Here is a 57671-nt window from a genome sequence, read left to right as displayed (position 1 = left end):
TACTACAGTCGTAAAAGTTGGATCTAGAAAAGACACTACACGGCTTCGCCAGTTTTGGATCAAGGATAAGGGGCGCTGGACCATTCTTCATGAACTCAGGCTTTAGTGGGTCTCGCAATGCCAAGGTACATGATTGGGATGTGGCATTGATGATTGCCATTGTGCAGGCTTACTGGTTCGCTTCGCAACTATCCAAAGGCTGACTACGGCAAGTGTTAAAAGCTAAACGGCTGATAGCATATCTAGGTTGAGCCACTGTTTTGGCAAGAACGGATTAAATATCCTAACTGAGCGGAACACGGCGCGCACCGCGTGCAAACATGAATCCTCTGAAACCAAACAATAGGCAAAGGGCGGACCATACTAAGATCGGTAAGTTGCCGAACCTGATATAGGGAGTGCTGCCCGTAAAACCTTGTGCCATGCCAGTCAAGACCATTGTTTCATGTGGCTTGGCATGTGCAAGAATGCGGCCACGCTCGTTGATAATTGCTGTCATACCCGTATTTGTTGCCCGTAGCATAAATCTACCTGTCTCAAGGGCGCGCATTTGCGCAATTTGCAGATGCTGTGGCAAGGCCAGCGAATCGCCAAACCAAGCTAAGTTACTCATATTCACCAACACGTTCGCTTCCGGGGCGGCGTGAATAATCTCTTCGCCAAATACATCTTCAAAGCAGATATTGATTGCAACTTTCCCAACTGACAGTTGCATGGCGGGCTGCATGGCCTCTCCAGGGGATAAATCTGTTAGAGGAATTTGCAAGATATTAAGCGCCCATGCAAACAGAGGCTCTGCAGGGATATATTCGCCAAACGGCACAAGGTGCTGTTTTCGATAGGTATGGCTGACGGAAGGGCCGATGCTGACTGCGCTATTGAAATAGGTGGGGCTGTCTTTGTCCAAGATTCTTTCTGCGATTCCAACAATCATATCCGCACGTTTGGCAATTGCGAGCTCCTTCAACTTGTTTGCATAAGCTGTTGGGAGTTGATCCTTATACAAAGGCATTGCCGTTTCTGGCATGACAATCAGCGACGCATCGCTTTGTTTGGCCAGTAAATAATAAGTATCCAACGTGTCGTTCAATTGATTAGGCCGCCACTTTAGATCTTGCGGAATGTTTCCTTGCAAAAGAGCGACCCGAAAAGGAGCCGAACTTGGTGCGGTCCAGTCAATCTGTTGCAGACACGCACCCAACACCCATGCAATCGACAAGATAGCAATTGACGCGATTCTCGCCATGCGGCGGGTTGTTTGAATCGCTAAAAACATGGTGGCTGTGAAGACTACCAATGCCGATACCCCGTACACCCCGATAATCGGTGCATACCCTGCCAGGGAGCTGCCCGGGATTTGTGAGTAGCCAACGGCTAGCCATGGAAAGCCAGTCAACAAAGTGCCGCGCAACCATTCGGTGACGACCCAGATTGCGGGAACGAATAACGCAAGGAAGGAAAAACCGGAATAACGGAAACGCCAGCATATCCCTCCAAAGAGAGCAGGGAAGAGCGATAAATAGGCACAAAAAAGAAAGGTCGCCAATGTGGCAGAGACCGGAGCCATGCCGCCATAGGTATGCAGACTAATATAAATCCAGCTTACCCCCGCGCCAAACTTGCCTATGCCAAAACAAAATGCTACAAGCATGGCGCGTGTTGCCGACGGCTGGCGTAGTACCAGCATGAGCAAGCCGGTGAGCGTCAAGACGGGAATCAGAAAATAATCAAATGGAGCATATCCAATGACTGTTAGAACGCCCAGTACAAACGCGAATGCGCAGGAAACCAATGGAATCTGGGTAAGATCAATTAGCGTGTAACGCAACAGCGCCGTCTTATTTTTCTCTAATAAAATTGATTGCATGAGGCGCGTCGTTGTTATCTTCACATTGCACATGTTGCGGCGCGTCGGCCTTGCAAGATCGCATTCTACTTAGATTTAGCATTAAGTCCGACAGACGATGTTCCGTCGTCTGACATAATCTAATCGAGGTAATAGACACCACATACATTGATGGAACGGTAAGTTCAACAATGACAATTACAATGTCGTGCGCTGATGGATATGCCAAAAAATCACGCGTTGTTTCGAAAAAACTTTATTTTCTTACCCGCGTCGCACTTCTTCTTCATGCGCCGAGGGAGCTTATTTTGTTCTTCTGCTCTTGCCGCATGTAGTAGCGGTGGCCTCTGCGGTGAGGTCTTTTAGTATGGCACAATGCTTTGCCTTGTTTGTGGCATTGCATAGACGACGTAATCCTTTGAGGTGCTTTTCCAGTTCGCGTAGGTCAGCGACGCGCGCGGTAACATGGCTGATATGCGTATCAAGCAAAGCATTAACATCTTCGCAATTTTCCTCTGGTGCATCCCTAAACTTAAGCAAGGTGCGAATTTCTTCCAGCCCTATGTCAAGTGAGCGGCAATGGCGAATAAGAGAAAGCCGCTCAAGATGGTTTGCACCATACATACGGTAATTTGAATCCGTTCTCGATGGCGCTGGTAGCAAGCCTTCCCTTTCGTAATACCGTATGGTTTCCACCGTAGAGTTTGTTCGTTTCGCTAGTTCGCCAATACGTAAGTTATCGAATCTCATTTCCAGCTCCGTGTTTTTTAACGCTAAAAAATAGCTTCATGGTTTTGATGGCTGCGTCAAGAGTTGATCTACTGTATCGGCATTCTTATCCGCCAGCTTAAAAATTTCACCATTAATTCTTGAAAGCGTGAAAGCGCTTGACCATGTAGTGGCTTTATGGTTTTAAATAGAGGTATAACCCGCTTGAGAAGGATGAAAAAATGAGCAAAAGCACGTCAGAGCAAACGACTTCTTCGTCCATATGTACCAGCAGTAGTGCGTTGATGGAAGGCCGCATTGCACGGCAAACAATCTTTAGAATTGACGATATGGATTGTGCCTCTGAAAAGAATCTCATTCAAAACGGCTTGCTGCCGGTCAAAGGCATTGTTTCTCTGGATTTTGACTTGCCCAAGCGTCTGCTTTACGTGACACATTCCTTGTCTTCAACCGTGCCTATCTTAGCGGTACTGTCAGTAATCGGCATGCACGCGCGGGAAGTCGAGAGAAATGAGGCGACAGAACAGGCAAAATTAAAAATTGCCAACATGGATTGCCCTTCCGAAGAAAAGCTGATTCGCGAGAAGCTGCAGGGAATGACAGGTATTCACGAATTGGACTTTGATCTTGCCAACCGTACCCTTACCATTACGCATGTACCAGGTATGCTAGACCTAGCCAAGCAAGCCTTGACTGATATCGGATTTAGCCCGCAGCCGCCCGACGCGCGAGCTGCATGCAGCACCGAGCTCGCTGAAGCGCCCGAAGTTTCCGAGGCCGAGCCAACATCAGGCACGTGCAGCGCAACACCCGTAGTTGCAACGTCATGCGGATGCAGCACAGCGGACGTGCCATTACTCACCGCTACAACAAAGACGTCAATTCAAACTGCTGCAGGCCAGCAGACATTATTCCGTATCCAGAACATGGATTGCCCGACGGAAGAAGCACTCATTCGCAGTAGCCTGCAGAAGGTGTCCGGTATTCAGGCGCTTGACTTCAATCTGGTGCAGCGCACCTTGTGGGTTACGCATTCCCTGCCATCGACCGTGCCGATCATGAAAGCGCTGTCCAATGTCGGCATGCGGGCACAGGAAGTCGTTCCCCACAGTGGGACAACGCGCACGGCATTAATCATTTCTAAGATGGATTGCCCAACCGAAGAAGCGTTGATCCGCAAGCGCTTGGGCACAATCGTGGGCATTGAGGATATGGAATTTAACCTCATGCAGCGTACGTTGACGCTTACCCATGCGCTAGACGCCCTTAACCCGGTTTTGGCTGCACTCAAGGAAATCGGACTGGAAGCGCAAACCAAAATGTCCGAAGTCGCCAGCGAAGAGACGGCCCAATCTCCGGTACACAAATATTCGTGGATCCCAATGGCCTTTTCCGGCGCGGCCGCCCTTAGCGCCGAAGTCGTGCACTGGATGAATGGCGGCACGAACAACTGGCTTGTCATCGCCTTAGCCTTGGCCGCCATTTTCACGGGCGGTTTGGGAACCTACAAAAAAGGCTGGATTGCGTTGAAAAACCGCAATCTGAACATGAATGCCTTGATGTCGATTGCCGTGACCGGTGCCATGATTATCGGCCAGTGGCCGGAAGCGGCGATGGTCATGTTCCTGTTTGCGTTGGCCGAACTTATCGAGCAAAAGTCGCTTGATCGTGCCCGCAACGCAATTCGTGGTTTGATGGATATGGCGCCAGAGACGGCAACGGTGCGTGAAGCAGACGGTTCATGGCAGCAACGCGATGCCAAATCTATTGGTATAGGTGCTGTGGTGCGCGTTAGGCCCGGAGAGCGCATTGCGCTTGATGGAAAAATTATCAATGGTCAGTCAACAATTAATCAGGCACCGATTACGGGTGAAAGCGTACCACTCGAAAAAAGCATCGGCGACCCGGTTTTCGCCGGCACCATTAACGAAGCAGGTTCATTCGAGTTTGCAGTCACAGCCCTAGCGAGCAACACAACCTTAGCGCGCATCATTCATGCGGTCGAACAAGCCCAAGGCAGCCGTGCACCGACGCAGCGATTTGTCGACCAGTTTGCCAAAGTGTACACACCGGCGGTATTTATCGTTGCGTTGCTGATCGCCATTGTGCCGCCACTAGTGTTTGCGCAGCCATGGTACGACTGGATCTACAAAGCATTGGTATTGCTGGTCGTGGCCTGTCCTTGCGCGCTTGTGATCTCTACGCCGGTAACCATTGTCAGCGGCTTGGCAGCTGCTGCGCGCAAAGGTATCCTCGTCAAGGGCGGCGTTTATCTGGAGCAGGGCCACAAACTCACGTGGCTAGCGCTCGATAAAACCGGCACACTGACCCTAGGCAAGCCAAGCGTCACGGAGTATCAACCATTGAATGACAACCCTTCTGCGACACTGGCCATTGCAGCTAGTTTGGCTGGCCGAAGCGACCATCCTGTCTCACATGCCGTGGCGGTATACGCCGATTCCCAAAAAGTTGAGCATCAGGAAGTCGAGCGGTTCAATGCATTGTTGGGAAGAGGAGTCGAAGGCGTCATCAACGGTCAAACCTACTGGCTGGGTAACCATCGGCTGGCCACGGAGCGCGGACAAATCACGCCGCAACTCACACAACAATTGGAAACACTGGAGCGACAAGGGCGGACTGCCGTAATGCTGGGCACATCAAACGCAGTGCTGGCTATTTTCGGCGTGGCCGATACCGTACGGGAAACCAGCCGACAAGCAATTGCTGAACTCCACGCACTCAATGTCAAGACGATTATGCTAACCGGTGACAATGCCCATACAGCGCGGGCGATTGCGGCTCAAGTTGGCATTGACGATGCGCGGGGCAATCAATTGCCAGAAGATAAACTGCGTGTCGTAGAGCTGCTGTCAGCCCAGTCTGGAACCATTGGCATGGTGGGCGACGGCATCAATGATGCGCCGGCATTGGCCAAAGCCGATATTGGATTTGCCATGGGTGCGGCAGGCACGGACACTGCAATTGAAACGGCGGACGTGGCTTTAATGGACGACGATTTGCGTAAGGTGCCGGCGTTCGTGCGGCTCTCTCGCACCACGGCACAGATCCTGACCCAAAACATTGTCTTGGCGTTGGGTATTAAAGTCATTTTCGTTATCTTGACCTTTACCGGTCATGCGACGATGTGGATGGCTGTATTCGCCGACATGGGAGCAAGCTTATTGGTCGTATTTAACGGCTTGCGTCTGCTACGCAAATGATTGTAAAAAATATCGTTTATGACTGGGGTGGGTTAAACAGCTTGATCTTTCACGAGCTTAACAATAGTAGGTCCGCCATGGTCGAGCCGCTGGCCATTATCGGCAACCTGATCGGCAATTATTGGGGCTTACCGGTATTGCTGGGCATATTGATGATGTGGGCACAGGTTTGCGCGCGCAAGAACAATGGCATGGCAAGCCAGCTACGCGTGCAAGTAGGGCGACTAATCATTGGTTTTGCAGTGGCTTGGCTATGCGTCGGGCTACTCAAGGTAGGTTTTGACTTCCCGCGGCCACTAACGGTATTTGGCTCTCTAATTCAGGTGATCGGCGAACCGGAAATTCGGTATAGCTTGCCAAGTGGGCATTCGGCTTACATAGCGCTGGTTAGTATGATTCTATGGCCGCTATGCCCACTTGCTTTGCGCAGCCTTTTGCCCGGTCTGATCTTGTGGGTTGGGTGGTCGCGGATTGTCTCTGGTGCTCATTTTCCTGCGGATGTACTTGCGGGCGCTTTGATTGGATTACTCAGTGCTAGACTTGCTAACCGTCTAGTAAAACCTTTGCCTTGGCAGTTAAGCAAGCAAAGTAGAGAATAGGAGCAAGCGGCGCAGCAGCAATCGCAGCCTTTACAGTTACCTGATTCAGAGTTAGGCAAGGATGTGTAACTTTGTATACTCTGCAACAAAAAACAATTCCCATTATTGCAATGCAAAGCGATGGCACGCGGGTTAACTTTTTTTTATCAAAAAATGATCGATAGCGTTAAGAATATAGTACATGAACCGCATACTCAGCCTGTTCGCTGGCGCTGGTGGTTAATTGCGTTAGGTTTATTGACGTCGGATATTGTTTCCAAAATAGCCGTGCAACGATATATGCCCTACGGTGAATCGATCCCATTTACCGGTTTTTTCAATCTCGTTCATACCTGGAATACCGGAGCGGCGTTCAGCTTTCTTGCCAACGCAGGGGGATGGCAGCGATATTTTTTTCTTGCAGTGGCGATAGGAGCGTCTATTTGGTTAGCCAGTGAACTGCGTAAAGGACAGCCTACATTGAAAGCGCTGTCCTATAGCCTGATCATGGGAGGCGCACTTGGCAACGGCGTCGACCGTGCGCTGCGAGGCTATGTCGTGGATTACCTGGACTTCCATTTGGGCGGATGGCATTGGCCTGCATTTAACATAGCCGACATCGGCATTGTCTGCGGTGCGGCGCTTTTGATTCTGGCTGAAATGCGGCAAGCGAAATCATCGGCATAGGAGGACACATGCAACAAAGGTACCTGTTCAGGCTTGTCCGGATTTCGTATTGCCTGCTTGTGCTGGCCGTCATGGCTGCAGCTTTCCTATCGTCGCCTGTAATAGCACAAAATGCGGGCCTTCTAGGTGAGCTCACCAGCAAAGCAGACGAGCCGGTGCCGCCTGAACTCGCGTTTTCAGTGACGGCCCGGCGGCTGGATGCAACGCGCATCGCATTAGACTATTTCATTCGTCCGGGCTACTACCTCTACCGCGACCGTTTGAGCATTGCAATGCAAGGTACGCCAAAGATGCGGATTGTGAAAATTGATTGGCCCGCCACAGTTATCAAGGAAGACAAGGTATTTGGGAAATCTCAGGTATTCAAGAAGTCCTTTGTCGCAACCGTAACACTAGAAGGAAATACCAAAAATCCGATCACGCTGACTGCTAATTATCAGGGCTGTTTTGAAGCTGTAGGAATTTGCTACCCGCCTGAAACCAAAACGCTCAAGGTCGCCGCAAACCGCTAGTTCTGTGCAGATTTGACCAGGAGTTCGGCATGAGCAATGAGCCGCAAGAAAAAGACGAAATTGAACTCGATACGACTAACGCGGCCCAGCGGCGAACATTGATCTGGGTGCTATTGATCAATCTGACGCAGGCTGTCGTGATTGGAATGGTCGGATGGTGGGCCAATTCTACTGGCTTGATGGGTGCCGCCCTGGACAATCTCGCCGACGGGCTGGTCTACGCTGTCAGTATTTATGCGGTGGGCCGAAGTATGCTTGCCAAGGCACGTGCTGCGCGGTTGTCCGCCCTTTTTCTCTGGGTATTGGCCATTGGATTGCTGATTGAAGTAATCCGGCGCTTTGTGGCCGGCGGTGAGCCAATTGGCATGATCATGATCATCGCAGCAATTGCCAATGCAGCGACAAACTGGTTCTGTCTCAAGTTATTGCGCTCTCATCGTAAGGAAGGAGTGCATTTCCAATCGTCGTGGATTTTCACCGCTAACGATATGGCCACCAATGCAGGAATTGCTTTGTCTGGTATTGCGGTGATGTTCTTCCAATCTCCACTGCCGGATTTATTAATTGGTCTAGTAGTTGTGACAATCGCTTTCAAGGGCGGCATGGAAATCTGGGAGAAGACACGCAATGCAAATACTGAAGAAGTATCTGCTTCGGATGAAAAGAATTAGCATATTGTTTTTTTGGTTTACGAAGTCTTCGATATAAATTGGGATCGTGCCAAGATAAAGGTAAAAGAGGGCAGAATATTTATGGCGCCATATCGGCACTCGTGGGTTCCGGATGCGGGAACCGGCTTGGCTCGACTTTCCGCATGAATTGCCAGTTTGATGGGGGCTTGCGCGTCGTGAAATAAAGGAGCGATGTTTTTCCCAAACGTCAGCAATCTATGAACAAGATCGATCAGTACATCCATGCCGCCACGCATGACGTGGAGGAGCTCTATAAACTCACGTTGCTTGTCCGAGACAGCCCAGACTATCGTACCGACCGATACAGTGAGCGCAATGCTGTCCATCAAAAACTACAAGCGGAACTGGCAGCTTCTGCAATGAGTCACGAACGCTAACTCATTGCATCGAAATCATATCCACCCCACAATCGACAGTTAATCAATTTCAGGCGGAATGATGAAACTGGAGAAGCTGCGAGAAGTACTCGAACAGAAGCAAATTGTCATTTATTTTGGCGCAGTCATCGTCGCAGCGTTAGTTGCGATGTCGGTGTCTGGAACCACTGCAGTTGAGAGTGCAATTAATCCGGCTTTAGCTTTTATGCTTTTCGTCACCTTCTTACAGGTACCGCTGGCAGAACTAGGTCAAGCTCTCAAGCACGTGCGCTTTTTGGCCACGCTATTGCTCGCCAACTTCGTCATCATTCCCATTTTGGTCTTCGCCTTGGTCGAGTTTTTTTTAGAAGACCAAATGCTTTGCTTTGGCGTCATGCTGGTACTGCTAGCCCCATGCATTGACTATGTTGTGACTTTTGCGCATCTAGGACGCGCCGATGCACGATTGCTCCTAGCTTCAACGCCAGTATTGCTCATCGCCCAGATGTTGATACTCCCTCTTTATCTCAGTTTAATGCTTGGTGAAGATGTGGCAAGCTACATACAGGCGGGGCCATTCATGCACGCATTTGTTTGGTTGATTGCTGTTCCACTGCTCATGGCTGGCGCTTTGCAGTTCTTTGCGAAACGAAGCAATAGTGGAAGGCATCTTTCAGATATCTTAGGACTGACTCCTGTACCAGCTACGGCACTGGTCCTGTTTATCGTGATATTGGCTGTATTACCCCAACTCGGTCCGGCCATTGATGCTGTATGGAAGGTACTACCGATTTATATTGCTTACGCAATTCTTGCTCCCATAATCGGCTGGTGGGTTGCACGTCAGGCGAAATTGGATTCGCCATCATCCCGTTCTGTTGCTTTCAGTTCCGCCACTCGGAATTCGTTAGTCGTTCTGCCGCTTGCACTGGCCGTTCCAGGAGCCATACCGGTACTGCCGGCGATTATCGTTGCGCAAACGCTCGTAGAACTGATTAGCGAACTGCTTTATGTCCGTGTGATTGCAAAGTGGGGCAAATAAAGGTGCCTGAAATCGAATGTCCGCTTTGGGTCGGAAGGCAACTATCGACTTTACGATTTAACGCACATCGAGCATCTACAGTTTGTATTGCGGTGTAGGTCGCTTGATATGACTCTGAATGAGATTCGAGAACTGCTGAAGTTTAGAGATTCACCAGAACAGAACTGCGGAGCGGTCAATGATTTACTAGACCAACACATCGAACATGTGACTACCCGTATTGCGGAACTACAGGCGCTAGAAAAACAATTGAGGAAGCTTCGGAAGTTGTGCAGACAGTCGCAAAAGGCTAAGGACTGTCAGATACTACAAGGCTTGTCTAAGTCCCCAAGTACCAAGGCGAAGAAACTTACTTCACATGAACGAGGCTGCCACTAGCCTGGGGTACGAACGTCCGCTTTGGGTCGGAAGCAGACGTCCGCTATCGGACAAGCGAAGCACCGCATGCGTGGGCGATTTTTGCGCACTGCTTTACGTGTGGAAAAGACAGTCTAGCGGCGACGCGGACGACACGCGCTCTGGGTGAACGTGGTGTGGGCGTGTTGCGCTTTGACTTTGCTGGATTGGGTGCGAGTCAGGGCAAGTTCGGCGATTCAACCTTTGCGGCAGATGTGGCTGATCTGGTTGCTGCAGGTCAGGCAATGAAGGCAGCTGGCAAGGAACCTTCGTTGTTGATAGGCCATAGTCTGGGTGGTGCCGCGTCGTTGATGGCAGCCGGAATGATGCCGAATATCCGCGCGGTAGTGACGATCGGTGCTCCATATGATTTAAAACATGTACTGCATCAGTTCGACCCGGCTGCGTTGAAAGAAATCGAAACTGACGGCGAGGCCGAAGTCCATCTGGTCGGTCGTCATTTTTTTGTTCGCAAGGATTTGATCGATGCGTTGCGAGAGAACGATCTGCGTTCGCACATCGCATCCTTGAAACGCCCATTGTTGGTGATGCATGCACCAGGTGACGACACGGTATATGTAGAAAACGCTTCGCGTATCTTCGCTGCAGCCAAACATCCAAAGAGTTTTGTTTCACTGGACGATACAGACCATTTGCTGACACAACGACGAGATGCCGATTATGTAGCTAACCTAATTACCGCATGGTCTTCGCGTTATCTGCCGATGAAGAGCGATACAAACTAAGTCGCGCTGTTGATATCGTAAAGGGGTCATGGATTATCTGAAGCAATGGTCCATGACCCTCTCAGCTGAGTTGCGACTTTCTTTGTGAGTTACGCAGCAGTTAGCAATCCATGTTCTGCGAATGAAAATGCTGGTCCCTCCCCAATAATGAAATGATCTAGCACGCGTACGTCGATCGATTCCAGAAGAGATTTAAGACGATTGGTTAGCTGCTTGTCTGCTTCACTAGGTTGTGTGCTGCCGGACGGATGGTTATGGGCCAAGATCATTGATGCAGCATTCAATGACATAGCTCGTTGAACGATCGCTCGCGGATATACAGACGTTTGATGGATCGTCCCAAAGAACAGTGGTTCATAGGTAATCACACGGTGCTGCGTGTCCATGAACACCACCGCAAACACCTCTCGTTGCTCATTGATCAACTGCAGGCGCAAATAGTCTTTCACGTCCTGTGGACTTGCTAATTTCGGACCGTGTTTGATTACGTGATCATCCAAGATTTCAATCGCCCTGTGCACGATCCAGGTATCTACTGCTGTAAGGTCACTCAGAAATTCGCTCCAAGGCCGGAGGGAATCTGTACCTTGTTTCTCTGCACATGAGTTGATGGTAGTTGTCATAGGGCCTTTAGGTCGAGGAGTGTGCTCACCATTAAAGGTGGGCACTTCCTGACTATGTTGAATATAACGTCGAAAAAAAAGACCGCCGAAGCGGTCTTGATGAATTTGGGTTTGGGTTATTGCAAGTTCTAAACGATTTTCATCAGATCCTTTTTTGATTTAAGAATGTTAGAACCTCTGCTGCATTAGAACGATTCGGCTGTGGTGAATGAACCCTGTACTTCCTCCTGCTCTCTGCACCTTCCACCAATCCGAATTTTGCGGATGTGTCTGGAACGAAGTGCCACTCTCGACACGTCCTATGATTGCGCTCTGTCCATTGGCTTGTGCACGTACGTTTGTGAAACCGTCTGGGTCGTCAACGACAGCCTCAACAGAAAAATCCTTTGCTGGCTGCGTTCCTACTTGTTTGCCATTGTCTATAAGCAAGCCGTTTACAAATACGTATCGATGCGTCTGATTACTTTCTCCCTGCATGGTCAAGACTACTGAGTTACCAATGCGCTCTACCTGGTAAATATCAGAGCATGTTCCGAATGTCGGGTAGCTCTGCGCACCGTTCGCCCGAACTGCGACGAAATTAAAGAGTGCAGGACATGCCGATCCGCCACGATTTTCAATAAGGACGAGATGATCCTCTCCAATACGAAATGACTCTTTGATCGACAAAGAGGAATTCGCCTGTACCACTGGCTTGACCAGACGGCCATCGAGGATGAGTTGGGCCTGCGCATTGGTTGTGAGATTACCGTAACGTGTTTCTAATAAATCTACTCCCTCTTTATCTACGTTAGCCAAGGCAGTTTCATCATGCACATGTTCCGTCGCTGCCACGTTCTCTGGTGTGATCGGCGGCATGGACAAATCCATTCCTGCCACCGCTTCATTTCTTGGTAACGGTGTCTTTTGCCCCTCTTTGTAAAATCCCAGAAGCACATTAATTGCAATTGACGCAACGAGGAGTACTGCACCGGCAATGGACCACCGTCTCTGAGATTTATTAAATTCTTCGACACTGGCCCAGCTACCTTTTCGCCAGGCTAATTCGCGGCCCTTGAAACCAAGCATAAAGCAGGCGCCAATACCGACAAAAGGAATGAGTGCAAACAGTCCCCACCACACCTTGAAACGGATGCCCCAAATGACGTTCAATAAAAATCCACCCCAGCACCAGCCTTGAACGCCGGCAGGGAGTGGCTCTAATACCGCCTTAGGGATAGTCGGTTTTGTTTGTGTGGTGAGCTTTACGGCTTGCGGCGCGCCACACTCAGGACAATGCGTGGCGCTATCGGGGATTTCTTTACTGCAGGCGTGGCAAGAGGTCATGGCCATTTGTTCCTTTATCTGAAAGGGTTTTTTATTCTTGTAATGGGATAGCTGCGTAGCAGCCTGAGGATGTTGGTGACGGATACAAGGAAATAAGGAATAGGCTTTCCTTGTATCCGCCAATACCGCCTTATCTTCCGACGAATATTCCAAGGATCATCGTCAAGACGAACATGCCTATCCATGTCCAAAAGTAGGCAGGGTTTTGATTGAATGCTTTCGCGCGTTTCCACAGAAAGACCGGGACCAAGAAGAAATACTTCCCGAAGCTGGAAGTATCGACGCCATCTTGTTTCAATCTGGCGTCTTCTCCGGCAGATAGTCCAATGTTGAGTAATAACGAGATGTACCAGTACTTGCTAGTGGCCATCGCATACGCTGCCTCATATTCGTTTTGTGCAAGTACACCAGCCACAAGACTTTCCAAAATCAAACCAATCAACGGTGCGAATGCGAGGATCCATACCACCGTATTGCTAACAGCTATAGTTGGTGAAGCTGCCTTGATAGCGGGCGCACCACATTTTGGACAAGCAGGAGCACTGACGTGAATTTGATGAGAGCAGTGCGGGCAGTTAAGAAAAGAACTCATTTTTTCCTTTAGTTGGAAGTTAGTTGGATTGGGTATTCCCGAGGAGGATAAGAAGGCCGAGTGCGGCAAAAGTGACGGCGACAATCGTTAATGTCTTTAGAGGCTTGTGTTGTTGCAGGCTGATTGCGCCAAGGATCAGGCTGCTCACTCCTAAAATAACGACGCCCAAGATGGCATCCTTATCGTGCGCTCCCTCAACGTCCACACTGCCTAGGAATGCTAGGCCAGCGAAAATTGAAGAGACGATGCCCATCCATCCGGATTCCTCTGCGGACTTAGTGGCTACTGCTTGAACCGCACCGCATTGCGGGCAGGATGGCGCGCTTTCGTGAATCTCTTTACTGCAGCCTCGGCAAAAGACCATGGTTATTTTTCCTATGAATGAAGATTGCGGGAAGTGATGTAATGAAATATTGGTTATCTTGATCGCGCTTATTTTAAACCAAATAAGATATAATTAAACCAATTGGTTGCGGTGTGGCATCTTTGCATGCGGCACAATGTGCAAATGCCTACCATCGAAGAAAAAAGTGCTTTCACTAAACGTCTACGTTTAGCGTTGCGCCGTAGCCAAGAAGCTGTCGAAGGTGCGACTGAGCTCGCCATCCAATTTAGTTTGCGTTACGAGGGGACAGCTATTTCTCCGCAAACAGCGCATAAATGGCTAAGTGGACGCTCGGTACCAACCGAAGATAAGTTAGTCACGCTAGCGAATTGGTTAAATGTGGATAAGCATTGGCTGCACTATGGTCCGTCTCCAGAAAAGTCAGAGCTGAGTTCAAAGGCTGCGGGAAAGAAGAGCAGTGTCAATGCTCCCTCTAAAGAAGCAGTTACCTTAGCTCAAAAAATTCAAGCGCTACCTCCGCATCAACGCTATCTGATTGAGGAATTGGTAACGCAATTTCAAGAGTGATTGAATCGCCTTAGATAAGGGCGGTTGTTTGCCACAGCGCCTTCGCTTTCAACGCCGCCCCCTGTCCAAACCAAGCCGAATCCAGTCGATGATCAACACTCTTAGCTCGACGTTCGTGATCTACAAATTGCGTTACCGCATTCAGTAAACCAAAAGCAGTTCCTTTAGCCGAGGCTAGTTCTGCGCCGCGACCTTTTCCTTCATAGATTCGTTTAACTTGACGCATGGTGGGTGCTACTTTTTGTAACTCATTGTTTTCAAAGGATAAAGAGAAGAGGCTGCGCAAGAAGGCCTCAGCTTCTTGATCTTTCAACTTACGTTCAGCAAGCTTGTTCATACGGTAGCGGAAGTTGTCCCACGCCGAATTCGAAAAGCCCAATTCCTGTTTGACGCGAACCGGATCAAACGCCGTACTATGCGGCACCTTCACAACGTCCTTACCTCCGGACAATGCAATTGCCAAAGTGTTGCTACAGACAACACGGACGCTAGTGAACTGCGCGGTAGTAGCTAAACTACCGTCGCAGGCAGTCGCTAAAAGTAGATAGCCATTGATATGGTCATTGTTCTTGATAGTCATGGATTGACCTGTCTTAGCCAGCGCCCATAACTTTCGGCCGCCTTTCATGACGCCAGCAGTTTCTAATTCAAACCCAGAGCGTTCCGTCAGATCCCGATAGAACTCCAGGATCTCGTCTGGCTGCACGACTTGATAGCGATTTGAGACGACAGACAGTGCGATTTTGGTGTCTGACCGATACAGCACTTTTTGGTCGCTGAACATTTGAATCTTCTCTGGAGCGCCTAACGAACTGGAGTTGAAACGCACTGGCGTTTCCATAATCTTGAAGTTCAATCCGGACTGATTTGCCCATGTATCCAGAGACTGATTGGGAGTGAGTACCTCGCCTAAGCCATGCCATGGGGTTTGGCCTGCATAGGCCATCGTTTCAATTTCATGTGACATTGTGTTCTCAGCATAAAAAAGCCCATGTCATCGCAGTCGACAGAGGTCGAGTGGATGACATGGGCGGGTTTGAAAGAAAGAAGAGCAGGAGCTAGTTACGTTATCCGTAGATAAGGCTTAACTTTTGGAGGTGGGTTTAATACGCATTGAATGTATGTCCGCAGTGATGACATTTATTGTTGTGCAGCAGGGTACGGTCAATAATCTGACCGACGCTGATCCCAGTGGCACAGCCTGCTGCGCTACTGGCCAATGCATCAAGTACGGCGCCAGCAATACCGCCTACAGCAGCACCGACGGGACCGCCAAGCAGCGATCCGACGCGTGCTCCTCGCATACAGCCGGCGATACTGACACCGATGCCAGCCAGTGCTCCGATTACGCAGCCGACTTTAGTGGCGTGGTTCCTGGATTCAATTTGATGTGAGTGACATTTCGGACACTCGTCTGATGACGAGTAGGGTGGAAAAGCCTCAATGGGTTCTTCCGGGTCGTGTGGGTAGAGATGGGTGGTTTCCATGAAATTCCTTCATTGTGTTGAACGAACGCACTACAGCGAAAGACTGGCTGTAGCTCATGGTGGTTATATGTCTTTGAATTTTTTTTGAAACAAGTTGCACTAATCTGAATTAGTGGTAAGATATTCTTACTAGTGGTAAGATTTAATTATGGAGGCGTAATGAATGAAACTCTGATTAGAGCTAAGTTGACAGATGTGTTGCAAAGTATTCAGGCATCTAGTGGACAAGATTGCCCTGCTATTTTGGGTAGTACGAAACCAGTCGAAGAACTGCCAAAGTTCGATAGCAAAATATGGCCAATAGCGATAGGGATGCTTGCGATGGGGCTTGGTATAACAATTGAAAACGATGTGAATATCTTCCGTAAGGGGAAGGAGTGCGTTGCATTAACTATTGATGAGACCGTTGCATTGGTGTTAGCACTTGTTGAGGCACAGACGGGTGACGATATGCAAGTGGCAAATAAAAAATGAGTGAGTCACAAGAATCTAAGCGTCAAGTTTTAGCTAATCGTCTAAAAGAGGCGAGGAAGATGGCTGGACTCTCGCAAGGCCAAACGGCAAAACTGCTTGAGCTTCATCGCCCAGCGATCTCTGAAATCGAAGCTGGCAATCGTCGAGTTTCAGTTGAGGAACTGAAACGGTTTGCAGAAATATATGATGTTACTGCTTCTTGGTTGTTAGGCGAAACGGCAGAGCAATTGCAAACGGACGATCCGCGACTCCAGCTAGCAGCTCGTGAGTTGGGGAAACTGAAATCAGATGACTTGGATCGGTTGATGCGATTATTGGCATCTATGCGCGGGGCAGATGACTCTAGTAATGGGGAAACTTGATGAGCACAAGCCCTATTCTGAGTCCATTTTTAGATCAAAAAGCGTTAGTAATGAAGGGTATGCAGCAGTCCATAACTGTTCGCATGAAGGTCGGATCTGATCTCGTAAGTCCAGTATGCGTTTACGGTCTTTGTGATTCTCTTGGCGTCACTGTCCGCTTCAACGACATTAACATGGAAGGCATGTATGACAGATCACCAAAGCCACGAATTCATGTTTCAGCTTTAAGACCGCTCGCGAGAAGAAATTTCACCTGCGCTCATGAGTTAGGGCATCACGTTTTTAATCATGGTTCGACCATTGATGATTTGCGTGAGGATCAAGCTAGAAGCAGTGATCGGCCACCAGAGGAGATATTAGCTGATTCATTTGCCGCGTTTTTTCTTATGCCTACCTTGGGTTTGCGAGAAGCCTTTACACGCAGAAAGCTCGACCCAAATAGGGCATCTGCATCGGAATTATTTGCTATCGCATGTAATTTTGGAGTGGGTCAATCAACCTTAGTTAATCACCTTACTTATGCCGTAGGAATGATTAGTACTGCCCGACGCATGGTTTTAGGTCGCATTACACCAAAAATGATTCGAACTGAAGTATTAAGCGAGGTTGTCTCGGAGCCGCTAACTATTGCAGACCAACATTGGAATGCGGCTACGTTAGATACCGAAGAGGATGCGCTCCTTCTTTTGCCGGTAGGTGTCGTCGTAGACACCGCGATCCTTATGCCTGAAAGGGTTCTTCCATCCGGGCGATTATTTCGAGCTGTAAAACCTGGTATTTCGCGAGTAGTAATTCCGGGTACTACTTGGGCGACCTATGTTCGCGTCGCTAAACGCCAATACGTCGGCCTTGCACGTTACCGCCATTTAGAGGACTCAAACGATGACTAAGTTATTGCCCGCGACAATTGGACCGCTTTTAGTAAATGAAACTAATTTGTCTAGAGCCTGGGCCAAAATATTTTTACATATACTTGACCACAGCGGCCATGAAATAACGCCGTTGGTTTTGAGTTTGACCGGTTTCGACAATGACGGGGCTCCAAAGCAGGAGGAAAACCTCTATGCGGCGCTTGACAAACTTCTCTCTTCGAAAAAACAGCGAACCATCGAAGATGTCGCCTATACGATTTTTCCTCAAAGAATGTGGAAAATTGCGAATGGAGATCGCGCCAAACTATTTGCTTTATACCGGGATGCATTTCCGCGTTATCAAGCAATGAACCCGAAAGGAAATAATAGGGGGTTATATTTCGAGCGTTTAATCTCATACGGGAGAGGCCGTTGTGAGGGTAACCAACTTGAGTGGATTATCTCGCAATTTAATAGCCGTCCCGGGGTCCGTCGCTCTATGTTTCAAGCTAGTGTATTTGATCCAGAACGTGATCATATTCCTGATGCTCAACTTCAATTCCCATGCTTACAGCAGATTAGCTTTGAGCCGACTCCCGAAGGTCTCGTCATCAATGCTTTTTATGCGACTCAACAAGTACTAGTAAAAGCATATGGAAATTATTTGGGAATAGCTCAGCTGGGCGCATTTATTGCGCATGAAATGAAAACGAAGTTGGTACGTATGAATGTGACAGTCGGAATAGCTAAAGTAATGGATCTATCTAGAAATTCTCCCGATATGCTACCTCTCATAGCGGCGGCAAGAGAGTGTATTGCCAGTGAAAAATAACCTTACGAGAAGTAGAAAGAAGTGATCGTGTCTTTGAAAAAAAAACAGCAGCTTGGGTTGTATGAGGAACCAAATTTATCAGCAGCATATACCCCGCCAACTCATCTTTTACCGATTAGAGTAAGTGCTGCATACGACACATATTGGCGGTTTGCAGTCGAGCGTCAGAATGTTTTTTTTCGGCGGCTGAGTAACGATCAAATGCCGTGGAGTACTGATCCAATAATTTCTTTACATAAGTTTACCAATGCATATCGGGCATCTGACCGAGTGAGTCAGTATCTTATACGACATGTAATTTATCGTGATGATCTACCGAAGACAGTGGTTGAAGTTTTTTTTCGGACACTCCTGTTCAAATTTTTTAACAAAATTGAAACTTGGGAATTGCTACAAAATAGTTTGGGTGAAATTACTTTTGAAAATTACCTTTTCGAAAACTACGATAAGGTTTTAAGTCAGGCAATGTTGGAGAGAAAGCGAATTTATTCAGCGGCATACATCATGCCGCCAGGAGGTTCTGCATTTGGGCATAAGTTGAAGCATCAGAACCATCTTCGGTTGCTGGAACTAATGATGCATGACGGAGTGCCTCAGACTTTAACTGGCTTGACTCGTATGCAGTCTGCATTTGAACTGCTAAGAAGTTATCCAACCATAGGGGATTTTCTTGCATATCAATTTGTGACAGATATTAATTACAGTGAAATTACGAATTTTTCTGAAATGGATTTCGTAATTCCTGGACCGGGGGCAAGGGACGGAATTCGAAAATGTTTTTCGGATATGGGTGGATTAAATGAGGCTGAAATTATCCGGTTGATGGTAGACAACCAAGATCAAGAGTTTGAACGGCTAGGCTTAGATTTCAAATCTTTATGGGGTAGAAAACTTCAATTAATTGACTGCCAAAATTTATTCTGTGAAGTAGATAAATATTCGCGAGTTGCCCATCCGGAAATTGCAGGAATTTCAGGGCGCATACGCATTAAACAAAAGTTTTCCCCTTCTGGAAAAATTTCCGCACCTTGGTATCCGCCGAAATGGGGTATTAATGAAAAAATTAGCGATGAGTTCCAAACGATCAAAGTTGGTGAAAAAATTAAAGCAAAGAAAAGAAATTAAATAAATTTTTATAAAGAGGGACAACAATGAATTTGAATGTCTATCAGCAAGAAGCACAGAAGACTGATCGTGTCCCGCTGAGAGGGCAAAGCGGTCACGATATTATTGTTCCTCTTTTAGGACTTGCCGGCGAAGCAGGTGAGTTGCTTAGCGAATACAAAAAGCATTTGCGAGACGGCAGTGCGCACCAGCTTTTTAAAGAACGCATATCCGAGGAATTAGGTGATCTTCTCTGGTATGTAGCGAATGTTGCGACTAAATTTGATTTAACTTTAGGCGAGATAGCGGACTCTAATTTGAAGAAAACGCGTGATCGTTGGGGTGATCAAGATACTTCAGCAAAGAATTTTGATGAAGGCTATCCATCGCACGAGCAGTTTCCGAGGAAGTTTGAAGTTGAATTATGCGAAGTAATGATTGATGGCAAGCCAAAGATTCGGTTGTTAGTCAATGGAGAGCAAAAAGGAAACGATTTAACGGATAACGCAGATGATCCAGATGGTTATCGTTTCCATGATGTTTTCCATCTAAGTTACGTGGCAGTTTTAGGATGGTCACCAGTATTGCGAGCCTTGTTTAAGAAAAAAAGAAAAAGCGTTCCTGAAATCGACGATGTGCAGGATGGAGGCCGAGCTCAAGTAATCGATGAAGCAGTTTCTGCCTTAGTTTTTACTTATGCCAAATCGCATAATTGGTTACAAGATGTAGTTGATCTTGATTATCAACTGTTAAGGACGATAAAAGGCATTAGTTCTTTACTTGAAGTGAGGGAGCGCTCGATGGGGGACTGGCAAAGAGCGATTTTAATGGGGTTTAAAGTGTGGCGTGAGGTATTGGAAAATGGCGGTGGAAAAATTGCTATGGACCTTGACGCGCAACAAATGACCTATCTTGGTCCACCTTCATGCTGTTCTACCGTAATGATCGACGAGATAAACAATGCCTAGCAAAGAAAATTCCCTGAATAAATCTCCCGGAATGTTGTTAGGTCATGGAGTAGACGTTGTAGACATAGATGATTTTTCAAGAATTCTTAAGATGCCACTTCGTGAGTTTCTGGATAGGCACTTTACTCAAAATGAAATCGAAAGTGTTGGTACCTCGACCAATAGCACTGAAAGATTTGCGGGGCGATTTGCAACTAAAGAGGCTGTATTGAAAGCATTGAGAGTGGGATGGGGCGATGGAATCGCTTTTACCGACGTTGAGGTAGGCACGACAATGAGTGGAGCTCCAACGATCATTTTGCACAGAAAGCTTAAAGCTTTGGAAATCGAGCGGTGTATTTCGACTTGGTTAGTTAGTACGAGTCATACTGGTCATGTTGCAGTTGCAAGTGTAATCGCGCTTAGTTGAAATCTATATAGAGTTAGGAAGTGTAATGCAAGAATTTTGGACCGCTCGAAAAAGAAGCTCGGATGAAAAATACATAGGTAAGCCATTCAATTCGTCTTCGTCCGATTCTGAATACAACCGTGATCGTGCACGGATCATTCACTCATCGTCATTTCGCCGACTGCAATCCAAAACCCAAGTTTTAAGCCTTGGAGAGAGTGACTTTTATCGAACTCGCTTAACTCACTCGTTGGAAGTGGCGCAAATTGGATCGAGTATTTGCGAAGAGCTTAAAGACCTATATAAAGAGACCCCAGAGTATCTGCAGGCAATCCCATCCTTTAGTCTCATCGAAGCAATTTGCCTTGCCCACGACTTAGGGCACCCTCCATTTGGACATGGTGGTGAAATTGCTTTGAATTCGACGATGAAGAATGCAGGTGGATTCGAGGGAAATGGACAAACGCTTAGGATTGTTTCCAGACTCGGTGAATATTCTCCACATCATGGGATTGATTTAACGCGCAGAACGCTTTTAGGATTGTTGAAATATCCAGCTTTGCATAAGGACGTTGCAAAATATACTTCACCATTAATTCCTAATAGTTCGAATAAAGAGCATACAAAACCACCTAAATGTATTCATGATGAGGAAGAGGACATACTTGACTGGATACTTTCACCATTCGAAAAGTCTGATCAAAAATTGTTTAAGCAGATCATTAGTCGGGAAGGTAAGCATAGCTCGACGAAATATAAGGCCTTCGATACTTCCATTATGGAAATGGCTGACGATATAGCGTATGGGGTACATGATTTAGAAGACGCTATTGCCTTAGAGTTGGTAACTCATCGGCAATGGGAGACAGCTGTTGTAGCTAAAATTTCAGCACTTGATGGATATAAAAACGAAGCCGGTGAGCTGAAAAAGCTTATTGATTTTTGTAATAAAAATCTTTTTACAAATTCTAATAAAGAGCGGAAACATTGCATCAGCAAATTAGTACGTTATTTTGTACAAAATATTCGAATCCAGGAGATCGCATCATTCCAGGCACTGGAACTACGAATAAATGCCGTTATGGAGTTAAGTGCTCAGTTAAGTCTACAAATCCTAAAGGAGTTTGTACGCGATTTCGTAATTTTTAGACCTCAGGTACAGGCTTTAGAATTTAAAGGACAGCAAATGATTTGTAAGTTGTTTGACGTACTTGATGAGAATCCTAAGCGTCTTCTCCCCCGGTCAGATTATGATCTTTATGAACAATCACCAAATAAGCATAGAGTTATTTGTGATTATATTGCTGGTATGACGGATGTCCATGCTGCTAGATTATATACACGAATTTTTACACCTAATATCGGTTCAATGTTTGACCGATGAATGCCGCGTTCGAATGTGGACATTCTTTGATTTACTTCTGATGTAAACACGAGCTAGGTTTACTTGTTGGTCGAGAGCTTCGAAAAATCAAAAGGGCTAATCGCTTTTTTCTTATTGGCCTCTAGATAATCAGCCCACCATTGCATCATCAGCCGCCGCTCATCCAGATGCTCTGCCTTATGAATGTATGCCGCACGAACAGAGTTTCTTTCCTGGTGACTCATTTGTCGCTCCACAGCATCCCTAGACCACAATCCTGATTCGATCAATGCGCTGCAAGCCATTGTTCTAAATCCATGACCGCAAACTTCGGTCTTGGTGTCATAGCCCATGGTTCGCAGTGCCTTGTTGACGGTGTTTTCGCTCATGGCAAGTTTCGGATTGTGGTCACCCGTAAAAATCAGATCATGATTACCTGTCGAATTTTGAATGCGTCTTAGCAGTGATAGGGCCTGTGTGCATAATGGAACGAGATGAGGCGTATGCATCTTTGCGCCACGGTGCGCGAACTTGATGCCATCTATAGCTTCACGTTCCCCGGGTATGGTCCAGATCGCGCGATCAAAGTCTATTTCGCTCCAGCGGCCGAAGCGCATCTCGCTAGAGCGTATGAATATAAGCAATGACAATTCAACAGCCAGTTGCGTTAAAGGGCGACCTTTGTAGTTGGTGATGCGATTCAATAGCTCGGGGATGCGTTCGAAATCTAGTGCGGCACGGTGCTTTGTTTTACTTGTTGGTACCGTTCCAGCAATGTCTTGAGCAGGGTTGTAGTCAATTAGTCCGCTTTGAACGGCATACCTCATGATGGATGTGACACGTTGTTGAAGGCGTGATGCAACTTCTAATCGACCCGAGTTGGCTACGGCCTTGATCGGAATTAGAAGGTCGCGTGTTTTCAGATCTTTAATGTTGGTTTTGCCAAAGGAAGGAAATATGTCCGAAGCGAGGCTTTGCAAAATTCTGGCGCGATGTGCCTCGGACCATTTTTTATTATTGGCATGCCATGTCCGAGCAACTTCTTCAAAAGACGTTCCGTTACGCTCTTCGAATTGCTCTTGCTTCTTTTTTGCGCCGGGATCTATGCCAGTGGCCAGCAGCTGTTTGGTTTGAGCTCGTTTCTCACGTGCCGCAGCCAGCGGTGTTGAGGGATAGACCCCAATAGCCAGCGTTTTTTGTTTGCCGCCAAAGCGATAATTCAATCGCCAATACTTGGAACCGTTGGGATGCACCAGAAGATACATGCCCTCACTATCTGTTAACTTGTATTGTTTGTCGGTTGGCTTTGCTGCCCTGATCTGCGCGTCGTTTAAGGCCATGTGTGCTCGCTTGTTGGTATACGCAATATCGAACCAGCATATACCAACATTTATACCAACAGCAAGTACTTGAGGTCGGTAGCCTTCAGTTGACCTTGGTAGACTGAAAAAGCCCTGTAATCCGCATGAACACTTATTTTTATGCAAAAAATAGACCTCGGTTGAGGTCTATTGATGTCCTACTGGTGCCGAGAGCCGGAATCGAACCGGCACGCCTTGCGGCGCGGGATTTTGAGTCCCGTGCGTCTACCTGTTCCGCCATCTCGGCAACGCAAGCTGAGCATTATGCTCGATTTTGCTGGTTTGAGCAATACTCATCTTGCTTGATAAGCGAAATTAAGCCGCATAATTTCCAGCTCGTCTGTTTTACTTCTGCTGCTGCCTGGACTTTGCCAAGGTCGATTGCGCCGGGGTTATTTCTGCTCTGTAGATAATTAATAAACGCGCCGATAAAGGCGGAAGCGTTCATCCCTGTCAGCAGGGCGGCGGCCTTGCCAGATCAGTTTCCATTGCTGGTTGTAGCGCGTCAGGGTCGGGGCAGAATCGTTGCCGCGATGATTGTCTTGCAATAGCAGGAAGTCGCAATTCTTGTCGTCAAACTGTGCGAACTGGATTTTTCCGAAGTAGGCAAACGACGCGCGTTGCGAGGCGCCGACATTGGTGGACACACAGCGTTTGACGGTTGGCAGTACGGCGTTAACTTGTTGCGCCACGCTTGCATAACTCTTGATGTAATTACCCCACGGCAGCCATAGTGTCATCAGTAGCAGCCAGCACAGGATGATGCCACCGGATGACAGGACGACGGCGCGCCACAGTACAGAAGGGCGGCGCGAAATGCGCCAGTACACAATCCATATCCATCCGGCCGTTGCGGCGGCGGCGATCAAGAAAGTGATCAGGCTGAACTCGGGTTTGAAGCCGGGCGCAATCTTGAAGGCATTCTTTGCAATTTGTGCCGGCCAGCCGGTCTGCTTGGCGATCCAGCCCAGCCAGATGAAGGTCGCGCAGGTACTGAGCATCATGACCGAGAACCAGTCGACTGCATTGATGGCACCGCGCTTCATTGTCGGCAAGCCGAATGCGGCGAGGATGGCCAGCATGGGCAGCAGCGGCAACAGGATAGCCTCTTCACCATGCGGATTCAGGAATGCGAGTACGACCAGTGCGCCGAAAAATGTCAGTGGCAACGTGATGTGCAGCGCTTCATACTGACGACGCCAGGCGTAGACAGCCCAGATTGCAAACGGCCATGCAGGCCAGGCAAACCAGATCGCATTTTTGAAAAAGTACTGCAGCGTTGGCAAAGTCGGCGCGCCGATCTGGCGATAGTTCCATGCCATCCATGCATCGCCTGGGTTGCTGCCAAAAGGTTGTACCTGTTGATTTGCGAATATCCATGCCCCGGCCACCAGTGCAGACAATGGCAGTACAACCAGCGTCAAGCGCAGCAAAATACCACGCTGGCGTGCGGAGGCCAGCGCGACCACGCCGATCCAGATGGCGAGCGGTACGATCCAGCCACGCGACAGTACCAGCAGGCCCAGCACCAAACCGAATGCAATTGCGCTTCGGGTCGAGTGCGATTCAAACAGGCGCGTTGCAGTATAGAGCGAGAAAGCGACGAGCGATACTTGCAGGGCTTCCGACGTAGTGCCGTGACTGTGAACCAGCAAACCCAGGCAACCGAGATAAATCAATAGCGCGCCGTCCGCCAGTGTGCGGCCGAAGTCGCGTGGTTCGGGTTGTCCGCCGAAGGCCAGCTTCAAGGGTTGCGCTTCAGGCCTGCGGCCTAGCAGATAGGTGGTGTACCAGACTGACATCGAGCCCAGCAGGAAGAAGCAGATAGGCGCGATGCGGGCGGCAAGCGGATCGCCGAGCAGCCAGCCGAAAAGTTTGATGCAGATAGCGCCCAGCCAGAATGCCAGTGGTCCTTCATACGGCATCGGCAAGCCGACGATGTGCGGCGACAGCCAGTCATTCAATGAGCCGTTCGCCATCGTCCACATGATGCCGAAGCCTGCCGCGTCATCCGGTTTCCACGGATCGCGACCGATCAAGCCGGGCAGGATATATAACAGGCACAGTGCGAACAGCGCCCAGCGCGGGAGAGCGTGCGTTGCGGAGGCGGGAAGGCGGACTGGCTTCATGAAGGAGGATTGGTTTTATTCGGTTCGGCGTTATTGTGCCGGAAAAAATCTGCACTAGTATGCATAGCAATAAAAAAGGCAGCCGTAGCTGCCTTTTTGAAACGCGGTGACGAAATTATTCGGCCACTTGCGTTTTGGAACCAACGGTACCGAATTTCTTGCGGAATTTATCCACGCGACCTGCGGTATCGACGATTTTGTGTTTGCCGGTGTAGAACGGGTGGGATTCCGAAGAAACCTCGATCTTTACCAGTGGGTATTCTGCGCCTTCAAATTCAATTTTTTCACGCGTTTGAACGGTCGAGCGGGTGATGAATTTGAAATCGTTGGAAACGTCGTGGAACACAACGTTACGGTAATCCGGGTGAATGCCATCTTTCATGATTTGCCTTAAATAGTTAGGTAGCCAATTGACACTTCGTCGGTCGCACTGCTTCTTGACCCGATTGCCTATCACTTGCCGAGGTTGGAACGAGCCCGCGATTATACATTGAAAATTCAATTAAATCATGGGTTTGTAGCAAGTTTGCTGATATCGTGGCCGCTGTTGTCAGCGCGGCATTTTAAGGAGTGATAGTGACAATTGGTTTGCAAAATGGCATGAGTACCTTGCTGCAGGCAGTGGAAGTCTGCGGCATCATCGCCTTTGCCTGCTCCGGCTTTATCGAGGCGCGGCGCAAGGAAATGGATCTGGTTGGCGTGTTTATCGTGGCGTTTATCACTGCATTCGGCGGCGGTACCCTGCGCGACATGCTGCTGGATAGACGTCCCTTGTTCTGGGTCGAGCATCAGGAATATGCGATTCTGGTCTTTGTATTAGCGCTGGTGGCGTGGCCGTTTTTCTCGCATTTGCGTTCGGCCGCCGCCGAAAAGACGATCGTTGTGGCCGATGCCTTTGGTCTGGGATTGTTCAGTGCGGTGGGTACCTCGATGGCGCTGGAGGCAGGGATGCCGATTTTTATCTGCGCGATGATGGGTGTGACGACCGGTGTTTTCGGTGGCGTATTGCGCGACGTGCTGTGCAATGAAATTCCGATGGTGTTCCGCCGTGGCCAGCTTTATGCGACCTGTTCTTTCGTTGGTTGCTGGGTTTATCTGGGGCTGGAATTATTGAAAGTATCCTCAGCGGTGGCCTTGATTGCCAGCGTGGCCGTAACCTCGCTAATGCGCTTGCTGTCGGTGCGATTAAATTTGCGTTTGCCTGGATGATTACTGCAGGATCAATTAAAAACTCACGTTATTAACGTCATTGTTTTAAACAGATCGATTAATCATTCTATTTAAGCAGCCATTAAAAAAGCCCGTTTTCTTTTGCACAGCATGCAAGGAAAACGGGCTTTTTGATTTCAGCCTTGTCGACTGAAACTTCAAATACGAGTCGACAAATTAAGAATTACCGCGACGCATCATGTCGAAGAATTCGGCGTTGTTTTTGGTCGCCTTCATCTTGTCGAGGATGAATTCCATCGCTTCGATTTCGTCCATGCCGTACAAGAGTTTGCGCAAGACCCAGATCTTCTGCAGCTGATCAGGTTTGATCAGCAACTCTTCGCGACGTGTGCCGGATTTGTTCAGATTGATCGCAGGGTAGACGCGCTTCTCGGCCAGACGGCGTTCGAGATGGACTTCCATATTGCCGGTACCTTTGAATTCTTCAAAGATCACGTCATCCATGCGGCTGCCGGTTTCGATCAGTGCAGTAGCGATGATGGTCAGCGAACCGCCTTCTTCGATATTACGTGCGGCACCGAAGAAACGTTTAGGGCGTTGCAATGCGTTGGCGTCGACGCCGCCGGTCAATACCTTGCCGGAGGCCGGGATCACGGTGTTGTAAGCGCGTGCCAGACGGGTGATGGAGTCGAGCAGAATCACGACGTCCTTTTTCATTTCAACCAGACGTTTGGCTTTTTCCAAAACCATTTCAGCGACTTGGACGTGACGTGTAGCTGGTTCATCGAAAGTCGATGCGACCACTTCGCCGCGTACCGAACGCTGCATCTCGGTCACTTCTTCAGGACGTTCGTCGATCAGCAAGACGATCATCACGACATCCGGATGATTGGTGGTGATCGCGTGAGCGATGTGTTGCAGGATGACGGACTTACCTGATTTAGGCGATGCAACTAGCAGGCCGCGTTGGCCTTTGCCGATAGGAGCGATCAAATCGATGATGCGGCCGGTGATGTTTTCTTCGCCACGCATTTCACGTTCAAGCAACAAAGGCTTGTTCGGATGCAGCGGCGTCAGATTTTCAAACAGGATGCGGTGTTTCGATGCTTCCGGAGGTTCGCCGTTGACCTTGTCAACTTTGACTAATGCAAAGTAGCGTTCGCCATCTTTTGGTGTGCGAACTTCGCCCTCGATCGAATCGCCGGTGTGCAAATTGAAGCGGCGGATTTGAGAAGGTGAAATATAAATGTCGTCGGTGGACGCCATGTAGCTGGCGTCGGGCGAGCGCAGGAAGCCAAAGCCGTCAGGCAATACTTCGAGGGCGCCATCGCCAAAAATTTGTTCTCCTGATTTCGCGCGTTTCTTGAGAATCGCGAACATCAGTTCTTGTTTGCGCAAGCGCGCGGCATTGTCGATGTCCAGGCTGATTGCCATTTCTAGCAGTGCTGAGACGTGTAACGCCTTTAATTCGGATAAATGCATAGTATTTGAGTGTCCCGGGACGGGATATAAAAAGGTGGGGGAGTGAACTACGTGGTGATGTTGAGTGCTGTAATAATAAAGCAGCGATGCGGGCGCATCGCTGCAATTTTCTATATCAGATGTTGCTATCGATGAAAGCGGTCAATTGACCTTTAGCCAGCGCGCCTACTTTTTGCGCTGCAGGTACGCCGTTCTTGAACAGGATCAGCGTTGGAATGCCGCGAATGCCGAATTTGGCAGGAACAGCTTGATTAGCGTCCACGTCCATTTTCGCGATCTGGATCTTGCCGCCGTATTCCTTGGCTACTTCTTCCAGGATAGGTGCAATCATTTTGCACGGACCGCACCATTCTGCCCAGAAGTCGACCAGAACAGGTGTGTCGGATTTCAATACGTCTGTATCAAAAGACGCGTCGGTAATATGTTTGATGTTTTCGCTCATGTATGCCTCGGTTTGAGGAGAATAGAATAAATCAGCGCCTTGGTGACAACCGTTCTTGCCGGTGTTTGCCTGCAGCGCCTCCGGGTACTGAAACTAAGATGGAGACGTTGCGATTTAATTCAAGTTTTGAAGGTGCGGCAAGAGGGTATTAGGCGGGGTCTGGGCAAATCATAACCTATTTTATAAAAAGTGTGGCAATGCTCATAAAATTTCACGTCAGCTCGCATAAAATGCAAAACTGATTGCCCGGCCCGCATGTTTGTCCTGTCGCATTACCTCACACCACCACTCTGATGCCGTCTAGCACCACTTTCCTGATTCCGCCTTCCTCCACCTTTTGGGACGATGCTGCATGCGCGTTGTTGCAAAGCGAGTTGCGGACGCAGGCGGCAGAGGCTGGCAATCTTGCCGCGAATGATTTGTCGGCAGTGCGCGTTCTGGTATCGACCTTTGCGCATATACAGTTATTAAAGTCGGCCCTGACGCGCCAGATAGGCGGCGCTTTCATTCCGCCGACAATCACGACTCTGTCTGAATATATACGTCTGTTGCCGCCAGTGGCAGGTGTTTCGGCAACGGCTGCAAGCGAACGTTTGATGTCTCTATATGCAGATTTGCGGCAGCATGCATGGCTGAAAAAACTCTTTAGTGCGCGCCGCAATACCGACTTGCTGCCGCTGGCGGAAATCTTGCTCGCGCTATCCGATGAGTTGACGCAAGCGATGCTGCCATCTTTGAAAGTTTCGCCGGATGCAGCCGACGCACGCTGGCAGGCCGCGCTGGAACAATTGTCGCCGGTTGCGCGCAATCTGTTGTCGGATGAGACGCAACTGGTGTGGACGATCTGGAAGAGTCAGCTCGATGCCAGCGATGCGATCGTCACGCGCTACACGCAAATGATGCGTATTGCGCAGCAAGCCCATTTGCCGCTGTTCTGGATCAGCCCGGTAGCACCGGATGCAATGGAGCAGGCTTTTCTGGATGCCTACGCTGTGCATCAGCCGCTGGCGGTGATGTCACTGGATTGGCGCGCACACGCTATTAATAGTACGTATGCCGCGGCTTGGCTGGAAATGCTGGTTGATGATGCTATGCCGGAACCATTCTTTGATGATTTGCCCGCCAGCTTGCATGTTGCGACGCCAGCGGCACTGAAATTGTATGAAGCGGACAACCTGGAAGCCGAAGCCAAGGCCGGTGCGCAGACCATTATCGATTGGCTGCAGGCAGGAAAAACCAATATCGCCATCGTCGCGCAGGACCGCGTCGTCGCGCGGCGCATACGTGCATTGCTGGAGCGCGCGCAGATTGTGGTGGCCGATGAAACCGGCTGGAAGTTATCGACCACGCGTGCCGCATCCGCCATCGCGGCATGGCTGGAACTGGTTGCGGCGCGTGCCGAAACTGTCGGCTTGCTAGATTTCCTCAAGTCGCCCTTTGTCTTCGCCGGACTGGAAGAGAAAGCCGATCTGGTGATGCACAGCGAAATGGCCCTGCGGCGCGCTAATGTATTGAACGGTTGGGAAGCCGCTACAGAGGCACTGACCGCGATTCCGCCGGCGCAAAGAATGATCAAGCTGCTGGCGCAGCAGGCCAGCGGATTTGCCGGCCGCAAGACTTTATGCGACTGGATTGCTGCCACCAATCAAACGCTGGATGCAATCGGCATGCGCACAGCCTTGCAGGCCGATGCCGCAGGATCTCAACTGATTCAGTTGTTGCAGGATATTTCGCAGGATTGCATGCAGGTCGGTCACACGTTTTCGTTTTCCGAATGGCGCGCCTTCCTGAATCTGCAACTGGAAGCGCAAGCCTTTGTGCAACTCAATCTGGATAAACGCGTCGTCATGCTTCCTTTGAATGGTGCGCGCTTGCGCGCCTTCGATGCAGTATTGATGGTGGGTGCAGATGCCGAACATCTGCCATCGCAACCGATGGAAACACTGTTCTTTGCCAACGTCGTTCGCCGCGAGCTTGGCCTGGCTACGCGTGAAAGTCGTCAGCGCCAGCAATTGCGTGATGTCACCGAACTATTGTCAGCCAACGATTGCGTGGTGCTGTCGTGGCAGGCACATAAGAATGGCGAACCGAATCCAGTCAGCCCGTGGATAGAACGTCTGGAACTGTGTCTGGCGCGTGCCGGCGTCGCGCCCATCGCCAAGCACGATGTACAGATTGCGCCCCGCACCTTGCAACCTGCGCCGGTATTCATGCCGGCCCCGAGTGCAGCACAACTGTTGCCGAAAAAATTATCGGCCAGCGGTTACAACAGCCTGGTTGCTTGCCCCTACCAATTCTTTGCGACGCGCATGCTGGGTTTGTCCGGCATCGATGAATTGTCGGACATGCCGGAGAAACGCGACTACGGCGATTGGTTGCATCAAATCCTTGCGCAGTTTCATCAGGCTGGTGCTGTTCCATCGAGCGAACGCGCGGCGCTGTTGCAACAGATTTCGGATCAGGTCTTCGCGCATGAACTTGATAAAAGCGCAGCGGCACTTGGCTATTACGCACGCTGGCAAAAAGCCATGCCGGCCTATCTGGACTGGATGGCCGAACGTGAAAGCCAGGGTTGGCACTTCGTATTAGGTGAGGAAAAATTCGAGAAAGTGCTGCGCTGGGCCGATGGTGAAATCACCCTGCATGGTCGTGTTGATCGCATGGATGAAAACGCGAACGGCGAACGTGTCGTCCTCGATTATAAAAGCACCAATCAGCTTGCGCTGCGCGACAAACTAAAACACGGAGAAGATCACCAGTTGCCGTTTTACGGTTTGTTATCCGATACACCGCTGAGTGCCGCCTTGTATATTCCGCTGGAAGCGAGCAAGGACAAGATCAAGGAAGTCGAAGCGCCGCAGTTCGATACATGGCAGCAGACCTTGTCCGAGCAGATCGTGCATAACATGCGGGCGATCGCGCAAGGTGCACCTTTGCCCGCGACCGGGCCGGAACCGGTTTGTCAGTATTGCGATGTACGCGGCTTGTGCCGCAAGGGCGCATGGTGATGGCTATGGATGAAACTATGTCGTCTACGAATAACAATATTGCAGAAGCCAATCCGGCAATGACACCGCGCGCCTATGAAATCAATGGCGCACATGCCGATGCGGCGCGCTTTGTTGCCATCGCTTGTGACCCATCGCGCTCGGTCGTGGTCGAAGCCTGCGCTGGCAGCGGCAAGACCTGGTTGCTGGTAGCGCGCGTGTTGCGCTTGCTGTTGTCCGGCACCGAACCTGCAGCGATTCTGGCGATTACATTTACGCGCAAGGCCGCGCAGGAAATGCGTGAGCGTCTGATGCAATTGCTGCATGAGTTGAGCTTGAAACCGGACGCAGAAGTGGTGCAGCTGTTGCGCGAACGTGGCGTGGCAGAGCATGAACTGGTTGCCATGTTGCCCGTCGCACGCGCCTTGTATGAACGCGTCTTGCGCAGCCCGCAGTCGTTATCCATCGATACCTTTCACAGCTGGTTTGCGCGCCTGATCCAGATCGCGCCGCTGGCTTCCGGCGTGCCGCACGGTTATGCCTTGACCGAAGCAACCGGCGAATTGCTGTCGGATGCATACAGCCGCTTCATGCAAGCCGTAAATGAAGCCGACAATCAGGAAGTCAAAGAAGCGCTGATCGCCTTGTACGCACAAACCGGCGACTGGAATGCGCGCAATCTATTGAATGCCTTTATCGGCAAGCGCGCCGAATGGTGGGCGTCGGTACAGAGCGGCGCGCCGATGGACTGGTTGGCAGAATTATGCGGTGAAGACGGCGAGATGGATGCGCGTCTTTCCCTTTGGGATGACAAGAAACTTGTCGCACGTATAGGACAGATAGCATGGTTGCTCGGCAAGGGGACGGCAGTCAATCAGGAGCGCGCGACCGCGATTGAAAAAGTACTGACGGAAGGTGCATCGCTGGAAAATTTCGCCGCACTGACGAATGAGTTTTTCGATGGCAGCGGCAAGTTCCGCAAGAATCGCGCTACCAAGGATTTGACCAAGGCCTTGCTGGAAAATCTCGGCGAGGATGGTGTCTATGCATTCGAAGTTGAGTTTGAAAGCGTGGGCGACGCGCTGAAGACAGTCTTGCGACGCAGCATGGAGCCGCAAGTGCTCGCACTTAATCGTGCACTGTTTACCGTCGGCGCCGCGTATCTGGAAACCTATCAGGCGGTCAAGGCCGAGCAGCGCGTATTCGATTTCGCCGATCTTGAATGGCAGGCGTATCGCTTGCTGACGAATGAAGAGCATGCGGCGTATCTGCAGAGCCGCCTCGATGCGCGATACCGCCACGTGTTGCTGGATGAATTTCAGGATACCAATCCGCTGCAATGGAGCATCGTGCAGGCGTGGCTGAATGCATATGGCGATGATGCCGACAAGCCGAGCATGTTCGTGGTCGGCGATCCCAAACAATCGATCTATCGCTTCCGGCGCGCCGAACCGCGGGTGTTTTCTGCTGCCAAGGAAACCCTGATGGCGCAAGGTGCCGACTTCCTGCGTACCAATCAGACGCGCCGCAATGCGCTGGCGATCGTCGATGTGATGAATGCGAGCTTTATCGGTAATCCGATATATCAGGCGCAAACCACACTGGAAAAAGAACGTGGCGCGGTGTGGCAATTGCCGTTGGTGCAACAAGAGAAAACGGAAAAAGTGGTGTGGACCCCTGCGCAATTGCGCGATCCGCTCACCACGCCGCGCGAGGAAGAGGAAGATGCACGCCGACTGGAAGAAGGGCGAGCAGTGGCGCAGGCGATCCTGCAAGCGCGTGCCGAACTGAAAAGCGAGCACTGGTCGGACGTAATGTTGCTGGTCAAGAAGCGCACGCATTTGCGTGCCTACGAATCCGCCTTGCGCGAAGCCGGTATTCCCTTTGCATCGGACAAGCGTGGCGGTTTGCTGGAGTCGCTGGAAGTTGCCGACCTGATTGCCTTGCTGACTTTCCTCATCACGCCGCATGACAATCTGGCGTTGGCGCATGTACTCAAATCGTCGATCATGGGTGCCGGCGATGAAGACTTGATCGCGCTCGCCTTGAGTCAGGAAAAAAAATGGTGGTCACGCCTGCAGCAGATTGCGCAAGAAGGTGTGTCGTCTGAACTGTCGCCCATATTGCAACGCGCAGTGCGCTTGCTGGAGAAATGGCTGCAGCTGGCACCCAGATTGCCGGTACATGATTTGCTCGACCGTATTTTGCACGATGGCGATGTGATCGCGCGTTATGCGCAAACCGCATCACATTTGGTGCGCGGCCAGGTGCTCGGCAATATTGAAGCGTTTACCGAACTGGCCTTGAATCTGGATGCGGGGCGTTATCCCAGTCTGCCAAAATTCATAGACGCCTTGCGTCGCCTGCAAAAGTCTGCCGACAGCGATGCCCCGGATGAAGCCGATATCGATGCCGCACTGGATGCGGTGCGCATACTGACGATACATGGCGCGAAAGGCCTGGAAGCACCTATCGTCATTTTGCTCGATGCCAATCATAGCGATGGGGCGCGCGACGATGTGGGCGTGCTGTGCGAATGGCCGCAGGACAAAGATGCCCCGGTTCATTTTTCAGTATTCGGCCGTCAGTCTGAACGCGGCGCTGCACGCGATTCATTGTTCGCCGAAGAAGAAAAACTGAAAGTGCAGGAAGACTGGAATCTGTTGTACGTCGCCGCCACGCGTGCCAAGAAGTTGCTGATCGTCAGCGGGGTCGCCGATCCACGCAGTTCTGCTGCGCATGGTGTGGCTGAAAGACGCTGGTATTCACGCTTCCAGGGTGCACAACAGATACAATTGGATGCCGACCTGCCAACGTTCGCCGCACAGCAGGAGGCAGAATTTCCGCTCGCCATCTTTAATCCACCTGCCTTGCCGCTACCTGCATCGTTGCAGCCGCTGGAACTGGCTTCTTTTTCGAATGCCGAGATTGAAGAGGGGATTGCACTGCACGCATTGATGGAGCGCCTGACACCTGCACATGCGTGGCCGATCAGCATGCATGCGCCGGACCAGATCGCCCGATGGCTGCCGTGTTCGCACGAACTGGCCGTTGTGGTCAGTGCGCAAGCAGCGACTATTCTGGCGCAGGCCGAGTTGGCGCATTTTTTCGACCCTGCACAGCATCGCTTTGCACGCAACGAAATGGAAGTGCAAACCAGTGCCGGTGTGGCGCGTTTCGATCGTGTCGTGATGTTTGATGATGAGTTGTGGATACTTGATTACAAACGCAATTTGTTTGACAGCGAACGTACAGAATACGCCGCGCAACTGGCGCGTTATCGTGCTGCAGCACAGCAGGTCTTCCCGGATGTGCGGATACGCAGCGGCCTGATTACGGTGGACGGGCGCCTGACAGAAATGTAAGGTGGGGGATGTTGCTTCAGTTGGGAAATGCGTGCATTTTTGGCAAGGAAGCAGACCGTCCCGTCATTATTGATACGCCGCGCACGCTAAATAGGTAGTCGGCAGAGAAAAACGCATAGTCTGCCCGCTCTATCTATTGACTGCCATTAACCTGCGCCACTATAGTGGCGGGATGATTTCCGACTTCCATAAACTTTCCGAAAAAATCAGCCAACTGGCTGAATTGACGCAAGCCTTGCGCAGTGAAAATGCAGATTTGCGTCTCAAATCGGTGGCGCTCGCGGCCGAGAACGCAGAACTGGCACGTCGCATGCAGGAAGCGCATGAACGCGTCGCAGCACTGCTAGAAAGTATTCCAACACCAGAACAAGATGAGGAAGCAGCATGATTCAGCTGGATGTTTCGATCATGGGGCAGTCCTATAAACTGGCATGCAAGGAAGGCGAAGAGGGCGCGTTGCAAGAAGCGGTCGCTTACCTCGATGCAAAAATGTGTGCGATTCGTGATGCCGGCAAGTTGAAGGGTAATGACAGGATTGCCGTGATGGCTGCGTTGGGTGTGACTGCTGAGTTGCTGGCAACCAAATCGCCGGAAGGTCCGCTATCCGATATGACCATGTCTGAAGTCAAGCATAAAATCGCTGCGATGCACGACACGCTCGATGCTGCGCTTGCTCCGCAAGAAAAACTGTTTTAAATCCATACTAATTCTTCTACTCGCGGGCGGTTTGGAGTAAACTAAGTGTTCCTGCCGTGTTCGCCATTGCCATAATTCCTTGAACCATTTATGCGCAACGGCTGCGGAATTTTGTTCGATGGGAGTGCGCGTCGCTAGCTCGATGAACCCGAAGTTGAACTAACTGCGGCCAACTTGAACCTCTTGGTTCAGGATGCCGGCAAAGCGGCACTGGCGGGGCTATATGTTGAAACGGTTGCATGAAAATGCAGCCGTTTTTTTTTTGCGCGCCGTATTTAGATTTTTGTCTTTGAAGCTGGGTATTTGAACGCTTCCCTGGTGCCACCCCTCATACGATGACGCCCGGTTTTTTCTGTAATAATGTGGGCAGCGTTCCCACTCTGTTTTCCCTTGCAGTATTCCATCTCATTTCGCGATCAAAGCTTATGCGCTACTGGCTCATGAAATCCGAACCCGGCGAAGTCAGCATCGATGATGCACTGGCCGCGCCGAATCAAACTGTGGCATGGACCGGCGTGCGTAATTATCAGGCGCGTAATTTCATGCGCGACGCGATGACGGTAGGTGATGGCGTGCTGTTCTATCACTCCAGTTGTGCCGAACCCGGCATTGCCGGTTTGGCAGAAGTAGCGAGTACGCCTTATCCGGACGAAACACAATTTGATGCGGCCAGTCCTTACTTCGATCCGAAAGCCACGCCCGAGACACCGCGCTGGATGCTGGTCGATGTCCGCATCCGTCACAAGACGCATTTGCTGCCATTGTCAGAGTTGCGTCAGACCCCCGAACTTGCCGATATGCTGGTTCTGCAAAAAGGCAGTCGCCTGTCGATCACGCCGGTCACTGCGGATGAATGGAAATTCATTTGCAAGAAGCTGCTCAAAAAGTAAGCAGATCGAGACGCACCGATTCTTCATCAAGTAGTTCCCTCTCGGCATTATTCGCCCCCTCTGGGCCGGCCTTAATCTTTCATGAACGAGATTGAGGTAGCTCTCGATTCATACAAAAAATCGCCGTCTATTTGTAAAAGTATGTAACTGCGTATTGGCAAAAAGCGCAGCACATATTCATATCCAGTTATAGGGAGCGTCAATATCTATCTGCTTAAAATTTAAGCAGATTCCTATCTGCGTAATCTCGCGCATTCTTTGAATCTCCCTTATGCGTCAACGATATACGCAAGACAGGTGCGCGGCTCCTTCCTCTTTCCCTACAAAATTATTTCACGCGTTTTACATTCGCAAATCTGATTATTTTCTTCTTGCCGTCGCATATAAATTCCGAGCGGTAACAGTTTTATTTTTGGTTCTGGCGTACCGAATTTTTTGTCATGGAACTAATCGTTGCCGCTGCTTCTCATACCGCCACTTCATATCAATACATCAACAATAAAATTTTGCACGATCGATTTTCGATCTTGCCTTGCATGAAAAATTGTTGCCTGTGTGTGGATTCCTTGGGATCGTTTTTTTAGATCCACAACGGATTCTTGCAGTGGTCACAACAACAATTGGGGAACGGGAAAATGATATCGATTCAAACATGCCGCATCTGTGCACACTTAACCTTCGGGCTGTCTTTGTGCAAAAACCAGCATCGTTTCTTCGATAGTCTGTGAGTCTAGATGATGAATGATCAACGCAAGAACGAGAGCCGTCGCCCTTATGTCCTGATACCTTTCGTGATGTTTGCAGGTGCGCTTACGTGTGTGCCTGCCAGCGCGCTTGATGGCGACACCTTCACACCCTACGTCACATATGGCGTCTATTACGATGCCAATCTGTTGCGACTACCTGATTCTGCCGCACAAAGTGATCGCTGGACGCGCGCTGCGGCAGGCTTACGGATGGATAAGGAGCTGGGACGGCAACGCTTGACTGCCGACCTCTCCGCCAATCAATCCGAATACGATCGCTTTGATCAATACAGCAACGTCGGCAAGGATCTGCTCGCGAACTGGAAATGGGCCTTGGGCAATCAGCTATCGGGTAACGTTGGTAGCAGTTATTCAGAAGGTCTGACGCCGTTTGACGATTACAAGAGCCTGGAACGCAGCATTCGTACCCAGCAAAAGAATTACGTCGATGGTAGCTGGCGCTTCCACCCGAGCTGGCAAGTCAACGCTGCTTACAATCGCTTTGATCTGCGCTATGACACGCAAGCGCAAAGTCCGTCCGAACGCAATCTGGACATGACCGATATCGGGATCGATTATCTGGCCAAAAGCGGCAACAAGATTGGTCTGGTTGCACGTCATATCGAAGGCGACTATCCGTACGCTGACATCAATTCCTATCAGCAGAATGAGTTGAAGGCCAAGGTCGACTGGCAGTTGACCGGCAAGACCTACCTGCAGTTTCTCGGCGGCTGGGCCAAACGCGAATACGCATCCACTCCACAGCGCGATTCCAGCGTGCCTAGCGCACGCCTGACTGCGTACTGGAAGGCCACCGGCAAGACGGCCTTCTCGCTAGGTGTATGGCGTGAGCTCGGCGCGACCGATGACCTCGCGGCCAACTATGCACGCAATCAAGGCATCAGTCTGGGATCGACATGGGATGCCACCAGCAAGATCAGCGTCGATGGTTTGTTGATGACGGAGAAGCGCGACTACAACGGTGTCGCGGTGATAGACGGGATTGCGCCATCGGATCGCGACGACCGCTACAACAATGCGGTACTTGGTTTGACGTACAAGCCGACCCTGCATTTCCGCATTCGCGCCTCAGTCTACCGGACCAATCTCGATTCAAACGTCTCGGCAGCCACCTACAAGACGAACGGCGCATTGATTACTACTCGCTATGAATTCTGATATTAGTCAAATCAAATATCCGGCCGATATACCTGCCCGCAAATTCTATCGCCGTCTGCTCGATCCATTGATTGCCATCGGATTGCTGTATTTGCTGATGCGAGTATCCGGCCATCCGTTTACGGCGAATCACGTGGTACTGGCGATACTGACATTTTTTATCAGTTCCACGGTATTTGGCTGGACTGATCCATGGCGCGATGCATCGTCAAGCAATGTTCTTACCTTGGGGAAATCCATCGTCGGCGCCTGGCTGGCGACGATTGTGCTCTTGCTCTTTTTTTCGTACGTTGCCGGCCTGGTGAGCTTGTTCCAGCAGCGTGAGACTGTGATCTGGCTCGCCATCACTCCGCCCGTGTTGCTGTTCGCGCAGATCGTGTTGCAAAAAGCGGGAATGGGTTTGAGCCGTACCAATGTACGTTCGGTCGTACTGGTTGGCGTAAACGAATTAAGTGTGAAACTGGCCGAGCGTGTCGATGAGAATCCGGATCTTCGTATGGAGATCAACGGTTTTTTCGACGACAGGGATACCTCGCGTCAACCGACAGGCCAGAAAGTCACTTTGCTGGGCAGTATGTCGGACATTCCTGCTTATGTGCGCAAGCACAACGTCAACACGATTTTCATCAGCCAGCCGATTTCTGCGCAGCCGCGCATACGCAAGTTGCTGAATGAATTGCAGGACACGACGGCATCGATTTATTTTCTGCCGGATATTTATGTCTTCGATCTGATACAGGCACGCTTCGATAGCGTGGCTGGCTTGCCGGTCGTTGCGATATGCGAATCGCCGTTCACCGGCATCAACAATATGATCAAGCGCGGCAGCGACTTTGTCCTGGCACTGATGATTCAAATCATTCTGTTGCCGCTCATGCTAGGTATTGCGATTGCGATCAAGGTGACGTCACCCGGGCCGGTAATTTTCCGTCAGCGCCGCTACGGCCTCGATGGTGAAGAAATCATCGTCTACAAGTTTCGCTCGATGACCGTATGCGAAGACGGTGCACGCGTGGTGCAGGCGACCAAGAACGATCAGCGTGTAACGCGCATAGGCGCATTTCTGCGTCGTACTTCGCTCGATGAACTGCCGCAGTTCTTCAACGTATTGCAAGGGCGGATGAGCATCGTCGGTCCGCGTCCGCACGCGATTGCGCACAACGAACTGTATCGCAAGCAAATCAAGGGTTACATGCTGCGCCACAAAGTGCGTCCCGGTATTACCGGTTGGGCACAGGTCAATGGCTTTCGCGGCGAGACCGACACGCTGGACAAGATGGAGGCGCGCATCGCCTACGACCTCGATTACTTGCGGCGCTGGTCGCTGGCACTCGACTTGTGGATTATCGCGCGCACGGTCGGCGTGGTCCTCAAACGCGATAACGCTTATTGAGCACGCTGCAAGCGCTCGTAAGAAATCAGTAATACGCACTTGTTGATACAAGACTCGCAATACGGAAATTCAAGCAATGGAGAGAACAATGAAAAAAATCAAACACGCAATGCTGATGATACTGATGGTGACCATCGGCAGTTGGGCAACCGCGGCCGATGTTCCGCTAGGCCCCGGCGACGTGCTGAAGATCACCGTCTTTGGTCAGCCTGACCTGACGCTGGAAACCCGCGTCAGCGAAGCCGGCAGTATTTCCTATCCGCTGGTGGGCGAAGTCAAGGTCGGCGGTCTGTCGTCGAATCAGGCTGAACAGAAGATTGCCGAAATGCTGGATAAAGGCGGCTTCGTGCGCAAGCCGCAAGTCAATCTGATGGTCACTGAAATGCAGAGCCAGCAGGTTTCCGTATTGGGTCAGGTCAACAAGCCTGGACGTTATCCGGTGGATGGCAAGCGCAGTTTGACTGACATTCTGGCGATGGCCGGCGGTGCTAATGAAGAAGCGGCCGATACCGTGATTCTTACGCATAACGAAGGCGGCAAAACAACCAAGGAAAAAATCGATTTACTGGAGTTGATACGTTCCGGCGATCCTGCAAAAAATCGTCAACTGGCGGCCGGTGATTCCGTGTTTGTCGAACGTGCGCCGCGCTTCTACATCTATGGCGAAGTCACCAAGCCTGGTTCTTACAAACTGGAACGCGACATGATGGTCTTGCAGGCACTGTCGACCGGCGGCGGCTTGAGCCCGCGTGGCACCGAACGCGGTGTGCGCATCAAGCGGCGCGATGCCAATGGCGTGTTGCAAATCATCACCGTCAAACATGACGACCTGTTGAAGCCTGACGACATCGTCTATGTAAAAGAAAGCCTGTTCTGAACCGGGAGTTGATATGACACTTGCACAAATTCTGCGCACCTTGCGTGCACGTTACAAGATCGTCCTGCTCTTGCTTGCCGTAACGGTAGTGGCCGCCTTCGCCGTCAGCCTGCTGATGCCCAAGACCTACAAGGCAACCACGTCTCTTGTCCTCAACAACAAGGGTATAGATCCCGTGACCGGCCTGAATGTACCGGTACAGCTGACACCTGGCTATCTGCCTACGCAAGTCGATATAGTCAAAAGCAAGATTGTCGCGCTGAAAGTGGTTGACGACCTCAAGCTGGCGGAAGCGCCGGCAGCGAAGGAACGTTTCGCAAAAATGGAGCCTGGCCAAACCACGATACGGGATTGGCTGGCGGATGGCTTGCGTGCCAATCTGACGGTGGAGCCGGCGCGCGACAGTAGCGTACTGAACGTCACTTTCAAAGGTGATGATGCCGAATATGTCGCGCGGATTGCGAATGCATTTGCAGCGGCCTACCAGCAGGTAAGCGTGGACTTGAAAGTCGCCCCTGCGCAAAAAGCCAGCGGTTACATCAATGATCAGATCAAGCTGTTGCGCGAAAATTTTGAAGCAGCGCAAAACAAGATGTCTGCCTATCAGAAGGAAAACAATATTTTCAGTAGCGACAACAAGCTGGATGTGGAAACTGCGCGCCTGAATGAATTGTCTAGCCAGCTGGTAATGGCGCAAGGTCAATCGATGGAAGCGACATCTCGCCAGCGTCAGGTGCAAAGCAATGCAGGCGGTTCGCCGGACGTACTGTCGAACCCATTGATCCAGACTTTGAAATCGAGATTGTCGGAAGCCGAGGCAAAATTTGCCGACACCTCCGCCAAACTCAATGTCAATCATCCGCAATACATCGCCGCCAAATCCGAAGTCGATAATCTGCGTGCCAATCTGAACCGGCAAATCGGCCTGGCCTCCACCGGAGTCATCAGCAATGCACGCATCCAGCAACAGCGCGAAGCGGAAGTCCGTACAGCATTGAACGCACAGAAGGAAAAAGTCCTCGCCCTCAATGGTGCGCGTGACGAACTGAGCGTACTGGCGAACGAAATGGAAAACGCCAAGCGCGCCTATGAAACCGCGTCGCAACGTTTGACGCAAACCAATCTGGAAGGGCAATCGACGCAATCCGATATTTCTGTATTGACCGCTGCCTCGGTGCCGCGCAGTCCGGCCGGCCCGCGCATGTTGCTGAATCTTTTGCTGGCCTTGGTGGTCGGCAGCATCCTCGGCATCGCGGCCGCGATCGCGATGGAATTGCTGGATCAGCGCGTGCGCTCGGCTGACGATCTGGCGCAATTGTTCGGCTTGCCATTGTTGGGCGTCATTGAAAAAACGCGCGTGATCAGACACAGACCGCAACGTCGCCTTGGTGTTTCGGCACCTGCGTGAACCTGATGTCCAAAGCGTACTTAACTTCTAAGCATTCGATTTAAAAAAGCGAATTGGAAATATCATGATCAAGACACCCCATCAATTGCAGGATGCTGCAAAAATGCAGCATTCGCAGGCGCCGCGTCTGACCACCAATCAGATCGGTAGCATCCTGATCGATAGCGGTCGCTTGACGGCAGACGAAGCGCAAAGAATTTTGCAAGAACAGCATGTGGGGCGGCAACGTTTCGGCGACGCCGGCATTGCGCTCGGCTTGCTGACACCGGCCGATATCGACTTCGCGCTGTCGAATCAGTTTTCTTATCCTTATCTGATACGCGGTCAAAGCAATGTCAGCGAGGAAGTCATCGCCGCCTACGATCCGTTCAGCAAGCAGGTCGAAGCCTTGCGCGCCTTGCGCAGCCAGCTCGTGATGCGCTGGTTCGGTTCCAGCGAACAGCGTTCGGCGATGGCGATTACCAGCGCCGAACGCGGTGACGGTCGCAGTTTCATCGCCGCCAACCTCGCCGTACTTTTTTCACAATTGGGTCAGCGTACCTTGCTGATCGATGCGGATATGCGCAACCCCAGCCAGCATCGCTTGTTCGGCATAGAAAATCGTAGCGGGCTGTCGTCGATATTGTCCGGCCGCAGTGGCGTGGCAGATATCCATCGGATTCCCTCTCTGGTTGATTTGTCCATCCTGCCCAGCGGTGCGACGCCGCCGAATCCTCAGGAGTTGCTGGGTCGTAGCGCTTTCACGAATATGCTGCGCGAATTCAGGGACGAGTTCGATGTGATCTTGATCGATACGCCGCCGGATTACGACTACGCCGATAGCCAGACTGCAGCCGCACGTGCCGGCTCTGCGCTGGTGGTCGCGCGCAAGGACATCAGCCATGCCGGTGCGATCGGCAATCTGGTCGATTCGATGAAGCATGCCGGCGTCATGGTGGTGGGCGCTGTGCTGAATGAATATTGAAGAGAGTGAAACACAGATGCCGAATCTGAATGTGGAAATGGTGAATGACGCACAGCGTGGGCACAGACACGACCAATTGAGCGCGGACCTGATCGGCCGGCATGAAATCCTGCGCGATCTGATTGGTTACGCCCCATTCCATTACGTCGATATTCCCACGCACGGCAATATCGGCGACCTGTTGATCATGCATGGCACGCTGGCTTTTTTCCGCAAGCATCGCCTGGTGCCGAAACTGATTGCCCCTTATTTTGCCTACGACCCGCGCTGGATCGCGCCGGAAGATGTCATCGTGTTCCACGGTGGTGGCAACTTTGGCGATCTGTACCCGTATTTTCAGGACCTGCGCGAAAGCATCGTGCAGAACCACAGGGAAAATCGCATCATCATACTGCCGCAATCGCTGCATTTTTCATCGCCCGAAAAGATGCAAGAGTCGGCACGACTGTTCCGCATGCATGCCGATGTACACCTCTGTGTGCGCGATCAGGTGTCGTACCAAATGGCGCAGCAATTCACCGATAACGTCTATCTGTTGCCTGATATGGCACATCAACTGTTTCCAATGCTGGCGGATGCCGGTTCGCCGTCTGCGGGCAGTCTGCGCATCAGTCGCGTCGATGATGAAAGCAGTCCGCAAGCCGGTTTGCGCAATATGGTCTCGACTACAGTCACCGACTGGCCGGAGTTTGTCGGTCAGCGGGAAGTCCGTATCAATCTGTTCCGCCGCGTCATAGGCGCTTTCTTCCGGCGCGGCCTGGGCTGGTCGGCCAACAGCATACTGGTGCGCTTGTGGATTGCTTACTCGGGTCGTCTGATCGCCGATGCGGCGCAATTATTCGCACGACATGAATTGATTGTCACCGATCGCTTGCATGGCCACATTCTGGCTTGCCTGCTGCGCAAGCAAAACATCGTGCTCGATAACAGCTATGGAAAAAATTCACGTTACGTCGAGGCATGGACCCTCAATAGTGAGCTGGTCATGTTGCAGAAACAAAATGCAGCGCATGCGACGACAACGTTTACACGTCACGGCCCGATGGCCGCTGCACTATAAGGGAGCTGATTTTGGCGACGATAGATGTCTTGCTGCCGGTTAAAAACGGTATCGATTTTCTGGCAGATTCGCTGGATAGTATTTGCGCGCAGACTTTCAGGGATTGGCGCTTGCTGGTACTGGATCACGGCTCTACCGATGGCAGCCTGGAAATGGCGGGGGATTATCACCGGCGCGATCCGCGCATACAGGTGTACAGCTTTCCGGAAGCCGAAGGATTGGCAGGATTGCTGAACCGGGGGCTGGATATCAGCGATTGCAAATACGTGATGCGGCATGATGCTGATGACGTGTGCTTTGTCGATCGGATGGACATTATGCTGGCAGCGTTCAAACGCCAGCCTGACTGCATCGCGATCAGCGGCCAATCAGAAGTGATCAATGGCGCAGGCGAGGTGACCGGCAACATCAAGATGCCTATAGGCAGGCACCGAGTCGCGGCTGCCAGCTTCTTCCGCAATCCGATCACGCATCCTGCGGCGATGATGGATTTTACGGCGGTGAAAAAATTGGGTGTGCGTTACGGCGTCGATTTCCTGAACGTCCTGCCGGCTGACAAGCGCATCGAGGTGAATGCGCTGGCAGAGGATTACTTCATGTTCGGGCAATTGGCGATACTGGGTAAATGCACGAACGTACCTTCCGAGTTGATTCAATATCGCTGGCACGGCAGTAATGTCAGCGCCACCCGCTTTCGCGAGCAGGTAGAAGTGTCATTAGCGATTTCGCGCTACCTCGCGCGGTCGTTCAGCACCATGCATGGCTTGCCGTACTTCGATCCGGCGCCATTCTGTAATCACGGGGGTATCCTGTTCGATGTCGCCGGCCAAAGTGATTTCTCCGATGCATTCGAACAAATGGCGTACACCTTGCGTCGCGGCCTAGGCCATTCGGAAGAACTGGAACGCGAACTGGCTTTCCGCAAAATGGCGACCACGCGGCAGGACGCGCGGCTGTTGTGGCGTTACTTCCGTTTCCAGTCGCGCAACGCACCGGAAACCGGCGAGTGGAATGCGATCCGCTCGTGGCTGATACGCCGCCTGCCGGGCAAGCCGCAGATGAGTGTAGCGAGGGAATTGAATGCGGAGCTGGCTGCAGAAGCGGCTATCTGAGCACATGCTGAATCCGACGACAATCAGGCAGTTCGACGGCAAAGTGCATGCGCGCTGGGTGCCGGCTGCGTCGGATGCCTATGCGGTGTTGGCGGTTGTCGTGTTGGCTCTGGTGATGGGCATCATCGTCCCTTTCTACACCGATGTGATGGATTACAAGCTGGCGCGCTTGCTGGCGTTGCCGGCGATTCTGGTATTCGGTTTCTTGCTGATATTCAATCGCCTGTTATTGCTGACGCTGATCATACTGTTCAGGTCTACCGGCGACGTGATTCTGGAATCCACCCGTTTTTCCCTCGGCAGCTACGAAACCGGCGTCGGCGGCTTGATCAATCTGTGCGTGATCATGCTGGCGTGCATGCTGGTATTTGAAAAGCCGTCGCGCTTGCCGAAGAAGATGACCTTGTCCTGGGTTCCGTTCTTGCTGGTGGCCTTGTTCGGCGTCGTGATTTCGCCGGAAAAAGGCGATGCGATTCGCACTTATCTGACTTTGCTGTCTTACTTCGCGATGTTCGTGATCGCGTTTTACTTTGTTCATTCAGGCAAGGATTTCCGTCACTGCATAAAACTGGTTCTATGGTCGTCGGTTTTGCCCGCACTGTATGCGCTGGTGGATGTCGCCATGAATGGTGGAGCCGGCGGTGCGGAAGGATTCCGCCTGCAATCTACCTTTACCCATCCAAACATCTTTGCGTTTTACCTTACGCTGATGATTCCCTTGACCCTGTATGTACTCAAGGACAAGGTTGCACCACTAAAAAGCGGCAGTCGGGTTGCGCTCACGCTGTATATGTTTTATATGCTGGCCTTGCTAGTACTGACGCAAACCAGAAGTGCCTGGCTGGCGCTGATGATTGTGTTTGTTGCCTACGCCCTGTTGTTTGAACGACGTTATCTGTTGTACCTGATGCTGCTACCTGTCGCCGCCTTGCTGATACCGGAGATACGTGATCGCTTGATGGATCTGGGCAGCGGCACGGCAGCTGTCGGCTATGCCAAGCTGAATTCGTTTGCGTGGCGTCTGTCGATCTGGGAAAGTGGTTTGCAATGGATGCGACCGAGCCAGTACGTGTTTGGTTACGGGCTGGAAGCGTTTCGCCATTATTCACAAACCTTTTTCCCCGCCGCCAATCATATGAACTGGGGCGCGCACAATGTGTATGTGCAATGGTTCTTTGACGTCGGCTTGCTTGGATTGTCGGCTTACCTGTTTTTGTATGCGCGGGTCGCGATGATGCTGAAATCGCTGATAAAGGTCGACAAGCTGGCCGCCTTCGTGAGCTTGAGCCTGGTCTTTATCTATTTGGTAGTGTCGTCTTCGGACAATATCTTCGGTTACCTGGTTTTCAACTGGTACTTCTGGTTCACCGTCGGCATTGGTTGTGCATTGGCAACTAGCGTCATACCTCAGATAAACAGGCCAAGTCCGACGCGTGCAGAACCGCATGCACGAGCGGTGCAACCATGACTTCCTCCATCCCTCGCCTGCAAGTGCTGGATGGCTGGCGCGGCATCAGTATTCTGTGCGTGCTGGCAGCGCATTTGCTGCCCATGGGCCCCAAGGTCTTGCAACTGAATGCAATGTTCGGGCTGCTGGGGATGTCGCTGTTTTTTACGCTTTCCGGATTTCTGATCACCTCCTTCCTGCTGAAGAATCCGACCACACTGGATTTTCTGGTGCGCCGCTTCTTTCGCATCATTCCTTTGGCCTGGCTGTATTTGCTGATCGCATTGGCGATCGCCGGCGCGTCGTCGGATACCTGGCTTGCGCATTATTTTTTCTACGCAAATCTGCCCCCCAAGCATTTGGTTTCATTGACGGATCACATCTGGAGTCTGTGCCTGGAGATGCAGTTCTATGTTGGCATCGCCTTGCTGTATGCAGTATTTGGCGTGCGCAGCCTGCTGGCGATTCCATTGATCGCCGTGTTGTTCACCATGCTGCGCGTGATGGATGGTGTGTATGCGTCCAGCATCAGTTATTACCGTATCGATGAGATTCTGGCCGGTTGCACGCTTGCACTGATTTATCACAGGCGCCTTGATCCGCGCTTGCTGATCTGGATGAAAAAAATTCCGCAAGGACTGCTGCTGATCTTGCTGCTGGTGTCCTGTCACGAGCAGGGCGGCGCGATGAATTATCTGCGTCCTTATCTGGCGGCATTACTGATAGGCAGCACCATCGTGCATCCGACTCGCGCGATTGCGCCCTGGCTGAATAACCGGGTGCTGGTTTATCTGGCCGCGGTCTCGTATGCGCTGTATGTAATTCATCCGCTACTGGCCGGAACCTGGTTGGGAAGTGGCGACGTCATCGTCAAGTACCTGAAGCGTCCCCTGCTGTTCATGGTTTTGTTTGCGCTGGCCCATCTGTCGACTTTTTACTATGAACATTGGTGGATGGCGAACGGCAAGAGTTTGATCAAGAAATTGAAACTGAAGGCAGCCTGAGCAATCAAGACCGCCTGAAAAAAGGATATTCGTAATGCGCATCAAGTTGAATCACTCTCATGTTTACTCATCGTCCTTGCTGCTCGCAGCAGGCGTCGTGATCACTGCTGCGATTGCGTTGCCGGTCAACGCTGCGGAACCATCTTCAAGCAAAGCCGCAAACAGAACTCCCGACAAAACGGCAAAGATATCAGCCACAAATTCGACTGCTAGTCAGGCAGCCTGGGGCACGTATCAAAAGCCATTTGCAGCAACGTCGCCGTGGAATAGTCGACCTGTCGCGCCGACCTTCGCTGATTTCGTGATTCCAAAATCGACTTACTCGCCAGGTGTCGCTGGCGGTGAATGGTCGACTGGTGTATTTCTCGCAAATGCTGGCGATGCACCTATGACGGTTACCGGTTTGCCGAAGACGAAAGGCTTATGGGATCCGGATGCGGAAGCTTTTCATGATGTAACGGTGCCGCGCTGGCCATCGAATGTCGTCGCGGCAAGCGCCAGCGATGGTCACGCCGATATCGTCGATCCTGTAACCGGCATCGTGCATTCATTCTGGCAATTGAAGAAAGTCGATGGCAAATGGGTGGCCGCACAATATGCGTGGACCCGTATCGATGGTCGCGGCTGGGGCGATCCAGCGCATTACTTCCAGGGTTCGCGTGCTGCCGGCGTGCCAACTGCGGCAGGCTTGATACGCAAGCATGAGGTCAATGATGGCGACACCATGTATCGCCACGCGCTGGCGATGTCGCTGACCTTCAACGCCTTGTCACCGAACCCGACTTATATCTTCCCCGCAACGTCCGCCGATACCAATGCCGCAAAAGAGAATAGCGGCAAAATTCCGGAGGGTGCATTGCTGATGCTGCCGGCATCGTATGACACGCAAAAAATCGTTAATCCGGATTTACGCAAGGTCGCAGAGACTCTGAAAACCTATGGAGCGTATGTAGTCGATCGTAATTTCGGCACACCGTTTTTTATCTATGTGGAAAACGGTGCCGGCTTCGATCTGCACAAGGGCGGCTGGAACAAGACAGTAGCCGACGATCTGGAGCGCATGCGCGTTGCCTTGCGTCAGGTCGTGAATGTGCAATCGTGGGTGGATGGCAACGAGAAACCTGTGGTGCAGGAAAAGAAATTGAACCTGCTTTCCATGCGCGGACCGTGGCAATTGCAAGCCGGGACTGTCGCCGGCAATTTTGATACATGGCAGCAGGCCGTGGTTTTCCCGGCAACCAGTACCCGCATCACACAAGTAAATTATTCATCGCGCGGCTTGCATCCACTCGCATGGATAGGGCCGGAAGTTGGCAAGATGTATCGCGTGACCGCACAAACCACTGGCGATGCAAAGCTGCGTTTGCAAGTACGCGAACCATCCGGCACGCCGCTGTATTTCGACAGCACTGAACTGGCAAATGGTGAAAGTAAAACCTTCAAGTGGCCGTCCAAGACAGCGGTTATTGCCGTACATGCAATCAGCGGCGTGGGCGGCCCGTCGACAGTACGCGGCGATTTGCTGTTACAGGATTAATCAGTCATGAGCCGACTTTCAAACGATAACGATTGGGATGCAGACTTGCAGCGCTATGCGCTGCGCCGTCCATTTTTGAAAGAGCAATCGATCTGGGCAGTGTGGACATATCGTTTCGGCCGCCGTGTCGATCGCATGCCGGCAGGCCTGGCGAAGAAAGCGCTGACTTCTTTTTACTGGTTGTGGTTTCGCCTGGTGGAGACCGCAGTGGGCATCAGCCTGCCGAAGGCTGCAGTGATCGGTCCCGGTTTGCGTATATGGCATTTCGGCGGAATTTTTTTGCATCCTGACGTGCGCATAGGCGCGAACTGCACCTTGCGACAAGGCGTCACGATCGGCAATCGCGTCGCCGACGGTGCGGTGCCGGTCATCGGTGATGATGTTGATTTCGGTGCCTACGCGCAGGTCCTGGGTGATGTACGCATAGGTAACGGCTGTCACATCGGTGCGATGTCAGTGGTCTTGTGCGATGTGCCGGACGGTGCAACCGCAGTGGGCGTGCCGGCCAGAGTGATCCTGAAATTGGATGTTCAGCAGCAAGCCGCAGCGGCGGTGGCAAAAGCAAACAAGGAAGATAGAGAGGAACTGGTTTGAGCGAACTACGTATAGCCTACCTGATCAATCAGTATCCAAAAGTCAGCCATAGCTTCATACGCAGGGAAATCCTTGCGCTGGAAAGACAAGGCCTCGCGATACAGAGATTTGCGTTGCGCGGTTGGGAAGGCGATCTGGTGGACGCCGAGGATTTTGTCGAGCGGGAACGCACGCGCTATATCCTGCAGCGCGGCGTAGTCGGCTTGCTGCGTTCCGTGCTGGAGCTCAAGCTGACTTCGCCTGTTCGCTATATCAAGGCTTTGGCCCTTGCTTTTCGCATGAGCTGGCGCGCCGATCGTTCCCTGCCGTATCACCTGATCTATCTGGCCGAAGCATGCCGCCTTGCCTTGTGGCTTAAGCGTGACGGGATTACGCATTTGCATGTGCACTTCGGCACCAATTCAGCCGAAGTCGCGATGCTGGCCAGCGAACTGAGTGGCATCCCTTACAGCCTGATGATTCATGGTTCGGAAGAATTCGACAAGCCTGAATTCATCGGCCTGCCGGAAAAACTGCGACGCGCCACCTTTGTCGCGGCGATCACGTCGTTCTGCCGCAGCCAGTTGTATCGCAGTCTGCCCTATGCGCAATGGGGAAAAGTGCACATCGTGCATTGCGGGCTGGAACCGGCTTTTTACGACAACGTCGACATGCGCTTGCCTGCACGTCCGCGGTTGATTTGCGTGGGCCGCTTGTGCGAGCAAAAAGGCCAGCAGCTATTGATTGAGGCAGCGGCCATACTCGCCAGAAAAGGTATGGCGTTTGAACTGGTGTTGGCGGGTGATGGCGAAATGCGCAAGGACATCGAAGCGCAGATTGCACAATGCAATTTGCAGTCGCGTATACGCATCACAGGCTGGATCAGCAGCGATCAAGTCAAGCAGGAAATACTCCACGCACGCGCGATGGTCATGGCCAGTTTCGCCGAAGGCTTGCCGGTCGTGCTGATGGAGGCGATGTCGCTGCAGCGACCGGTATTGAGTACCTGGATTGCAGGCGTGCCGGAACTCGTGATCGATGGCGAAAACGGCTGGCTGTATCCACCCGGTTCGGTAGAAGAGCTGGCGCTGGCGATGGAGCGCTGTTTGACAACTTCGAACGCAGACTTGTTACGCATGGGACAAAGCGCACGCCTACGTGTATTGGAACGTCACGATATCGAGCATGAAGCAGGCAAGTTGCATGTACTGTTTCAACAGGCGTCGCAACATCAGCGGCAGCTGGCAGGAGCTGCGCAATGGTGAGTTTGCTGCATATCGGATGGATGTTGGTGCTGATACTTGCGGCCCTGCCGGTTGCCGTATTGCTGGTGCAGGCTGTGGCTGCAATGAAGCGAACCCGTGTGACTTCCTTGCACACTGAGTGGCGTCCCAGTGTTGCGGTGCTGGTGCCGGCGCATAACGAAGCGCAAGGCATCGCAGCTACGATCGCTTCCATCCGCCAGCAACTGCGTGATGGCGATCGCCTGCTCATCGTTGCCGATAACTGTGATGACGATACGGTGGAGGTGGCGCTGGCGGCAGGCGCGGCTGTGCTTGAACGCAGCAATCTTGAACAGCGCGGCAAGGGGTATGCGCTGGACTATGGCGTACAGCATCTGGCACACAACCCGCCGGACGTCGTTCTGATGATTGATGCCGATTGCCGTCTGCTCGAAGGCACGATAGATCGACTCGCATGCCTCGCGATGACGACGTTGCGTCCTGTGCAGGCGCTGGATCTGATGCAGGCGCGCGCGGATGGCGGTCTGAAAATGCGGATTGCCGAATTCGCATGGATAGTTAAAAACCATGTACGCCCCCTGGGCTTTCTGAGGCTGGGCTTGCCTTGCCAGTTAATGGGTACCGGCATGGCGTTTCCGTGGACCTTGATAGAGAAAGCCGGCCTGGCAACCGGCCATCTGGCGGAAGACATGCAGCTTGGAATAGAGATGGCACGCCGGAATGCGGCGCCTATATTCTGCCCCGAGGCTTGCGTCATCAGTTACTTCCCACAAGGTGAAGAAGCGGCGCGCATGCAAAGAACGCGGTGGGAACATGGTCACATGAGCATGATCCTGCAACATGGATTGCCCTTGCTGGTACAAGGGTTGCGGCGCGGCGACCGCATGCTGATCGCGCTGGCACTCGATATGTGTGTACCGCCGGTAGCCTTGCTGACACTTGCCACTTTCGCGTTGTTCTTCGGCGCGGTGGTGACGTATTTCGTATTTGACTGGATGACGCCGCTGTTGCTGGCCAGCGCCAGCCTGCTTGGCTTGACGCTGGCAGTGCTGCTTGCGTGGCAGCGTTTCGGCCGTCATGTCGTCAGCCTGAACGACCTGCTTTCTGCAACGACCTATATCGTGTGGAAGCTGCCTTTGTATCTGAAGTTTCTGGTCAGCCGCCAGGTTGAATGGGTGAGGGCAAAACGCGATGCCGACTAATTTCACAAGCCGACGACATAAAGAAGTTATTGCAGACGTACCGCCGCTTGCGGTCCATCCAGTCCATACAGTACGCACCGATTTCCAGCGTCCTGTCTATTGCATACTTGGTCTGCCTTTCGATGCGATCACGATGGAGCAGGCAACTGCAACAGTCACTGATGCGGCACGCAGTCGCCAACGCTGCTTCTTTTCCACGCCGAATCTGAACTTCGCCGTGGCCAGCCTGGATGGCGGTGAATTCCGCGATTCCGTTATACGCAGCGATCTGTCGGTGGCCGATGGCATGCCGCTGGTATGGATTGCCAAATTGCTGGGATTGCCGATCACGGAACGTGTTGCCGGTTCGGCCTTGTTTGAAGCATTGCGCAACAGGCCGGGAAAAACATTGTCGGTCTACTTCTTTGGCGGGCCGGACGGGGTGGCCGAGATCGCATCGAATAAATTGAATGCGACAACATCCGGATTGGTCTGCGTCGGATTCAAGTCGCCAGGCTTTGCCAGCGTTGAACAGATGAGTAGTGATGCCGTGCTCGCGGACATCAATGCCAGCCACGCAGATTTGCTGGTGGTGGCGTTGGGCGCAAAAAAAGGCCAGGCGTGGATAGAGCGAAATCTGGCACGACTTCAGGTACCCGTCGTGAGCCATTTAGGCGCGGTCGTAAATTTTGTCGCCGGTACGGTGAAGCGCGCACCGACCTGGGTAGGCCGCCTTGGTGGTGAATGGTTATGGCGCATCATGGAAGAACCGGCATTGTGGAAGCGTTACTTCCATGATGGTTTGACGCTCATCAGGCTGATGAGCATGCATGTGATCCCTTGCGCAGTAGCGATGCGCTGGCACAAGCGCGATGTACACGCGGTAGCGACGGCGCGCGTTGCGCTGCTTGTGCAGGGAGGCTATTGCACGATCACTGCAAGCGGCGCTTGGGAAGCAGGCAATCTGTCAGCACTACGCGAAGCATGCGCCAGCGCAACTGCCAGATCCTTGCATATCCGGCTCGATTTCTCCGATGTGAGTCATGTGGATAGCGCATGCATCGCCTTGTTAATGCTGCTGTATGGCCATCAGTCGAAAATCAATTGCGGTTTTTTATTATCCAATCTGCAGCCTGCAGTCAGACGTATGTTGCATCTTTACTGCGCCGATTATCTGCTGGAGCAGCATGCAAAGGCCGGGCAAGTAGTGCAGATAGCAAGCGTCAAAAAGATCGGTGAATGAGCGAATGTATTGCCATACATAAATGTTGGCGCCGCTCGGAAAATGTGCGATCGCAGATAATTTTTTAGATCAGTGCGCGAGAATTTTGTAAGGACACTTTTTGTTACGATTTCGTCTCGTTAAAAAGTGAACTTTGTAGTCATACATACATCTTTGTAAGGGTGCACTTTGCAGTCTTCTGGATAAATGGAATGATGAAAATACTGGTAACGGGAGGAGCTGGCTATATCGGCTCTCATACATGCGTAGAACTCATCAAGGCCGGTTATCAAGTAGTGGTGGTCGATAATCTTTGTAACAGCAAGGCATCCGTACTGGAACGCGTCGCCACCATCACGGGAACCACAGTGTCTTTCGTGCAGGCAGATGTACGAGATCGTACGCGCATGGAAAAAATATTCACGCAACATCGTTTCGATGCAGTGATGCATTTCGCCGGACTGAAAGCCGTCGGCGAATCCGTGGCTGAACCCTTGCGCTACTACGACAATAATGTGGAAGGCAGCCTTGTGCTGTTACAGGTCATGGCGCAACACGGCGTCAGAAACCTGGTTTTCAGTTCATCCGCCACTGTATACGGCGATCCGGCCACTGTGCCGATACTGGAAGATTTTCCGTTGGCCGCCACCAATCCTTATGGTCGCAGCAAATTGATGATTGAAGAGATGCTGCGCGATCTCGCTGCTTCCGATGCAACATGGCGCGTCGCATTGCTGCGTTATTTCAATCCTGCCGGCGCGCATGAAAGCGGCTTGATCGGCGAAGATCCCAACAATATTCCGAATAATCTCTTTCCTTATGTCGCGCAAGTCGCATCCGGCAGGCGCGAATTGTTATCGGTGTATGGCGACGATTACCCGACCAGCGATGGCACCGGTGTGCGCGATTACATTCATGTGGTTGATCTGGCGGTAGGACACGTCAAGGCGCTGGCTAAATTGATCGCCAGCGAAACCACTGTGCAAACTTATAACCTCGGCACAGGTTGCGGCAGCAGCGTGTTGCAAATGATCAAGGCCTTTGAACGCGCCAGTGGTCGTGCCGTCCCTTATCGCATCGTGCCGCGCCGCCCCGGCGATATCGCGGTTTGTTATGCCGATCCATCGCTGGCCAGGCGTGAGCTGGGCTGGTCTGCACAGCGCACTATCGAGCAGATGTGCATCGATACCTGGCGCTGGCAAAGCAGGACGGAAGAACGCTTTGCTTTTGCATGAGAGAAATAGAACCTCTTCAGTGGCGATATTTTCAATAGAAGTAATTTCAATTTCGTTTAAGCCTATCGAATAATTCAGGGAAAAACATGAAAGCAATGATACTTGCAGCAGGCAAGGGTACGCGCGTCCAGCCACTCACTTATGAATTGCCGAAGCCGATGATTCCCATCCTCGGCAAACCAGTGATGGAATATCTGGTCGAGCATCTGGTCAAGTACGGCATCACGGAAATCATGGTGAATGTCAGTTATCTGCATCAAAAGATAGAAGACTACTTCGGCGAAGGCCAGCGCTTTGGTGCGCAGATCGGCTATTCGTTTGAAGGTTACATGACCGATGATGGAAAAGTCATGCCCAAGCCTATCGGTTCTGCCGGCGGCTTGAAAAAGATTCAGGAATTCGGTGGTTTCTTCGATGAAACCACGCTCGTCATTTGCGGCGATGCGCTGATCGATCTGGATATCAAATCCGCATTGTTTGAACACAGACAAAAAGGCGCGATGGTCAGCATCATCACGAAAGAAGTCGCGCCTGAAAAAACCGTTGATTACGGCATGGTGGTTACCGATGAAGAAGGTCGCGTGCTGTCCTTCCAGGAAAAACCCGCGCCAGAAGAAGCGCTATCCAATCTCGCCAGTACCGGCATTTATATCTTCGAGCCGGAAGTGCTGGATCTGATTCCGTCCGGGGTGGAGTTCGATATCGGTTCGCAGTTGTTCCCGCTATTGGTAGAGAAGGGCGTGCCTTTCTTTGCACAAAAGCGCTTCTTCAACTGGATCGATATCGGCAACGTCAAGGATTACTGGGCTGTGTCGCAAAGCGTGATGCTGGGCGAGATGGCGCACATGACGATGCCGGGCACACAGATCAGGGAAGGCGTGTGGGTGGGATTGAACACGCACATCGACTGGGACGGCACGACGATAGAAGGGCCGGTTTATATCGGTTCCGGCAGTACGATAGAAGCCGGCAGCACCATCATAGGGCCGACCTGGATAGGTCACGGCAGCCAGATATGCAGCGGCTCCAGAGTGGAGGGCAGCATCCTGTTTGAATACACACGGGTATCGCCGCATTCCAGCATGTCTGAGCTGGTGGTCTGTACCGATTACTGCGTCAGCCGCGAAGGCAAGATGCGCCATGTCTCCGATTGCGTGGCAGATTACTGGCGCGACGCCCGTGATCGTCGCAGCAAGACGCGTCCTGCTGCTTCGACAGCGGTGCCGGACATCCCGGTGCGCAAGTTAGAGGATGCCGCGTGAAGATTTATCCCGTCATTCTGTCTGGCGGTTCGGGCAGTCGTCTGTGGCCGTTGTCGCGCGCGGCCTTGCCCAAGCAGTTGCTCCCCTTGATTACCGAACACACGATGTTGCAGGAGACCGTCTTGCGGGTCGCAGACTGGGAAGAGATCGCCGCACCGCTGATTGTGTGCGGCAATGACCATCGCTTTCTGGTGGCAGAACAATTGCGGCAGATCGACGTCACGCCGACCGCGATCTTGCTGGAAGCAGAAGGCCGCAATACGGCGCCGGCGGTTGCGGTAGCCGCGCATTATCTGCGCGCACGCGATCCCGATGCCTTGATGCTGGTGCTGCCGGCCGATCACCTGATTCTGGATACGGATGCATTTCATCATGCTGTGCTGCGCGCAGCCAACGCGCTTGGCCCCGATTCATTGGCAACCTTCGGTATTGTTCCCACCAGTGCAGAAACCGGATACGGCTATATACGTCGCGGTGCGGCGATTGACGGATCCTGCCGCAGTTTTGCGGTAGAGCAGTTTGTTGAGAAGCCTGATCGTGAAACCGCAGAGCGCTTTATCGCTGACGAACGCTATTCATGGAATAGCGGCATGTTCCTGTTCCGCGCCGATACCTATCTGGCTGAGCTTGAGCGTCTGCAGCCGGAAATGGCAGCATGCAGCAAGGCCGCCGTCGACGATGCGTATGGTGATCTGTCTTTTTGCCGTTTGAATGAAGCAGCGTATGCAGCGTGTCCTGCGCAATCGATAGATTTTGCTGTGATGGAACACACCCGCCATGCGATCGTGATTCCGGTCGACATAGGCTGGAGCGATGTTGGTTCGTGGTCGGCGCTGTCCGAAATGCAGGATGGCAATGCGGAAGAAAATGTATTGCAGGGCGATGTCTATACCGACAATGTACACAACTCGTTGATACGCGCCGAGAGTCGTTTTGTCGCGGTGATAGGAATGGAAAATATCGTCGTGGTCGAGACCAAGGATGCGGTTCTGATCGTCAACAAGGATCAGGTGCAGCGCGTCAAGAATGTGGTCGATTTTTTAAAGCAGAAAAAACGCTGCGAACATTTGAATCACACACGGGTGTACCGGCCTTGGGGTTCGTATGAGCCCATCGATTCCGGCGAACGCTTTCAAGTCAAGCGCATCACTGTCGATCCCGGCGAAAAGCTCTCACTGCAGATGCATCACCATCGCGCCGAACACTGGGTCGTCGTGACCGGCACCGCTCGCATCACATGCGGCGAGACGGTCAAGCTGCTGACTGAAAACGAATCCATTTACATCCCGATAGGCATGACGCACAGACTGGAAAATCCCGGCAAGATGCCGCTCCATCTGATCGAAGTGCAATCGGGCGCCTACCTTGGCGAAGATGACATCGTGCGGTTCGACGATGTGTATCAAAGGGCATGAGGGAATGATGATGGATCTTAAAGACAATCCCTTTGTCACGTATGACAAAAATTCCGCAGAAGACAAATTGATCGTTCAATTACATGAGCAACGCATGGACGGTCGCGTCACGCGCATTGCGACATTCGGCGATCAGCAGGTGTGGTGGGAGCTGGCGGGTGCAAATGAAAGCCTGCCGCCCCTGCTGGTGGCGCACGATATG

56 protein-coding genes, 1 tRNA gene and 1 other RNA gene (2 of these 58 only partly in view) are annotated in these 57671 nt (G+C 51.5%); 44 read left to right on the top strand and 14 right to left on the bottom strand.

Annotated features, from left to right (window positions below; all coding sequences use genetic code 11):
- A protein-coding gene (locus ACFQO0_RS11155; protein ID WP_382234606.1) for a L,D-transpeptidase family protein crosses the window boundary here: on the top strand, positions 1-106 show its final stretch. Its footprint begins 1073 nt before the window's first position; the window shows 106 of its 1179 coding nt (coding positions 1074-1179); its start codon lies beyond the left edge, outside the window; the stop codon is at positions 104-106.
- Positions 107-283: 177 nt separating this feature from the next.
- Here the strand turns inward: ACFQO0_RS11155 and lnt are convergent, their stop codons facing one another.
- Complete coding sequence (gene lnt, locus ACFQO0_RS11150; protein WP_382234604.1) at positions 284-1867, bottom strand: apolipoprotein N-acyltransferase; 1584 nt, start codon at positions 1865-1867, stop codon at positions 284-286.
- Between the two features lie 282 nt (positions 1868-2149).
- Positions 2150-2596, bottom strand: coding sequence for a Cd(II)/Pb(II)-responsive transcriptional regulator (gene cadR / locus ACFQO0_RS11145; protein WP_382234602.1), 447 nt, complete (start codon positions 2594-2596; stop codon positions 2150-2152).
- 200 nt (positions 2597-2796) lie between these two features.
- Between cadR and ACFQO0_RS11140 the strand changes: the two genes are divergently transcribed.
- The 9 genes from ACFQO0_RS11140 (at position 2797) to ACFQO0_RS11100 (ending at position 10805) form a co-directional block, all read left to right on the top strand.
- Complete coding sequence (locus ACFQO0_RS11140) at positions 2797-5796, top strand: heavy metal translocating P-type ATPase (RefSeq protein WP_382234601.1); 3000 nt, start codon at positions 2797-2799, stop codon at positions 5794-5796.
- Positions 5793-6395, top strand: coding sequence for a phosphatase PAP2 family protein (locus tag ACFQO0_RS11135; RefSeq protein ID WP_382234599.1), 603 nt, complete (start codon positions 5793-5795; stop codon positions 6393-6395). Before ACFQO0_RS11140 ends, ACFQO0_RS11135 begins: the two co-directional genes overlap by 4 nt.
- A 120-nt stretch (positions 6396-6515) precedes the next feature.
- Entirely contained in the window at positions 6516-7061 is a 546-nt protein-coding gene (gene lspA / locus ACFQO0_RS11130; RefSeq protein WP_382234597.1) for a signal peptidase II, read from the top strand.
- 8 nt (positions 7062-7069) lie between these two features.
- Positions 7070-7573, top strand: coding sequence for a protein-disulfide reductase DsbD N-terminal domain-containing protein (locus ACFQO0_RS11125; RefSeq protein ID WP_382234595.1), 504 nt, complete (start codon positions 7070-7072; stop codon positions 7571-7573).
- Positions 7574-7602: 29 nt separating this feature from the next.
- Positions 7603-8244, top strand: a complete 642-nt coding sequence (locus tag ACFQO0_RS11120; RefSeq protein ID WP_382234593.1) for a cation efflux transmembrane domain-containing protein — start codon at positions 7603-7605, stop codon at positions 8242-8244.
- Positions 8245-8462: 218 nt separating this feature from the next.
- Positions 8463-8642: a hypothetical protein gene (locus ACFQO0_RS11115; protein ID WP_382234591.1), complete on the top strand. Its 180-nt coding sequence runs from the start codon at positions 8463-8465 to the stop codon at positions 8640-8642.
- A gap of 61 nt (positions 8643-8703) precedes the next feature.
- Positions 8704-9663 (top strand): arsenic resistance protein, encoded by a 960-nt coding sequence (locus tag ACFQO0_RS11110; RefSeq protein WP_382235087.1) that lies wholly within the window; start codon positions 8704-8706, stop codon positions 9661-9663.
- 6 nt (positions 9664-9669) lie between these two features.
- Entirely contained in the window at positions 9670-10041 is a 372-nt protein-coding gene (locus ACFQO0_RS11105; RefSeq protein WP_382235085.1) for a MerR family DNA-binding protein, read from the top strand.
- A complete protein-coding gene (locus ACFQO0_RS11100) occupies positions 10032-10805 on the top strand; it encodes an alpha/beta hydrolase family protein (RefSeq protein WP_382235083.1) in 774 nt (257 codons plus the stop codon). The genes ACFQO0_RS11105 and ACFQO0_RS11100 overlap by 10 nt, the downstream gene beginning before the upstream one ends.
- An 89-nt stretch (positions 10806-10894) precedes the next feature.
- On the opposite strand, the gene ACFQO0_RS11095 is transcribed toward ACFQO0_RS11100, so the two are convergent.
- The 4 genes from ACFQO0_RS11095 to ACFQO0_RS11080 all read right to left on the bottom strand — a co-directional run bounded on the left by ACFQO0_RS11095 (position 10895) and on the right by ACFQO0_RS11080 (position 13599).
- Entirely contained in the window at positions 10895-11428 is a 534-nt protein-coding gene (locus tag ACFQO0_RS11095; RefSeq protein WP_382234589.1) for a JAB domain-containing protein, read from the bottom strand.
- A gap of 168 nt (positions 11429-11596) precedes the next feature.
- The gene (locus ACFQO0_RS11090; protein WP_382234587.1) at positions 11597-12907 is read right to left on the bottom strand and encodes an SH3 domain-containing protein; all 1311 of its coding nucleotides are present in this window, start codon (positions 12905-12907) and stop codon (positions 11597-11599) included.
- Positions 12885-13346: a hypothetical protein gene (locus ACFQO0_RS11085; RefSeq protein ID WP_382234585.1), complete on the bottom strand. Its 462-nt coding sequence runs from the start codon at positions 13344-13346 to the stop codon at positions 12885-12887. Before ACFQO0_RS11085 ends, ACFQO0_RS11090 begins: the two co-directional genes overlap by 23 nt.
- Positions 13347-13365: 19 nt before the next feature.
- On the bottom strand, positions 13366-13599 hold the full coding sequence (locus ACFQO0_RS11080) for a hypothetical protein (protein WP_382234583.1): 234 nt from the start codon (positions 13597-13599) through the stop codon (positions 13366-13368).
- Between the two features lie 255 nt (positions 13600-13854).
- Between ACFQO0_RS11080 and ACFQO0_RS11075 the strand changes: the two genes are divergently transcribed.
- Positions 13855-14259, top strand: coding sequence for a transcriptional regulator (locus ACFQO0_RS11075; RefSeq protein ID WP_382234581.1), 405 nt, complete (start codon positions 13855-13857; stop codon positions 14257-14259).
- 10 nt (positions 14260-14269) lie between these two features.
- On the opposite strand, the gene ACFQO0_RS11070 is transcribed toward ACFQO0_RS11075, so the two are convergent.
- Complete coding sequence (locus tag ACFQO0_RS11070; RefSeq protein ID WP_382234579.1) at positions 14270-15226, bottom strand: DUF932 domain-containing protein; 957 nt, start codon at positions 15224-15226, stop codon at positions 14270-14272.
- A 136-nt stretch (positions 15227-15362) separates the two neighbouring features.
- The gene (locus tag ACFQO0_RS11065) at positions 15363-15746 is read right to left on the bottom strand and encodes a hypothetical protein (protein WP_382234577.1); all 384 of its coding nucleotides are present in this window, start codon (positions 15744-15746) and stop codon (positions 15363-15365) included.
- 159 nt (positions 15747-15905) lie between these two features.
- On the opposite strand from ACFQO0_RS11065, the gene ACFQO0_RS11060 reads away from it, so the two are divergent.
- From ACFQO0_RS11060 to ACFQO0_RS11025, 8 genes are read left to right on the top strand one after another with little or no spacing between them, the layout of a single operon-like run.
- A complete protein-coding gene (locus tag ACFQO0_RS11060; RefSeq protein ID WP_382234575.1) occupies positions 15906-16220 on the top strand; it encodes a hypothetical protein in 315 nt (104 codons plus the stop codon).
- Positions 16217-16582 carry a helix-turn-helix domain-containing protein gene (locus ACFQO0_RS11055; protein ID WP_382234573.1) on the top strand — a complete coding sequence of 122 codons (366 nt, stop codon included), beginning with the start codon at positions 16217-16219 and terminating at the stop codon, positions 16580-16582. Before ACFQO0_RS11060 ends, ACFQO0_RS11055 begins: the two co-directional genes overlap by 4 nt.
- On the top strand, positions 16582-17472 hold the full coding sequence (locus ACFQO0_RS11050; protein ID WP_382234571.1) for an ImmA/IrrE family metallo-endopeptidase: 891 nt from the start codon (positions 16582-16584) through the stop codon (positions 17470-17472). The genes ACFQO0_RS11055 and ACFQO0_RS11050 overlap by 1 nt, the downstream gene beginning before the upstream one ends.
- The gene (locus ACFQO0_RS11045) at positions 17465-18265 is read left to right on the top strand and encodes a thymidylate synthase (RefSeq protein ID WP_382234569.1); all 801 of its coding nucleotides are present in this window, start codon (positions 17465-17467) and stop codon (positions 18263-18265) included. Before ACFQO0_RS11050 ends, ACFQO0_RS11045 begins: the two co-directional genes overlap by 8 nt.
- A 27-nt stretch (positions 18266-18292) precedes the next feature.
- The gene (locus ACFQO0_RS11040; RefSeq protein ID WP_382234567.1) at positions 18293-19390 is read left to right on the top strand and encodes a nucleotide kinase domain-containing protein; all 1098 of its coding nucleotides are present in this window, start codon (positions 18293-18295) and stop codon (positions 19388-19390) included.
- Positions 19391-19416: 26 nt separating this feature from the next.
- Positions 19417-20337, top strand: a complete 921-nt coding sequence (locus ACFQO0_RS11035; RefSeq protein ID WP_382234565.1) for a nucleoside triphosphate pyrophosphohydrolase family protein — start codon at positions 19417-19419, stop codon at positions 20335-20337.
- On the top strand, positions 20330-20746 hold the full coding sequence (acpS, locus tag ACFQO0_RS11030; protein ID WP_382234563.1) for a holo-ACP synthase: 417 nt from the start codon (positions 20330-20332) through the stop codon (positions 20744-20746). Before ACFQO0_RS11035 ends, acpS begins: the two co-directional genes overlap by 8 nt.
- A 25-nt stretch (positions 20747-20771) precedes the next feature.
- Positions 20772-22109, top strand: coding sequence for an anti-phage deoxyguanosine triphosphatase (locus ACFQO0_RS11025; RefSeq protein WP_382234561.1), 1338 nt, complete (start codon positions 20772-20774; stop codon positions 22107-22109).
- A 59-nt stretch (positions 22110-22168) separates the two neighbouring features.
- Here the strand turns inward: ACFQO0_RS11025 and ACFQO0_RS11020 are convergent, their stop codons facing one another.
- The 4 genes from ACFQO0_RS11020 to ACFQO0_RS11005 form a co-directional block, all read right to left on the bottom strand.
- On the bottom strand, positions 22169-23428 hold the full coding sequence (locus ACFQO0_RS11020; protein WP_382234559.1) for a tyrosine-type recombinase/integrase: 1260 nt from the start codon (positions 23426-23428) through the stop codon (positions 22169-22171).
- 183 nt (positions 23429-23611) lie between these two features.
- Positions 23612-23696: transfer RNA gene (locus tag ACFQO0_RS11015), tRNA-Leu, on the bottom strand.
- A gap of 166 nt (positions 23697-23862) precedes the next feature.
- Positions 23863-25578 (bottom strand): ArnT family glycosyltransferase, encoded by a 1716-nt coding sequence (locus tag ACFQO0_RS11010; RefSeq protein WP_382234557.1) that lies wholly within the window; start codon positions 25576-25578, stop codon positions 23863-23865.
- A 115-nt stretch (positions 25579-25693) separates the two neighbouring features.
- A complete protein-coding gene (locus ACFQO0_RS11005) occupies positions 25694-25960 on the bottom strand; it encodes a type B 50S ribosomal protein L31 (protein ID WP_382234555.1) in 267 nt (88 codons plus the stop codon).
- Positions 25961-26178: 218 nt separating this feature from the next.
- On the opposite strand from ACFQO0_RS11005, the gene ACFQO0_RS11000 reads away from it, so the two are divergent.
- Positions 26179-26787, top strand: coding sequence for a trimeric intracellular cation channel family protein (locus ACFQO0_RS11000; RefSeq protein ID WP_382235081.1), 609 nt, complete (start codon positions 26179-26181; stop codon positions 26785-26787).
- Between the two features lie 177 nt (positions 26788-26964).
- On the opposite strand, the gene rho is transcribed toward ACFQO0_RS11000, so the two are convergent.
- Together rho and trxA are read right to left on the bottom strand one after the other, a co-directional pair.
- Positions 26965-28230 (bottom strand): transcription termination factor Rho, encoded by a 1266-nt coding sequence (rho, locus tag ACFQO0_RS10995; protein WP_112993077.1) that lies wholly within the window; start codon positions 28228-28230, stop codon positions 26965-26967.
- A 115-nt stretch (positions 28231-28345) separates the two neighbouring features.
- Positions 28346-28672, bottom strand: coding sequence for a thioredoxin TrxA (gene trxA, locus ACFQO0_RS10990; protein WP_382234553.1), 327 nt, complete (start codon positions 28670-28672; stop codon positions 28346-28348).
- A gap of 293 nt (positions 28673-28965) precedes the next feature.
- On the opposite strand from trxA, the gene ACFQO0_RS10985 reads away from it, so the two are divergent.
- The 24 genes from ACFQO0_RS10985 to ACFQO0_RS10870 all read left to right on the top strand — a co-directional run.
- A complete protein-coding gene (locus ACFQO0_RS10985; protein WP_382234551.1) occupies positions 28966-31680 on the top strand; it encodes a PD-(D/E)XK nuclease family protein in 2715 nt (904 codons plus the stop codon).
- A gap of 17 nt (positions 31681-31697) precedes the next feature.
- Positions 31698-35024, top strand: coding sequence for a UvrD-helicase domain-containing protein (locus ACFQO0_RS10980; RefSeq protein ID WP_382234550.1), 3327 nt, complete (start codon positions 31698-31700; stop codon positions 35022-35024).
- Between the two features lie 172 nt (positions 35025-35196).
- Positions 35197-35412: a DUF904 domain-containing protein gene (locus tag ACFQO0_RS10975; protein WP_382234548.1), complete on the top strand. Its 216-nt coding sequence runs from the start codon at positions 35197-35199 to the stop codon at positions 35410-35412.
- The gene (locus ACFQO0_RS10970; protein ID WP_382234546.1) at positions 35409-35720 is read left to right on the top strand and encodes a cell division protein ZapA; all 312 of its coding nucleotides are present in this window, start codon (positions 35409-35411) and stop codon (positions 35718-35720) included. The genes ACFQO0_RS10975 and ACFQO0_RS10970 overlap by 4 nt, the downstream gene beginning before the upstream one ends.
- A 45-nt stretch (positions 35721-35765) precedes the next feature.
- Positions 35766-35944, top strand: a non-coding RNA gene (gene ssrS / locus ACFQO0_RS10965) — 6S RNA.
- A gap of 201 nt (positions 35945-36145) precedes the next feature.
- Positions 36146-36610, top strand: a complete 465-nt coding sequence (locus ACFQO0_RS10960) for an EVE domain-containing protein (protein WP_382234544.1) — start codon at positions 36146-36148, stop codon at positions 36608-36610.
- Between the two features lie 734 nt (positions 36611-37344).
- Positions 37345-38535, top strand: a complete 1191-nt coding sequence (gene epsL / locus ACFQO0_RS10955) for an XrtB/PEP-CTERM-associated polysaccharide biosynthesis outer membrane protein EpsL (protein WP_382234542.1) — start codon at positions 37345-37347, stop codon at positions 38533-38535.
- Complete coding sequence (locus ACFQO0_RS10950) at positions 38525-39928, top strand: undecaprenyl-phosphate glucose phosphotransferase (protein ID WP_382234540.1); 1404 nt, start codon at positions 38525-38527, stop codon at positions 39926-39928. The genes epsL and ACFQO0_RS10950 overlap by 11 nt, the downstream gene beginning before the upstream one ends.
- An 88-nt stretch (positions 39929-40016) precedes the next feature.
- Positions 40017-40805 (top strand): polysaccharide export protein EpsE, encoded by a 789-nt coding sequence (gene epsE, locus ACFQO0_RS10945; RefSeq protein ID WP_382234538.1) that lies wholly within the window; start codon positions 40017-40019, stop codon positions 40803-40805.
- 13 nt (positions 40806-40818) lie between these two features.
- The gene (gene epsF / locus ACFQO0_RS10940; protein ID WP_382234536.1) at positions 40819-42213 is read left to right on the top strand and encodes a chain length determinant protein EpsF; all 1395 of its coding nucleotides are present in this window, start codon (positions 40819-40821) and stop codon (positions 42211-42213) included.
- A 64-nt stretch (positions 42214-42277) separates the two neighbouring features.
- Positions 42278-43177, top strand: coding sequence for a chain length determinant protein tyrosine kinase EpsG (epsG, locus tag ACFQO0_RS10935; protein ID WP_382234534.1), 900 nt, complete (start codon positions 42278-42280; stop codon positions 43175-43177).
- Complete coding sequence (locus ACFQO0_RS10930) at positions 43167-44237, top strand: polysaccharide pyruvyl transferase family protein (protein ID WP_382234532.1); 1071 nt, start codon at positions 43167-43169, stop codon at positions 44235-44237. Before epsG ends, ACFQO0_RS10930 begins: the two co-directional genes overlap by 11 nt.
- 11 nt (positions 44238-44248) lie before the next feature.
- Positions 44249-45349 carry a glycosyltransferase family 2 protein gene (locus ACFQO0_RS10925; protein ID WP_382234530.1) on the top strand — a complete coding sequence of 367 codons (1101 nt, stop codon included), beginning with the start codon at positions 44249-44251 and terminating at the stop codon, positions 45347-45349.
- Positions 45318-46817: an O-antigen ligase family protein gene (locus ACFQO0_RS10920; protein ID WP_382234528.1), complete on the top strand. Its 1500-nt coding sequence runs from the start codon at positions 45318-45320 to the stop codon at positions 46815-46817. The genes ACFQO0_RS10925 and ACFQO0_RS10920 overlap by 32 nt, the downstream gene beginning before the upstream one ends.
- A complete protein-coding gene (locus ACFQO0_RS10915) occupies positions 46814-47800 on the top strand; it encodes an acyltransferase family protein (protein ID WP_382234526.1) in 987 nt (328 codons plus the stop codon). The genes ACFQO0_RS10920 and ACFQO0_RS10915 overlap by 4 nt, the downstream gene beginning before the upstream one ends.
- 34 nt (positions 47801-47834) lie before the next feature.
- Positions 47835-49337, top strand: a complete 1503-nt coding sequence (locus ACFQO0_RS10910) for an Atrophin-1 multi-domain protein (protein WP_382234524.1) — start codon at positions 47835-47837, stop codon at positions 49335-49337.
- A 6-nt stretch (positions 49338-49343) separates the two neighbouring features.
- Positions 49344-49931: a serine O-acetyltransferase gene (locus ACFQO0_RS10905; protein WP_382234522.1), complete on the top strand. Its 588-nt coding sequence runs from the start codon at positions 49344-49346 to the stop codon at positions 49929-49931.
- Positions 49928-51175, top strand: a complete 1248-nt coding sequence (locus ACFQO0_RS10900; protein ID WP_382234520.1) for a glycosyltransferase — start codon at positions 49928-49930, stop codon at positions 51173-51175. The genes ACFQO0_RS10905 and ACFQO0_RS10900 overlap by 4 nt, the downstream gene beginning before the upstream one ends.
- Positions 51169-52356: a glycosyltransferase family 2 protein gene (locus ACFQO0_RS10895; RefSeq protein WP_382234518.1), complete on the top strand. Its 1188-nt coding sequence runs from the start codon at positions 51169-51171 to the stop codon at positions 52354-52356. Before ACFQO0_RS10900 ends, ACFQO0_RS10895 begins: the two co-directional genes overlap by 7 nt.
- A complete protein-coding gene (locus tag ACFQO0_RS10890; RefSeq protein WP_382234516.1) occupies positions 52346-53578 on the top strand; it encodes a WecB/TagA/CpsF family glycosyltransferase in 1233 nt (410 codons plus the stop codon). Before ACFQO0_RS10895 ends, ACFQO0_RS10890 begins: the two co-directional genes overlap by 11 nt.
- Positions 53579-53772: 194 nt before the next feature.
- Complete coding sequence (galE, locus tag ACFQO0_RS10885; protein WP_382235079.1) at positions 53773-54792, top strand: UDP-glucose 4-epimerase GalE; 1020 nt, start codon at positions 53773-53775, stop codon at positions 54790-54792.
- A gap of 86 nt (positions 54793-54878) precedes the next feature.
- Positions 54879-56054 carry a sugar phosphate nucleotidyltransferase gene (locus ACFQO0_RS10880; protein WP_382234514.1) on the top strand — a complete coding sequence of 392 codons (1176 nt, stop codon included), beginning with the start codon at positions 54879-54881 and terminating at the stop codon, positions 56052-56054.
- Positions 56051-57469 (top strand): mannose-1-phosphate guanylyltransferase/mannose-6-phosphate isomerase, encoded by a 1419-nt coding sequence (locus tag ACFQO0_RS10875; RefSeq protein ID WP_382234512.1) that lies wholly within the window; start codon positions 56051-56053, stop codon positions 57467-57469. The genes ACFQO0_RS10880 and ACFQO0_RS10875 overlap by 4 nt, the downstream gene beginning before the upstream one ends.
- 4 nt (positions 57470-57473) lie before the next feature.
- On the top strand, positions 57474-57671 hold the beginning of the coding sequence (locus ACFQO0_RS10870; protein ID WP_382234510.1) for a hypothetical protein. It continues 1044 nt past the right edge of the window; only the first 198 of its 1242 coding nucleotides appear in the window; the start codon lies at positions 57474-57476; its stop codon lies beyond the right edge, outside the window.

The sequence above is a fragment of the Herminiimonas aquatilis genome, assembly GCF_042665175.1.
Classification (GTDB): Bacteria; Pseudomonadota; Gammaproteobacteria; order Burkholderiales; family Burkholderiaceae_D; genus Oxalicibacterium; species Oxalicibacterium aquatilis.
The sequence above is the reverse complement of the archived record's forward strand: the minus strand, read 5'-3'. Positions and strand labels throughout refer to the sequence as shown.

Coding starts and splice junctions, on each gene's coding strand:
- lnt (WP_382234604.1), bottom strand. CDS start 1,867: ATGCAATCAATTTTATTAGAGAAAAATAAGACGGCGCTGTTGCGTTAC.
- cadR (WP_382234602.1), bottom strand. CDS start 2,596: ATGAGATTCGATAACTTACGTATTGGCGAACTAGCGAAACGAACAAAC.
- ACFQO0_RS11140 (WP_382234601.1), top strand. CDS start 2,797: ATGAGCAAAAGCACGTCAGAGCAAACGACTTCTTCGTCCATATGTACC.
- ACFQO0_RS11135 (WP_382234599.1), top strand. CDS start 5,793: ATGATTGTAAAAAATATCGTTTATGACTGGGGTGGGTTAAACAGCTTG.
- lspA (WP_382234597.1), top strand. CDS start 6,516: ATGGCACGCGGGTTAACTTTTTTTTATCAAAAAATGATCGATAGCGTT.
- ACFQO0_RS11125 (WP_382234595.1), top strand. CDS start 7,070: ATGCAACAAAGGTACCTGTTCAGGCTTGTCCGGATTTCGTATTGCCTG.
- ACFQO0_RS11120 (WP_382234593.1), top strand. CDS start 7,603: ATGAGCAATGAGCCGCAAGAAAAAGACGAAATTGAACTCGATACGACT.
- ACFQO0_RS11115 (WP_382234591.1), top strand. CDS start 8,463: ATGAACAAGATCGATCAGTACATCCATGCCGCCACGCATGACGTGGAG.
- ACFQO0_RS11110 (WP_382235087.1), top strand. CDS start 8,704: ATGAAACTGGAGAAGCTGCGAGAAGTACTCGAACAGAAGCAAATTGTC.
- ACFQO0_RS11095 (WP_382234589.1), bottom strand. CDS start 11,428: ATGACAACTACCATCAACTCATGTGCAGAGAAACAAGGTACAGATTCC.
- ACFQO0_RS11085 (WP_382234585.1), bottom strand. CDS start 13,346: ATGAGTTCTTTTCTTAACTGCCCGCACTGCTCTCATCAAATTCACGTC.
- ACFQO0_RS11080 (WP_382234583.1), bottom strand. CDS start 13,599: ATGGGCATCGTCTCTTCAATTTTCGCTGGCCTAGCATTCCTAGGCAGT.
- ACFQO0_RS11075 (WP_382234581.1), top strand. CDS start 13,855: ATGCCTACCATCGAAGAAAAAAGTGCTTTCACTAAACGTCTACGTTTA.
- ACFQO0_RS11070 (WP_382234579.1), bottom strand. CDS start 15,226: ATGTCACATGAAATTGAAACGATGGCCTATGCAGGCCAAACCCCATGG.
- ACFQO0_RS11065 (WP_382234577.1), bottom strand. CDS start 15,746: ATGGAAACCACCCATCTCTACCCACACGACCCGGAAGAACCCATTGAG.
- ACFQO0_RS11060 (WP_382234575.1), top strand. CDS start 15,906: ATGAATGAAACTCTGATTAGAGCTAAGTTGACAGATGTGTTGCAAAGT.
- ACFQO0_RS11055 (WP_382234573.1), top strand. CDS start 16,217: ATGAGTGAGTCACAAGAATCTAAGCGTCAAGTTTTAGCTAATCGTCTA.
- ACFQO0_RS11050 (WP_382234571.1), top strand. CDS start 16,582: ATGAGCACAAGCCCTATTCTGAGTCCATTTTTAGATCAAAAAGCGTTA.
- ACFQO0_RS11045 (WP_382234569.1), top strand. CDS start 17,465: ATGACTAAGTTATTGCCCGCGACAATTGGACCGCTTTTAGTAAATGAA.
- ACFQO0_RS11035 (WP_382234565.1), top strand. CDS start 19,417: ATGAATTTGAATGTCTATCAGCAAGAAGCACAGAAGACTGATCGTGTC.
- acpS (WP_382234563.1), top strand. CDS start 20,330: ATGCCTAGCAAAGAAAATTCCCTGAATAAATCTCCCGGAATGTTGTTA.
- ACFQO0_RS11025 (WP_382234561.1), top strand. CDS start 20,772: ATGCAAGAATTTTGGACCGCTCGAAAAAGAAGCTCGGATGAAAAATAC.
- ACFQO0_RS11020 (WP_382234559.1), bottom strand. CDS start 23,428: ATGGCCTTAAACGACGCGCAGATCAGGGCAGCAAAGCCAACCGACAAA.
- ACFQO0_RS11010 (WP_382234557.1), bottom strand. CDS start 25,578: ATGAAGCCAGTCCGCCTTCCCGCCTCCGCAACGCACGCTCTCCCGCGC.
- ACFQO0_RS11005 (WP_382234555.1), bottom strand. CDS start 25,960: ATGAAAGATGGCATTCACCCGGATTACCGTAACGTTGTGTTCCACGAC.
- ACFQO0_RS11000 (WP_382235081.1), top strand. CDS start 26,179: ATGAGTACCTTGCTGCAGGCAGTGGAAGTCTGCGGCATCATCGCCTTT.
- rho (WP_112993077.1), bottom strand. CDS start 28,230: ATGCATTTATCCGAATTAAAGGCGTTACACGTCTCAGCACTGCTAGAA.
- trxA (WP_382234553.1), bottom strand. CDS start 28,672: ATGAGCGAAAACATCAAACATATTACCGACGCGTCTTTTGATACAGAC.
- ACFQO0_RS10985 (WP_382234551.1), top strand. CDS start 28,966: ATGCCGTCTAGCACCACTTTCCTGATTCCGCCTTCCTCCACCTTTTGG.
- ACFQO0_RS10980 (WP_382234550.1), top strand. CDS start 31,698: ATGTCGTCTACGAATAACAATATTGCAGAAGCCAATCCGGCAATGACA.
- ACFQO0_RS10975 (WP_382234548.1), top strand. CDS start 35,197: ATGATTTCCGACTTCCATAAACTTTCCGAAAAAATCAGCCAACTGGCT.
- ACFQO0_RS10970 (WP_382234546.1), top strand. CDS start 35,409: ATGATTCAGCTGGATGTTTCGATCATGGGGCAGTCCTATAAACTGGCA.
- ACFQO0_RS10960 (WP_382234544.1), top strand. CDS start 36,146: ATGCGCTACTGGCTCATGAAATCCGAACCCGGCGAAGTCAGCATCGAT.
- epsL (WP_382234542.1), top strand. CDS start 37,345: ATGATGAATGATCAACGCAAGAACGAGAGCCGTCGCCCTTATGTCCTG.
- ACFQO0_RS10950 (WP_382234540.1), top strand. CDS start 38,525: ATGAATTCTGATATTAGTCAAATCAAATATCCGGCCGATATACCTGCC.
- epsE (WP_382234538.1), top strand. CDS start 40,017: ATGAAAAAAATCAAACACGCAATGCTGATGATACTGATGGTGACCATC.
- epsF (WP_382234536.1), top strand. CDS start 40,819: ATGACACTTGCACAAATTCTGCGCACCTTGCGTGCACGTTACAAGATC.
- epsG (WP_382234534.1), top strand. CDS start 42,278: ATGATCAAGACACCCCATCAATTGCAGGATGCTGCAAAAATGCAGCAT.
- ACFQO0_RS10930 (WP_382234532.1), top strand. CDS start 43,167: ATGAATATTGAAGAGAGTGAAACACAGATGCCGAATCTGAATGTGGAA.
- ACFQO0_RS10920 (WP_382234528.1), top strand. CDS start 45,318: ATGCGGAGCTGGCTGCAGAAGCGGCTATCTGAGCACATGCTGAATCCG.
- ACFQO0_RS10915 (WP_382234526.1), top strand. CDS start 46,814: ATGACTTCCTCCATCCCTCGCCTGCAAGTGCTGGATGGCTGGCGCGGC.
- ACFQO0_RS10910 (WP_382234524.1), top strand. CDS start 47,835: ATGCGCATCAAGTTGAATCACTCTCATGTTTACTCATCGTCCTTGCTG.
- ACFQO0_RS10905 (WP_382234522.1), top strand. CDS start 49,344: ATGAGCCGACTTTCAAACGATAACGATTGGGATGCAGACTTGCAGCGC.
- ACFQO0_RS10895 (WP_382234518.1), top strand. CDS start 51,169: ATGGTGAGTTTGCTGCATATCGGATGGATGTTGGTGCTGATACTTGCG.
- ACFQO0_RS10890 (WP_382234516.1), top strand. CDS start 52,346: ATGCCGACTAATTTCACAAGCCGACGACATAAAGAAGTTATTGCAGAC.
- galE (WP_382235079.1), top strand. CDS start 53,773: ATGAAAATACTGGTAACGGGAGGAGCTGGCTATATCGGCTCTCATACA.
- ACFQO0_RS10880 (WP_382234514.1), top strand. CDS start 54,879: ATGAAAGCAATGATACTTGCAGCAGGCAAGGGTACGCGCGTCCAGCCA.